Genomic DNA, 45,114 nt, shown 5'->3' on the forward strand with positions numbered 1-45,114 from the left:
CGGTCATCACCGACGAACACGACCAGGCCGTGATCGTGGCCCGCGAGATGCGCCACCCGCCCGAATGGCTCAAACGAGAAATCCGTCTACGCGACGGGACCTGCCGCGGGCTGGGCTGCCGCACCCACTGGAAGCACTGCGAACTCGACCACACCCTGGCCTGGGAACACGGCGGCAAAACCGAGCTGGATAACCTCGCCCTGCGCTGCAAGCCGGATCATCTGGCCAAACACAACGATGACTGGCACACCACCCAGGAGCCCCACGGCGTCATCCGCCACCAAACCAGGACCGGCCAAACCTACACCAGCTACCCCGACGGCTCCTGGATCAGCCACGGCCTCCAACCACCCCCACCCCCGCCACCAGACCCCTACAACGACACCACCCCACCACCCTTCTAAATGCGAGTGCAGGTTTGCGATGGCGTCTAAGCCTGGTAGGGCTCCCGAGCAGCAGCTGAGCCAGGCATCCGGCATCCAAGCGCAAACCCAACAGCCGAACCAGCGCGAACAAGCCGCGCTCCTCAGCGGCCTGTGCGATTCCCAGGTGGCAGGCCGGTACAGAGTATGCACTGGCGGATCCGGCCGGAAGGCGAGGCGCCAACAGGCCGAGCCGCAAGACGCCTCCGAAGTTGGGCGGCTCCGGTCATGCGTGAAGGGACGACGGGTGACTAAGGGATGACGGATGACGCTCACTTACTGGTCCTCGGCGGAAGAACCTTTCCCGGCCGAACACCGCCGGCACCTACATCTGCCGAACACCCCCGCACCCATACCTTTCGGACGCCCCAGAAACCTACACCGGCCGTATACAGCCGGCACCACATCTGCCGGCGACCCGGGTACTTACTCCGGCTGGGCGCGGCGGTAGGCGGTGCCGTCCGCTTCCCGCGCAAGGCAGCGGTAATCGACGAGGGCGCGGCGGAGCATCGGGATGTCGTCGGTGAAATCGGCGAGGCGGCTGTTCACTTCCTTTTCAGTCAGCGTCTGGCCGGGGCCGATTACCCGGTCGCGCACGTAGTGCAGGACCTTCAGCCGGTCGGAGGCGCGTCGGGGCAGCGATTCGATCCGGCCGTCAACGAGGAACCGCTCCGGACCTGAGGGTTCGGGCCGGCGGGCGTTGGCCAGCGCGGCTTTGAAGACGTCGCCATCCGGCATGAGCCGTCCGTCTTCGTCGCGGACGAGGCCGGAGCCGACCAGCCTGCCGCGTTCTTTTTGCGTGAGCTCCGGCTGCTGGCCGAGGACCACCGCCGCGTAGAGTTCGCGCAGGCGGTGGCTCGCGAGTGCCGACAACAACTGCTGCCAGCCCGCGGGCGAGGCGGCATGTCCCGCCTCGCCGGGTTCCGGCGTCGTACTTGCAGGCATTACTGGCCTCCGTTCAGGCTTCCCCTGTCTCCAGCAGTCGGACGAAGCCTTCTTCGTCCAGGATTCGCAGGCCCAATTGCTCCGCCTTGTCCAGCTTGGAGCCTGCGCTCTCGCCGGCCACGACGTAGTCGGTTTTCTTGGACACCGATCCGGACGCTTTGCCGCCGCGGGTGATGATGGCTTCCTTTGCCTCGTCGCGGCTGAAGTTCTCCAGCGATCCGGTGACCACTACGGTCAGGCCCTCCAGCGTCCGCGGTTTGCTTTCGTCCACCTCGTCGGCCATGCGGACTCCGTGCTTGGCCCAGGTGTCCACGATCTCGCGGTGCCAGTCCACGGCGAACCACTCGGTGAGTGCGGCGGCGATGATCGGGCCGACGCCGTCGACGTCCGCGAGCTGCTCCTCACTGGCAGCCCGGATGGCGTCCATGGAACCGAATGCTGTGGCCAGGGCGCGGGATGCGGTGGGGCCGACGTGCCGGATGGAGAGGGCTACGAGAACCCGCCACAGGGGCTGGCTCCGGGCCTTCTGGACTTCCTTGAACAGCTTCTGCGTGGTGGCCGAGGGCTTCGACGGGGTCTTCGCGGTCGGCTTGGTCCAGAAATACGGGATGAGCTCCCACTCGCCGGTGCCGACGCCCTTGGACCGCTTTTCCCGCCAGACTTTGACGTCGGCCAGCGCGTCGCGCAGGGCCGGGTCTTCGTAGTCCTCCGCGAGCTCGAAGATGCGCGCCTCGTTGGTCAGGACGCCAGGGCCTTCAGGAGCCGGGCGGCCGCCGATGGTCGCAGGGTCCGGGCCGGGTCCCGAGGTCAGCGCGATGGCGGCTTCCCAGCCGAGGGCTTCGATGTCGAAGGCGCCGCGGCCGGCCACGTGGAAGACCCGCTCACGCAGCTGCGACGGGCAGGACTTGGCGTTCGGGCAGCGGATGTCGACGTCGCCCTCCTTCGCCGGCTTCAGCGGTGTCCCGCAGGAGGGGCACTCGGTCGGCATGACGAATTCCCGTTCGGAGCCGTCGCGCAGGGCCACCACGGGACCGACGATTTCCGGGATCACGTCGCCGGCCTTGCGGAGCACGACGGTGTCTCCGATCAGCACGCCCTTGGCCTTCACCACGTCCTGGTTGTGCAGGGTCGCCATCTCCACCGTGGAGCCCGCCACCTTGACCGGTTCCATCACGCCGTAGGGCGTCACCCGGCCGGTGCGTCCGACGTTGACCTGGATGTCCAGCAGCTTGGTGTGGACCTCCTCCGGCGGGTACTTGTAGGCAACGGCCCAGCGCGGGACACGCGAGGTGTGGCCGAGGGCCCGCTGCAGGGCGAAGTCGTCAACCTTGATGACGATGCCGTCGATTTCGTGGAGCAGGTCGTGCCGGTGGTCGCCGAAGTGCTCGATGAATTTCAGTACGTCGTCGTAGCTGTCCAGCACTTTGAAGTACGGGCTGGTCGGCAGTCCCCACTCCTGCAGCAGGGCGTAGGTCTCGGACTGGCTGGACGCCGCGAGGCCCTCCCGCGCGCCGATGCCGTGCACGAACATGCTCAGCGGCCGCTGGGCCGTCAGAGCGGGATCCTTCTGCCGGAGCGATCCGGCTGCGGCGTTGCGGGGGTTCGCGAACGGCGCCTTGCCGGCCTCGACCATCTGCTCGTTGAGTTCGAGGAACGCCTTCGAAGGGATGAATACCTCGCCGCGGATCTCGACCTCAGCGGGATGGCCCGAGCCCTTCAGCGTGCGCGGGATGTCCTTGATGGTCAGCGCATTGTGCGTGATGTCTTCGCCGGTGTGGCCGTCGCCCCGGGTGGCGGCGCGGACCAGCTCGCCGTTCCGGTACAGCAGGTTCACCGCCAGGCCGTCGATTTTGACCTCGCTGAGCCACGTCAGCTCGTCGACGCGGCCCTGCTTCTCCACGGACGCCGTCGCGCGGCCAATCCAGACCTGCAGCTCCTCGAGGGAGAAGACGTCCTCCAGCGAGTACATCCGCTGCAGGTGCTCCACCGGGGCGAACGCCGCGGACACCTCGCCGCCGACTTCCTGTGTCGGCGAGTCGTTGGCTACCAGTTCGGGGTGCAGCGCCTCGATTTCCTCAAGCCGCCGGTAGAGCTGGTCGAACTCGGCGTCGGAGACGAGCGGCGAGTCCTCGTTGTAGTACGCGTACCGGTAGCGGCGCACGTCCTCGGTCAGCTGCTCATACTCGTCCCGGATGCCTTGGGCGGGGATTTCGTCCGTCTGCGGTTCGACTCTGCTCACGGGTTCTATCTTGCCCTAACAGCGCCGCTGGCCCCGAGAACCGGGCGGAAATCATGCCGGGCCGTCAGTCCTCCGGGTCGCGCTGCGAGTCCAGCAGGGGCAGGTCCGCCGGGGTGACCAAATGGGAGGAGACGGCATGTTCCACCAGCCGGGCCCTCCGGTTGGTAGCCAGCTTGCCTCCGCCGCCGCGCAGGCCGGCGACGCCGACCCGGTCCAGCTTGTCGCAGACGTTGTCCAGCTTGCGGTTGAACTTGGTCATCGGCCAGCCCAGCCGCGCGGCGGCCTGGGTCGAGGACGGAATGGAGCTCAGCCCCGTTCCATCGCGCCGCAGCATCGGCTCGGCCAGCACCACGATGAGCGCCTTCTGCGAGTCGGTGAAGACCACGGGGCCGATGGTGGTGTCCCCCACCGAGTCCTGCTCGCGCGCCTGCTGGCGGAAGGCCGGCGTCTTGACGTGGACGGACAGCTCATAGGTCGTCGGCCCGGCCGTGAACACCACGTTGGTGTGGCTGAAGACCATGGGAATCCGGGCCCCCGGGGCCAGCCAGGCCTGCATCCCGCCGCTGCTGTCGGCGATCGTCGCCGAGATCATCGTTCCAACGTTCGTCATCCACCAGATGCCGTCGTACCGCGCCAGCTCCAGGAATTTCCGGTGCAGGTACGGATTCTCGTCGATCTCCAGGTCGCCCTCGCGGCCGATGCTGAAAACCCCGTCATCCTTGGCCTCGAACCATTCGCCGCAGAACTCGATGCTGAGTTCGGCTCCGGCGGTGTCCCCCATCTTCGTGACTTCCTTCCGTTTCATCGTTGCGGCCGCTGAGACGGCCGGCGGCGCGGCAGGTACGCCGCAAATCTGTTGCCGGGTCAGTCCGCGCAGCCGCGGACCGGGTCGGACGACTTCCCGTTGGCCCGCAGGACCACGACCTCGATGCACGTGCGGTCGTTCCCTGCCACCGGCACCGTGACCTTGTCCTCGCGGATGCGTTCCGGCTCGCCTTTGCCCAGCGCCGTGACCGGGGTCCAGATGAACATGTCCCCGTCCCGTTCGTCCGGATTGGTCCAGCTGAACGTGGCCTGGGCGCCGTCGATCTTTCCGTTCAGGTCCTCCGGCGGCACGATGTTGCCGGCCAGTCCGTCGATGGCGTTGGCCGGCGGCTGGCTGACCGGCGGCGGAGCCGCTTCCTTCTCGGGTGCCGGCAGGTTGAGGATGGCAATCGCGCCGGCGGCCGCCAGCACCGCTGCGCTTATGGCGCCGGCAGCCAGCAGCGGCCGCTTCTTTCCGGGTACGACGGCGTCGTCCCCGGTCCGCGGGTCCGCCGGCTCCTCCGGAGTGCGGGTCCAGGACCGCATCACCGTCGCGTCGTCGGCCGCGGGCGCGGTCTCCCCCGCGGGCAGCGCGGCGGTGGTCCCGGCGCCGACGGCCGGTACCGTCCGGGTGGTGTTCCTGTCGGGAAAGACCGGCCGGCCGAGCGCGGGCGAGCGGGTGGTGCCGTCCGGATCGATCGCCACGATCTGGCGCACCCGGGTGGCGTCCCCGCCCTCATCGGCGGGCAGGTCGTCGCCGGGATGCGCCTCTTCGAGCACCTCGAACGGGGTGACGGACAGGTTGAGCTCTGCCTGGATCCGTTGCAGTGCCAGCGCAAAGGCATGAGCGGAGCGGAATCGCGACGCCGGCGACTTCGCCATCGCGGTGGCCAGCGCCTGCTCCAGCGACTCCGGCACGTCGGCCCGGCGCAGCGAGGGCAACGGGGCAGTGGCGATGCGGTTCATCAGTTCGCGCTGGGAGTTGTCCCCGCCCGGCCGCACGAAGGGAGACCGTCCGGCGAGCAGCGTGTAGAGGGTCGCGCCGAGCGCCCAGATGTCGACCTTGATGCCGTCCGCGTTCGAACTGTGAAAGACCTCCGGCGGGGACCACGGGATCGACATGCCGGCGTCGTCGTCCACGCTGTCCGTGGTGCCGGAGATCCCGAAGTCCGTGAGCGCCGGCCGGTTGTAGTCGGTGACCAGGATGTTGGCAGGCTTGATGTCCCGATGCACGATGCCGGCCCGGTGGGCGGTCTCGACAGCGGACGCGACCTGGATTCCGAGCGAGAGGACCTCGTCGACGCCGAGCGGCCCGCGGCGGTACCGGACGTCCAGGCTCGGCCGCGAGCAGTACTCCATCGCCAGGTAGGAGTGGCCGTCCGCGGTGATGTCCGCCTCGTAGATCGTGACGATGAACGGGTGCGTGGACAGCTGCGCCATCAGGTTGGCTTCGGACTCGAAGCGGCGGCGCGCGCCCTCCGTCTTCAGGTCGGCGACGAGCACCTTGACTGCGACCTTCCGCGTCGGCCGGTCCTGTTGGTAGAGGTAGACGTCGGAGAAGCCGCCGGAGCCGAGCAGGCTGACGTAGCGGTAGCCGTCGATGGCGGGAGGCGGCGCGGGCGGACGCTTTGAGCTCACAGCAGGTCCTCGAAGCGCAGCGAAACGCCGTCGCCCAGGTCCGCGATATCGCCGTCGAACAGGATCATTGACTCGCCCTGGCCCAGACGGCGCGGGGGCTGCCCCTCGCGGATCAGCATGGTGCCGTTGGTCGCCTTCAGGTCGCCTAGGATCACGTGCCAGCCCTCGAGCCGCACCTCAAGATGCGAACGCGAAATGTCGCCGCTGACGCTGCGGACCTGTACCAACTGGGGCATGACGTTGCCCTGCACCCGGGAGGCAGCCGGCTGCCGGCCGACAATCACCGGCCGGTCGAGCTCGATGACCTCGCCCGAGGACAGCCGCATCTTGCCCAGGCTGGGGCGCTTCACCTCGCTCGCGTCGCTGGCCAGCGGCGCGGCACACCGGGAACAGGCCGAACGCGTCGGCGGGTTGGCGTGGCCGTGTGGGCAGACCCGGGCCAGCACCATGGGACCGGTTGTCGCCCGGGGCTCGGCCGGGGTTCCCGCGGGTGAGGCTGCGCCGGACAGGTTCTGCAGGTCGCTCCGCATCAGGGTCTGGCCGTCGTGGTCCCCCTCGAGCGCGGACCCGGCTCCAGCAGGAGCAGCCGGCTGCGGAGGCGTGTCAGGAGCAGCCGGCTGCCCGGAGGTGGGCTCGGTGGGCTGGATCCGTCCGGCGCCCTCGGCGGGCTGGACAGAGGTGGACTGGATCCGCCCGGTGGCTTCGGCGGGCTGGACAGAGGTGGACTGGATCCGCCCGGCGGCTTCGGCGGCCTGCGATTCGGCCGCACGGGCACGGGCGGAGGCCGACGGGGTCAGCCACGGCACCGAGTCGATCAGGCTCGCGGTCTGCTGTGCCGGGACCGGGGCCTGCGGGTGCGGGCCGGCGGGGGCACCGGTACCGACGGCGGCGGGCGGGGTCTGCGCCGGGGGCACCGAGGGGGCGGCCTGGCTGGCAGGCGGATTCGCCGGCAGGTTGGCACGCTGGGCCTTGGTGTGGACGACGGTCTCCTCGATGTCGCCTTCCTCGCCGGGCTGTGCCGAGCCCGAATCGGCAGCGTCCGGATCGTCAGCGTCCGAGCCAGCAGTGCCGGTTTCCGCTGCGCCGAGGTCCCCGGCGGCGAAGTCTTCGGCAGCCAGGTCCTCGGCATCGCCGGGCGTCAGGATGGTTTCATCGGAGGCCGGGGCGTCCAGCGGGTTTGGCTGTTTAACGCCGGGGTCTTCAACGCCGGGCCCGGGCGCGGACGCGGGCCGCGGGACTTGACCCGCAGGGGCCTGGCCCTGCCGCTCGGAGGCGGAGGTGTGCGCGGGCCGCGCCGGGGCCTGGTCCCGCGGCTCGGAGGCGGGGGGCTGCGCGGGCCGCGCCGGGGCCTGATGCTGGACTTCGGGGACCGGGACGGGCTCTTGCGCCGCCGCTGCTTCCGCGCGGGCTGCGCGCACGAGGTCCGCCGCCTCCTCCTTGGACGTACCGCTCAAGGCGATTCCGCCGTCGTCGTTCCCCACCCTGATGCCACCGAGCTGGACCACGCCCTCGGCCAGGGGCAGCCAGCGGCAGGCGCCTTCCTTGCCGGCGTTGATCACGACGTCGAAGGCCTCCTGTTCGGGCAGCAGGCGCTCGGTCCAGGTGGTCACGCCCTGGCCGGAGAGTTCGGCGGCTCCCTCGGGGCAGTCGGTGTTGACCACGACGTCGCCGCGCAGGATGGCGTGCATCCTGCCGTCGTAGGAGATGATGGCGAACTCGGGCAGGGCCGCGAGGTCCGTGCCGTAGCCGCTCACCACGGCGCCGAGCACGGACTGCAGCGTCGGGCGGCTCGCGAGGACCGCCCAGAGATCATGCACGACGTCTTCCCTTGTCCCGCTGTCCAGCAGCACGATGGTGCCGCCGCGGACCAGCCCCAGCCACGAGCCGGGGCGGTAGGAAATCGCTGGCATTAGGGTTCCCCCTCGGTCGGTGCTGCGCCGGGTTGGCCGGCGACGGGCCGGGGCAGCGTGTTCGTTTCTTCGGGCTCGTGCCGCGGGGCCGTGGCCTCCTGCTCGGCCTCGCAGGCCAGTGCGGCGTCGACCACCAGGACGGTGATGTTGTCCCGGCCGCCCGAGCGCAGCGCCGCCTGGATCAGGCCCTGCACCGCGTCCTGGGGCCGCTCGTTGGAATTCAGGATGGTGTAGATGTGCGCGTCGCTGACCTCTGAGGTCAGGCCGTCGGAGCAGATCAGCAGCCGGTCCCCCGATTCCACCGGCAGCATCCAGAAGTCCGGCTCGGCGTCGTCCCCGGTGCCCAGCGCCCGCGTCACCACGTGGCGGCGCGGATGAACCAACGCCTCCTGCGCGGTGATGCGGCCGGACTCCAGCAGTTCCTGGACCTCGGAGTGGTCGATGCTGATCTGTTCGAGCTTGCCTTGGCTCAGCCGGTAGGTCCGCGAATCGCCGACGTTGAACACCAGCCAGTAGGCGACTCCGCGTTCCTCGACCAGCGCTGCCCCGGTGACCGTGGTGCCGGCGCGGGAGGCCGCGGCGATCCGGATCCGGCGGTCGGCGTCCGCCAGCAGCTGCTGCATCTGCGCCGCGCCCAGCGGTCGTTCGCGCGCATACTCGGCCAGCGTCTCCACGCAGATGCGGCTGGCCACCTCGCCGGCTTCGTGGCCGCCCATGCCGTCCGCCACCGCGAAGAGCGGGGTTGCCGCGACGAAGGAGTCCTCGTTCAGTTCCCGGCGCAGCCCGCGGTCAGTGCCGGCGCCGACGGTCAGCCGGATGGAGTCGAGGTGCCGCTCCTGGTCGCCCTGCCGCTCCTGGTCGCCGGTCATGCCTGCCCAATGGTGAAGCTGCGGTCCCCGAAGTGCACTGTGTCCCCGATCCGGGCGGCGACGGGGTTCCCGGGGGTGAGCTGGGTGCGGAGGCCTTCCGCTCCCGTGACCGCCGTGCCGTTGGTCGAGTTGCGGTCCGCGACCCACACGGTGCCGCCGTCCACACGGAGCTGCAGGTGCGTCTTGGAGACGGAACGTCCCATGTCGGCGAAATCGATCAGGTGCTCGACGTCCTCGCCCTCGGCGGCGGCCGGGTTCCGGCCGATCAGCACCGTGCCGTCGACCGTGACCTGGCGCCCGTCGTCGAAGCGGATGGCTATGCCCCGCGGCTGAGGTACAGGGGCGGGCGCTATGCCGGCAGGCGCTGCCGTGGCAGCGTCCGTGCGAAGCCGGGTGAAGGCCAGTTCGTCCTCCGCCGGTGCCGGGGGTCCCGCGGGACGGGAAGCGGACGACGCCGGTGCCTCCTGCGGTGTGGATGCCACCGAAGTGCCGCCTGCCGTCGTGCCTTGTCCGGACGCTGCGGCCGAGGCGGAATCTGCGGCCGGGGCGGACGCTGCGGGCGCGCTGAAGCCGGGGATGCCGGAAATGATGCCGCCGGAGCCGGCCTCGGCCGCCGCGGCGTCGAAGGCGGGCCACTGCTGGCCCGCGAAAACCGGCTCGGCCACGGGGGCAGCGCCGTAGAGTCCGCCGGTGGTCAGCGGATCCCGGCCGGCGTTGACGTCCAGCACCAGGGTCTTGGCCACCTTGTCGTGCCAGCCCTGGCGCTTGTGGTTGGGGTCCCAAAGATTGGAAATCACGACGACAATCGGGCCGGCGACCGGGACGACGTTGCTGACCGCGAGGATGAGCCCGCGGATGAAGATCGCGGCCGCGCCCGGCGCCTCGCCGTCCTCGCTGGCGGTGCGCAGGCCGAGCAGGACGTTGCCCGGGGTCTTGCCCGAGCGGGCTTCCCACAGCCATTTCCAGATCGTGTAGGCGAGTATCAGCACGGAGGCAATGCCGGCGGCGAGGAAGAAGCCGCCCAGCGCTGCCGCCGTCGCCGTTTCGCTGCCGGTCGACGCCGCCGAGACCACCGACGGGAGGCTGATGCCGTAGGCGATGCCCGCCACGACGGCCGGAGGAATCCGGTCAACCAGCCATGCGCCGAATCGTTTGCCCGCCGACGCGCTGACGAGGTTCAGTCTTGCCGCCACGTACCGTCCACTCCCTCGTCTTGTTGCCTGCCCGGTGACTCTACTTTACGGGGCGCTTCCGCGCCGCCCGCGCGCAACATACCGGGTGCTGCGGCGCGCCGTTTCGCCATGCGGGACCGAACATCGGCCAGCAGGGACCGCAGCGAGTACTTGGCCCGCTGCCGCTTCCAGAAGCCTGCGCCGGCCGACATCTCCTCCAGCGACTTGTCCACGGTCTCCCAGTACTGCCGGACTTGGACTTCCGTGGGTTCGCCACGGCCGAAGACCGCGGCGTCGGCCCGGCGCGCCAGCAGCGTGGTGGTGCCGGAGGCGGACGGGAAGGCTTCGGCCAGCTCGGCGGCGTGTTCCCGGCGGGTGGCACGCGGGGCGGCCGTGGCACCCATGTCCATCGCCAGGGAGACGACCTCGCTCCAGCCGCCGCTGACGCGCGTGCTCGGCAGGCCCTCCGACGCACGCCGCTTGCGCCGGCGCAGTTTGAGCCAGGCGATCAGCAGCAGCGGGATCATCAGGACGATGACCGGAATCAGTGCAACGCCGACGACGGTGAACAGCCAGCCCCACTGTTCCCAGAAGCCCTTGTCGTTCTGCTCCGCGTCCTGCGGCTCCGGGGCCGAGTCCGGCGGAAGCTCGGCGGGCTCCTGCGGCGGGGGCGGCGGCTGCAGCACCTGCGGCTTGGGCGTGGACTTCGGCTGCTGCTGCGGGGGCGTCGGTTCATTGTCCTTGTCCGGCGTCGGGTCGAAGGCCACCCAGCCGGCATTTTCGAACGCCACTTCCACCCAGGCGTGGACGTCCTTGCCCTTGATTTCCACCGGGTCGGCGGCGGTGCGCTCCTTCGCCGGGTCCGGGTAGAAGCCCATGACCACACGGGCCGGCATGCCCAGCTGCCGGGCCATCAGCGCCATCGCGACGGCGTACTGCTCGTCGTCGCCGATCATCTGTTCGGCGTCCAGGAGGGCGGTGATGCGGCCGGCGCCGTGGCCGGAGAGGCTGCGGGCCTCGTCCTCCTTGCCGTTCGAGAAGAAGCCGTTCTCGTGCAGCGCCCGTTCCAGCTGGCGGACCTGTTCGATCGGCTCGGTGGCGTCGCCCGCCAGCTCGTTCGCCTTGGTCGCGATGATGGGCGGGACCTGGTCCGGTTCCGGCAGCGACAGCCGCGCGAAGCCGTCCTGGGCCAGCCGGCCGTCTTCCGGCTGCTCCGGGAAGGTCACGTTGACCGAGTAGGTGTCCTCGGGGCGGATGTAGGACGTGGCGAGGGCGGTCTCCGAGTCCTCGTTGTAGTAGAGCGACCCGCCGACTTCCTTGGCGCGCGGCCCCGCCATCGCCACCCCGTTGAGCTGGCCGCCCGCCGGGAGCCACACGCCGGTGTAGTCGCCGACGCTGAAGTCCAGCTCGACCGACTCCCGGTCACCGGTGAGCGTGCCCAGCGAGCTCGCGTCCCCCACCGGCGCGTAGTTTCCGCCGCTTTCGGGGTTCACGTTGTAGACCACGCCGTCGTAGGTATCCAGTGCCGCCAGCCGTACCCGTTCCCCGGCAGGCAGCCCGCGCACGGTGAAGAGGGTCTCTTCCGACTTGTCCTTCACGTACTGGCGGAAGTTCATCAGCGGAGACGGATAGTCGTAGAGGTCAACCGGGGGAACGACGACGTCGCGGAGCACCTTGCGGTCTTCGTCCGCGGTGAGTGCCGGAGACGCGAGGGCGGTCGCCGCCGTCGCAACGGCCAGCACGCCGGCTGCCAGGCCGGCGCGGCGCATGGTGGAGGCGCGGCGGGCGGCCGGCTCGGCCTGACTGAGCCCCGCTCCCCCGGCCAGGCCGCCCGTGCGCGCGGCGTGGTGCCGCCAGGCCAGCCAGGCGACGGCCGCGGCCACCAGCAGCACGCCGCGCAGGAGCGGAAGCGTCGGCGCGTTGGTGCCGAACGCGATGCCCAGGATGAACAGGGCTGTCACGGGAAGCGCCGCCCAGCAGAGTCCCCTGGTCCGCCAGGCGAGCGTCCCGGCGAGCAGTGCCGCGGTCAGCGAACCAAGGAAGGGCACCACGAGCATCCCGCCGCTGACGCCGACGGGCGCGGCCACGGTCAGGATGTCCTTCCAGGCGAAGATGAAGCCGGTCAGCACCGTGCGCAGCGACTCGAGCGACGGCAGGAACCCGGCGATCGCCTCCGTCGGTGCAGCGAAGGTGCTGCCCAGGACAAGGTAGGTGACCAGGCCCGCCGTCGCCGTCGCCAGCAGGCCCAGCCGGTACCAGGCGCAGCCCAGCGCGAGCGCGAGGCCCAGCAGGACACCGCCGATGCCGGCAACCAGGTAGCGGGGATCCCCGCCGAAGACGTTGTGGAAGCCGAGGACACCGAGCGTCAGGAGCAGGGCCAGGACCGCGGCGTCGATGCCGATGCTGCGCCAGGAGCGCGGCTGGGCGAGTCCCGGTGCGCCGGCCAGGAGCCCCGGGCCGGCAGTCCGGCCGGCAGTTTGGCCCGCCGCGGCGCGGCGGCGCGCGCGGGTCGGTTCGTTGTCCGGGCTGCCCGGGCTGTCGGTGGTGCTCATGCGGCAGCCTTCCTCAAAACAATGCCAAGGTCTTCCAGGTTGCCGAGCGAGAGCACCGTCAGGTCGCCGATCGTGGCCCGCGAGGCCTCGGTGCCGAAGGAACAGCGGATCGCGAAGGCGCGGATGCCGGGCGGGATGGTGGATGCCGCGCGGCGGAGTTGGGTCGGCGTGGTGTGCGCCCCGGTGACCAGGAAGAACACGGAGGCGTTGGGCACGGCGTCGGCCGTCGACCGCGCCAGCTCCACGGCGGTCGCCCGCTGCGGCCGGCCGTCGATCCGCGTCATTTCGTCCAGCAGGTTCCGCCCGGTTTCGCTGCGCAGCGGGCCCTGCTGGGTCATCACGCTCAGGTTCCGCTGCTCGCGGATGGCCTGTAGGCCGATAGAGGCCCCGGCGGACACGGCCAGCTCGAATTCGGCCTCCGAGGCGTATTCCTCGGTATTCGTCGAAACGGCAATGGCGAGGTGGGCGCGGCGGGTTTCCTCGAACTGGCGGACCATGAGCTGGCCGGTGCGGGCCGTGGTCTTCCAATGGATGTGCCGCCGGTCATCGCCAGGAACATAGTCGCGCAGGGCATGGAAGGACACATCGGCGCTCGAAAGGTCCTTGGTCGGCAGGCCTTCCAGGTCACGGATGAAACCGGAGGCCGTGCCCACCAGCGCGGTGGTCCTCGGGTGCACAAAGAGGTCCGTCGGTTCGGTCCACACCATCTGCCGGCGCAGCAGGCCCAGCGGGTCGGCACGGACCGAGCGCACCGGCCCCACCACGATCACCGCGCGGCGCTGCGTGGGAATGGTGAACAGGTCCTCATGGACCTGGCCCGGCTGCATGCGCGGCAGCTGGAACACCGCGGTGCCGGCGCCCACCGGCAGCTCCATCGCGGCCGGCAGCAGGGGCTTGGCGGCGGTGTTGGTGACGGCAATACTTCCGACGGCGTGGTCCCCCACCGCGACGCGGGTGCGGGCCAGGTCCAGTTCCACTCCGTAGGAGGACCGGCCGAGCACGAAGCCGACGGCGATCAGCAGCAGCAGGGCGGCCATGAAGCCCGCCGTCCGGGCTTCCGCCCAGCCAAAGGCCGCGCCGAGGCCGAACAAGAGCACACAGGTGCCCAGCACCATCCAGCCCAGCGGCGAAACGACGGCGAGGACCGGCCGCACGTGGCGCTCCAGCAAGGCCCCCGCTTTCTTCCACCACGGCGCCACGTATTCGCGGCCCAGGCCGGCGGCCTCCGCCAGCACTGACCGCGGGTGCAGCCTGCTGCCCGCCGAAGGAAAGACACCGGGGAGGGCCCCCCGGGCCACGCGCGCCAGGGCGCCCCGTGCCGCCGCCAGCCGGCCCTCGGCGGTTTTGGTTGTCGACATGCTCGCCTCTGCCGCCGGGACTAAACGGCCGCGGCGCGCTGCTGCGGCGCGGCGACGTCCGCCAGCACGCGGCTGATCACGGCTTCCGGCGTGGCCCCCGCGAACTCTGCCTCGGGGTCCATGACCAGCCGGTGCGTCCACACCACGGGTGCCAGCTCCTTGATGTCGTCCGGCAGCACGTAATTCCGTCCTTCCGAGGCAGCCCAGACCTTTGCCGCACGCACCATGGCCAGGGCGCCGCGGACGCTGACGCCCAGGCGGGTCTCGTCGACGGAGCGCGTCGCTTCGCACAGGTGCGAGACGTACTCGAGCACGGCCGTGTCCACGTGGTTGCTCGCGGCCAGGTCCGCCATGTCCGTGACGGCCTGGGTGGTGATGATCGGCGACAGCGCGGCGGAACGGTCCCGCGTGGTGGCGCCGCCGAGCAGCTTCACCGTCGAGGCCAGGTCCGGGTAGCCGATGGATGTCTTGATGAGGAAGCGGTCCAGCTGCGCCTCCGGCAGCCGGTAGGTGCCGGCCTGCTCGATCGGGTTCTGGGTGGCGATCACCATGAACGGACGGCCGGCCTGGTAGGTCACACCGTCCACCGTGACGCGGGATTCCTCCATGACCTCCAGCAGGGCCGACTGGGTCTTCGGCGATGCCCGGTTGATTTCGTCCGCCAGCACGACGTTGGCGAAGATCGGTCCCTTGTGGAACTCGAAGTTCTGCGTCTTCTGGTCGTAGATGGTGATGCCCGTGACGTCCGAGGGCAGCAGGTCCGGGGTGAACTGGATGCGGGAGTTGGTGCCCTGCACGGTGGCGGCCAGCGAACGGGCCAGCATGGTCTTGCCGGTGCCCGGGGCGTCCTCGAGCAGGACGTGGCCTTCGGCCAGCATGGAGGTCAGGATCAGCTTGACCACGTGCGACTTGCCCAGCACCGCCTGGCCCACATTGCCGACGAGTTTCTCAAAGGTCCCGGCGAACCATTCGGCTTGCTCTGCAGTCATCGTCATCGTGGTAGCTGTCTCTTTCTCGCTGATGTTGGCTTCGGAACTGATGCTTGGTCGCCGGTCGCGTGCTGCGGGAGGCGGCGGGCGCAAACGATTAAGCCGTCGGGCGGCGGCCGCCGGGGATCATTCTACGGACTCCCGCGGACCGGTGCGAAGGGGAGATCTCCCCAGCGCGCCCGTCCGCAACGACGCTCATCCGCTCCACCCGTGCATGTGGAAGGTGCCGTAGCCCTCGATGGTGACGAGCAGGTCGTCCGTATAAGGCGGCGACATGTTGGCGATGCAGTTGGTTTCGCCGGTGATGCCGCTGTAGCTGGTGATCCGCAGCGTGGTGCGCCCGTTGTTGGGGTCCAGGTTTTCTTCCGTACCGCGGCAGGTCATGGTCACGGAGCCGAGCGGGAAGTTCCGGTAGCCGACCTTCACCCGGAACCAATTCCTCTCGCCGCGAACGATCACCTCCTCGCCCCGGTAGAGGCCCGTCACCGCCGCCGGGGAGGTCGACTGCGAGCGGCTGAAGCTCTTGCTGCCGTCGGCCCGGGTCACCGTGACCACGATCGTGTGGGTCTTCCCCGGCTCCTCGCCGCTGGTCCAGCTGCCGCTGCCCGCGTTGACGGCCTGGCCGTTCACCGTGACCGAGGATCCCGTGACCTCGCGGCCGTTGCCGTACTGCTGCCAGTTGGTGTTCCAGGTAAAAGTCACCTTCGGTCCGTTGACCGAAGCGCCGATGTTCGAGGCATCCGTGATCGGCCCGTACGCGCTGGTGGCGTTGGACGCGGCGCTGGCCGCACCAGGTCCGCCCGCATTCAGGGCCCGGACCCGCCAGGTGTGGTTCTGCCCGTTGGTCGGCGAGGCCGCCGTCGCTCCCGGACCGGACAGCGGCAGCCAGCCCCCGCCGTCGAGCGAATACTCGTAGCCGGAGATGGCGCTGCCGTTGTTGTTGGGCGGGCTGAAGTCGAGGCGGACCTGCTCATTGGTCCCGGTCGCCGCCGCGCGGACGGACGCCACCTGGTGCGGGACACCATACGGTACGACGGCGGCGGAGCGGCTGCTGAGGTCGCCGGCGCCGGCCTTGTTCCGGGCCAGGACGTCGAAGGTGTAGCTGCTCGACGTCTTCAGCCCGGTGAGCGAAATTCCGGTGGTTCCGGCCGACAGCCCGTTGCGGGAATCTGCCAGGGCGCCGTTCTCGAAAATCCGCAGGTCGTAGGACTCCACCGGGGCGCCGTTCGTGTTGGCCGGGGCGGACCAGGCGACATCGATGGAGCCCTCGTTGACCTGGCTGGTGGTCCGGGTCGCCGTCGGCGTGGACGGCGCCCCCGGCGGCCCGGCCGGAATCTCGGGCGAGGAGTAGCCGCTGAAGTCCGACGGCGTCGTCGCGCGGTTGTTGGCCTGGACGCGGACCTTGTAGGCGGTGCCGTTGGCCAGGCCGCTCCACACCAGCGAGTTCCCGGTGACCTTGGACTTCTGCAGCTCTCCGGCCGGCGGCGCCGGGGAGATTTCCAGGTTGAAGGACTCTACCGGGGACCCCTCCGAGGCGGGCGCCTGCCAGGTCACCGTCAGCGAGCCGTCGCCGAACTCCAGCTGCGGCGCGGCCGGGGTCTCCGGCTTGACGTCCGGGCGCACCGTTCCCGAGGCCGGCGACGGCTCCGAGGTGCCGACGGCGTTGGTCGCAGTGACGGTGAAGTTGTACTCCTGGTTGTTCGTCAGGTTATCGAGCGTGCAGGTGTTGGCGGCGCATTCCTGGCTGAAGCCCCCGCCGCTGACGGTGTAGGAGGTGACCGGTTCGCCGTTGTCCGCCGGCACGTCCCAAGTCAGGACGGCCGTGCGGTTGCCCTCGCTGACCATGCGCGGCGTGGTCGGCGCATCCGGCTTGCCCTTCACCGTCAGCGTGACCTCGCCTTCGGCTTCGCGGTCCGGGTCCCCGGTAGCGTCCTGGATCCGGTACACGACCAGCATCGTGCCGACAAAGTCCTTGGCCGGCGTGATCTGAAGCGACTCGCCGCTGACCGCCGCGGTCCCCTGGCCGCTGTCGAGCGGGCGGGTGCTGAGGATCTTCAGCGGCGTCTCCGGGAACGGGTTGGAGTCGTTCTCGAGCACCGGCACCGTCACTGTGTCGCCCTGGTGCGCGTTCTGCACGGCGTCGTCTACCGCGACGGCCGGCTGCCGGTCCGTCGCGACCACGCTGATGGTCACCGCGGCGGAGACCGGGTCATGCTTGCCGTCGGACACGCTGACGGTCACCGTCCCCTCGGTGCCCTTCGCGGTGCTGTCGTCCGCGCGGGCGGTGAGCACGCTGCCGTCCAGGGAGACATCCACCCCGTCCACGCCGCCATCGAGGGCGAACTTCAGCGTGTCGCCGGGATCCGGGTCGCTGGCGGCCCGGGCCAGGTCGAGGGTAACGGGCTCGCCGCCCTGTGCCACCTGCAGCGAGTTGGCGCTCAGCACCGGCGGGGAGTTCTGTTCGGGCCCGGGCAGGACGGTGACGGGCAGAGTCAGTACGGCCGTCAACCCGTCCGGGTCGTCCGGGCCGCTGCCGTCGGTCACTTCGAAGGACACCGAAGCCGGGCCGGCATAGCCGTCGTTGGAGGTGAAGGTGACGCGGTCGGCGCCGTTGATCCGCGCCGTGCCGGCCACGGCCGCGACCTTGTTGTCCTGGGTCAGCCGCGGCGTCCGCCCGTCGCGCACCGTGACGAGTTCGCGCAGGTCGAGCGCCAGCGGATCGCCGGAGCGCACCTTGAGCGGCGTCTGGTCCGCCAGCGCCGGCCGCTGGTCGCCGTTGCCGGGCACCACCACGAAGGCCGTGGACGAAAGGCCGTCCATGTCCTCGAGCGTATAGGGAATGATCTGCGTGTCCGCGCGCACCGGGACGGCCAGCGTCCGGTCGTCGGCCACCCGTGCCCCGCCCGCCGGGTCGTCGACGCTGATGGCCAGCGCGGCCAGGTCGCCGTCCGGGTCCTCGTCGTTGTTCAGGATCGGCACGCTGACCTCGTCGCGGCCGGTTGTCTCGGCCACCGCGACCCTGTCGTCCCGCGCGACCGGCGGCAGCAGCGGAGCGTCGGCGTCCACGGTGACCGTCACCGTGCCGGTGGCGCTTCCGCCGCGGCCGTCCGTGATGGTGTAGCGGACGACGGCGGTGCCTTCCGTTTCCGGGGCCTGGATCCTGAGGCGGCCCTCGCGGATGCCAAGGTCCAGCTCCGCCTCGGTGGTGAGGCCGCCGTCCGCGAAGGCAAGCCGGTCCCCGTCCGGGTCCGAGTCGTTCTTCAGCACGTCAACGGAGAGGCTGCGGCCCGGGCGGACGGCGGCCTCGTCGTCGACGGCGTAGGGCGGCTGGTTGGCGTCCGACGTCGGCGCGACGCCGATGGAGACGGTTCCGGTGGCGCGGGCGCCCAGCCGGTCCTGGACCACGTAGGTGATGGTGTCGGTGCCGGACGAGGCGGCACCGGCGCTGTATTCGATGGCGTCCGCCTTGATGACGGCGGTGCCGAGGGAAGGCGCGCGGTCCAGCCCCGCCAGGCCCACGGAATCGCCGTCCGGGTCGATCCCCTCCAGCGGGACCGGGATGCGGACGGTCTTGCCCGCCAGCACCCGCGCCGTGAGGTCCTCCGGAACGGGAGCCGAGTTGCCGCTGTCCAGCGGGTTCACCCGGATCCGCACCTGGGCGCTGGCCGTCTGCCCGTCCGGGCCGCTGATCCGGTAGACCAGGGGCACCGTCTTGCCGGCGGTGGCCGGTCCGGCCTTGAAACGCAGCTGGTTCCCGGAGATGGCCACCGTACCGTCGGCCGGATCCGGGCTTTCGGCGAGCTCCGCGTCCAAGGTAAGCGCCGCGCCGTTGGGGTGCTCATCGTTGTCCAGGACCGGAATGGTGACCACGTCGCCGGCGCGGACCACGGCCTCGTCGTCGGTGGCCCGGGGCGGGAGCAGTTTCCCGGGCGCCGGCACCGGGTAGATCCCCACCTCGCCGGTCGCGCTGCCGGAGCCGTTGGAGACGGTGTAGGTAATGGTCAGCGGCGCGTTCAGTCCCCGGGCGTCCTCGACCCGGAGGATCGAGTGGTTCAGCACCGCGACCTTCACGGCCGCGTCGCGCGGGGCGGAGACCGACTGCACGACCAGGACTCCCCCGGCCGGATCCGAGTCGTTGGCCAGCACATCCACGAGCGCCTCGCCGCGGGCCGGCAGCAGCACCGTGTCCCGCACCGCCGTGGGCAGGCCGGCGTCCTGGTCCGCGCCGACCACGTCAACACGGATCAGTCCGGGCGCGCTGGTGGGCCCGGTAGTGGCCAGGTACTCGAGGTAGTACGTTCCGGGAGTCTTCGAACGGAAGGTGACGGTGCCGGCGTCGTAATTGCCCTGGACCTCGGCATTGGGCACTTCGCCGACGTTCGCCAGCCGGAGCGAACCGCCGGTGGGATCCACGTCATTGCGCAGCGGGAAGATGGTCGCGGCTTCCCCGCCGGCCACCCGGATGTGGTCCGGGTTGGTAATTGGGGGCAGCTCGCCGCGCGGCTTGACCTGCACGGTCACCTCGCCGGTAGCGGTGGTCCGGCCGTCGGACACCGTGATGGCGACCTTCTTCTCGCCGTCGGACACCCCCACGTCCTGGTAGGTGAGCAGGCCGTCCGCTCGGGTCCGCACGATATCCCCCGGGTCCTCCGCGGCCGCGCCGACGAGCAGCAGGTCATCACCGTCCGGGTCCAGCCAGTCCGTCAGGACGTTCTGGCTCAGGCTGCGCCCGGCCTCCACGGCCAGGATGGTCTCGCGCTTCTGCTCGGGCGCCTGGTTGGATCCCGGGGGCACCACGCGCAGCCGGACCCTCGCCGAGTCCGTGCCGCCGCGTCCGTCGTCGACCTCGTAGCTGAAGGTGGAGCTGCCGGCGGCGGAAGCCGGGACCACGGCCTGGAGGCCGGTGTTCTCGTAGATCCGCTGGACGGTGCCCGCGGCGGGCTGGTCGCCGGTGACCTTGACCGTCAGCAGGTCCCCGTCCGGGTCCGAGTCGTTGAACAGCACCGGCAGCACGGTGGTGCGGCCGGCCCGCACGCCGAACTCGTCATCCGTGGCCGTGGGCGGTTGGTTTTCCTCGAGGCGCTCCGGCAGCCGGGTGGCCGCGGTGATGTCCGCCGACTCGGTCGTATCGTTCTCGTCCTCGCCCTTCGGCGGGATCAGGTCCGCCCAGTTGTTGACCAGCTGCAGGTTCTTGTTGACCAGCCAGACGTTGCCCGCATTGATGTCGTTGAGCACGACCACGTCACGGTTGGTCCGGAACACAAGCTCGGAGTCCGCGCCGAGCGACGGAATGGGCAGCGACAGGTCGAAGGCATTGTCCGCGCAGTCGCGCAGGTACGTTCCGTTGCCCGGCCAGGCGGCGTGGACACAGCCGCCGACTTGCACCGGCGCGATGGGCGGGGCCGGATTCGGGACCCGGGTCAGTTGCGCCTCGCCGCCGTCCAGGGGCTGGCTGAGGAGCCCCGCAGAGGTTGCGATGCCGACCCGGTCACCCGCATCCCCGGGCTGCTGCAGTTGCGCGTCGCCGGCACCGTCCAGCTCGACGGCCCTCCCGCCGGGCAGGTAGGCGGTGCCGGCGTCCGGGACCAGGACCACAGGCTCGTCGCCGACCGTGGTCAGCTGCAGTTCGGCGGCACCTTTCATGCCCGGCAGCTCCTGCGCCGAGACCTCCTCGAACGCGCCGCCGTCCGCGCGGTACCCGGTGAGCATGCCGGTGTCCGGCGTCGCCACGTAGACCGTGTCTTCATCGCTAACGACGGCGACAGCGCCCGGCTGGTCCTCGGCCAGAGGCTCGGCACCCTCCGGGGAGAACGATTCCAGAGAAGCGGCGTCGACCGCCCAGACCTGGCCCGCGGCCGGATCGCTGACGGCCGCCACGGCCGTGCCGAGCGACAACCGGGCCGACCCCGGGAGCTGGTTCTCCGCGCCATGGACCATGTCGGCGACACTGACCCGGCTCACCGCGTTCTGGTCCAGGTTCTGCAGGAGCACGGTGGCTGCGTCCTGCTGCACATCGAAACCGGTGCTGGCGGGCTGGAAGCCGCCGTCGAGCAGCTGGGACTGGTAGTTCAGGTGGCCGACCAGGCCCTGGGCCTTGTTGGTGACCCACACCCCGCCGTCGTTCAGGTCCACATCGGCGGTGTCGGTTCCCGGGTGGAGCAGAATGCCCGCGGCGACCACGGCCAGCGCAACCGAGAACGCGGCCGCGGGCGCGGCTCTGCGGCGTGACGCGCCGCGGCGCGTCCGGCCGGACAAACTCAATTTCACACGGGACCTTCGACTGGTTGTTTTGCCGGCGGCCCGCTTGCCGCCCGGGATAAGTCTAAACGGTGTACTTAATCGTTGCGACGGGCAGATCTACCCATCCGGCCGGGAGCCGCGAGGCGGCGGGGCAGGCTGTTGGGCCTGCCCCGCTGATACCGGCAAGGTCCGGGAATCTAGCACCTGGGCATACCGCTCGGTGCCCTGCTGCCGACGTGGCTGCCGCCCGGCTCCTTCACATGGATGCCCTTGACCACGAGCCCGTTATTGATGCTGCGCGTGCCCGAGACCTGCTTGTACCAGTTGCCGCTGGGCCAGACAACGTAGCACGTCGCCGTGATGTTGTTGCCCGGGTAGGTCCAGTGGTCACCCGAGCAGCTGCCTGGTCCACCGTAGTTGTCGCTGGATCCGTTGGCCGCCTCCATGCAGGACCGGGACTCGAGCTGCGTGCCGGCGCCGCCAACCACCAGGTCCCACTGGGTTTTCTTCGGCGGCGCAGGCGGCGGCGCACTACCGCTGCGGGCCGTCGCGGACGCGATCGTCCCGTTATCGCCGCGCGAGTTGATCGAGCGGGCCTCGATTTTATGCTGCTCGCTGTAGCCGTTGGTGTTGACGGTGCGGCTGCCGCTGTTGGCGACGTTCTGCCAGCCGCCGCCGTCGATCCGGATCTGGATCTGCTTCACGTCGTGGGTGCTCGTGTTCGGCGCGGACCAGCTGAAGGTCAGCCGCTTCTGCTCCGCGGCGCCGTTCTGGCCGGACACGTTAGGGGTCCCGGGCGCGCCGTACGGCTTGGCTGCGTTGGAGCGCGCGCTGGGGGCGCTGTTGTAGGACGCCCCGTCACTGTTGGCCACGGCCGTGACCTGCGCGGTGACGTTGGTGCCGTTGGCGAAACCGGAGACGGTCTGGCCGCTGTTGATGGCCATGGAGCGGCCGTCGCTGAACGTGGCTCGGTAGCTGACCTCGCCGGCTCGGGCGCCATTGCGCTGTGCTGCCGTCAGCTGGTTGAAGCTGATGGTCACGGAACGTCCGGCGCCGCCGGTGTTCGCCTCCTTCAGCGAGACCGACGACGGGGCCTCCGGCGCGCCGACGGCCCGGCGCGCGTTGGACTGCGGGCTGGCCTCTCCGTCGCCGGCCTTGTTCCGGGCCGTGACGGTGTAGGTGTAGTCCGTCTCCGAGTTCGGCGCCGTGATGGTCTGCGAGGTCCCGTTGACGGGCGGAAGGGTGCGCTTCAGGTTTCCGCCCTGGTACTCCCGCACGGTGTAGTCGTTGATCTCGCCGCCGTTGTTGTCCGGGGCGGCCCAACTGACCTTGAGCTGGCTCTGGTTCCCGACGGACTCCACCCGTTCGGTGGTCGGCGCGGCGACCGCGGCGGGTGGGCCGGCCGGAACCTCGGCGGCCGAGTAGGCGCTGAATTCACTCGGCTCCGGCGCCTTGTTGTGCGCCTGGACCCGAACCGTGTAGGCCTGCCCGTTCTCCAGGCCCTCCCACGTGTAGGAGGTGCCCGTCAGGCCGGTCTTCTGCAGCTGCCCGGTCGGCGGCGCCGGCGAAATCTCCAAAGTGTAGGACTCGATGGCGGATCCGTTATTGACCGGCGGCTTCCACGAGACGTCCAGCGACTTGTCGCCGAACTTCAGCTGCGGGGCTCCCGGGGTCTCCGGCCGGACGTCCGGCCGCGCGACCGCGGATTCGGCCGACGCATCGGACTCCCCCACGGCGTTCACGGCGACGACTCTGAAGGTGTATTCGCGGTCGTTGACCAGCCCGGTCAGCGTGCAGGTGGTGCTGCGGCATTCCTGGCTGAAGCCGCCGGTCCCGGTGACGCGGTAGGCCGTGATCGGCTCACCGTTGTCCGGCGGTGCGCCCCAGGAAAGCACCACGGTCTCGTCGCGGACCGAATCCACCAGCGGCGTGGTCGGCGCCTCGGGCCGCCCTCTCACCACCAGCGACACGGTCCCGGTCGCCTGCCGTGAGCCCTCCCCCGTCTTGTCCTGCACCGTGTACTCCACGGTCATCGTGCCGGAGAAGTCCGCGCCGGGAGTAACGACGACGGCGTCCCCGTCCACGCGCGCGGTACCTCCCGCTCCCGCGGTGGCGCTCACGATCTCCAACGGGGTTTCCGGGAACGGGTTCACGTCGTTGGCCAGTACCGGCACCGTGACAGGCTCGCCCTGCACGGCCTCCGGCACCTCGTCGTCGTTCGCCACCGGCAGCGGCCTGGTCGATGCCAGGGCAGAGACGGCCACCCGGCTCATGACCTTGTCCGAACGTCCGTCCGTCACGGAGACGTTGACCGCTCCGGAGGCTCCGGTCTCCACCTCGGCGTCCGCCGACACGCGCAGCACGCTCCCGTCCAGGCTCACGTCGAACCCTTCGGGAGCCCCGCCCTCCAGCGCAAACTCCAGCTTCCCCGCGTCCTCCGGGTTGGCGTCCGTCGCCAGCGGCCGCAGGTCGTACGACACCGCGTCCTCGCCCTTGGCGACCTCGACCGCGCCGGTGGTGAACTCCGGCGCAATGTTCTTCTCGGGGCCCGGGATCACGTTGGTCATCACGGTCAGTGTCGATTTCAGGCCCTCCGGATCGTCCGGCCCGGAACCGTCCGTCACCTCGAACGTGATGGAACCGCGCCCGGCGTAGTCTTCGGCGGCTGCATAACGCAGCGTCGAATCGCCGGCCACCCACTCACGGTCGGCGGTGCCGATCGCCCGGACCTTCTCCACCTCGGTGATCCGGGGCGTGCGGCCGTCCCGCACCTCGACCCGGTCGTCGAGGTCGATCGTGACTTCCTCGCCCGCCACGACGTCCACCGGGGTCGTATCCGACAACGTCGGGTACTGCTCGCCCAGCGCCGGGACCCATGCCACGGCCGTCGCCTGCAGCCCGTCCACGTCCCGCACTGTGTAGGGAATCAGCTGTGCGCTCTCCGTGAGCTCAACCCGCAGCTCCCCGCCCGCCGTGACGGACGCCGTCGGGTAGTTGCCGTTGACCAGCACGTCCATTTCCTCGGCCACGCCGTCCGGGTCCTCGTCGTTCTCCAGCACCGGCACGTCGAGCGCGGTCCGGCCCTTCGTCTCTGCCGGCTCCACCCGGTCGTCCCGGGCCACCGGCGCCAGCAGCGGCGCATCCCGGCGGACCTGGGCGGTAACCGTTCCCACGGCGGTGCCGCCGCGGCCGTCGCCGACGGTATAGCGCACGTTGACGGTGCCTTCCTCGTCAGGCGTGGTGAACCGGATCCGGCCCTTGTCCGCGGACGCTTCCAGCGACCGGGGCTCGCCGACCACGCGGTTGCCGTCCAGCCTCAGCAGGTCCCCGTCGGGGTCCGAGTCGTTCTTCAGTACGTCCACGGCGACGGCCCGGCCCGGCCGGATGACAATGCCGTCGTCCAGCGCCACGGGGTTCTGGTTGGTTTCCGCCTTCGGCGCGATCCCGACCAGGACCGTGCCGGTGTTCTCGGCCCCCAGGCGGTCCTTCACCACATAGGTGAAGGAGTCCGTGCCGGCGCCCGTCGCCGACGCCGTGTAGTCGATGTAGTTGGGCCCGGCTACCGCCGCGCCCTGTTCCGCCGCACGGCCGATCCCGTGCAGGAAGACCGAATCCCCGTCCGGGTCGATGCCGTCCAGCGGCACGGGAATCCGCACCGTCGACCCGGCGATCACGCGCGCCTCCAGGTTCTTCGGCGCCGGCTGCGAATTGGACTCATCGTCGCGCGGCAGGATGTTGATCCGCAGCTCGGCGGAATCCTTCTGGCCGGCGGAATCCACCACTTCGTACACCGCATAGACGGTCTTCGCCGTCGGTCCCGCGATGAAGCGCACCGCGCTCTCGGACGTGAAGATTTCGCCGTCCGCCTTATCCACCGTCTCGGCCAGCTCCGGTACCAGGGTGATGTCGTCGCCGTTGGGATGTGTGTCGTTGCCCAGCACGTCCACGGTCACCACGTCTCCGGCCCGCACCGTCGCCGTGTCGTTCTCCGCCTGCGGCGGCAGCAGTTTGTCCGGGCCCTTGACGGACACGACGCTGACCTCGCCGGTCGTCGAGGCAAAGCCGTTGGACACGGTGTACTTGATGCTGAGCTGCTGGTTGAGCCCCTTGACGTCGGTAATCCGCAGGATGTTGTGGTTGAGCACCTCGACGCTCACGGCGTCGCCGGAGTCGGTCTCCACACCCTGGACCACGAGCACGCCGCCCGCCGGATCGGCGTCGTTGGCCAGCACGTCCACCAGCACCTGGCCGTTCTGCGGCAGCATGGCGACGTCCCGTACCGCCACCGGCGCGCCATCGCTGGCGGAAGCGCCGACGTCGACCCGCGCCAGGCCCGTCGAGCTGGCCGGGCCGTTGGTCACCACATAGGTGAGGTAGTAGGTGCCCGGCGTATCGGAAGTGAACTTGATGGTCCCGGCGTCGTAGTCCGGCACCACCTCGGCCTTGCCCGCGCCGTCCGCCTTCGCGAGGCGCAGCCGGCCGCCGTTGGGATCGAGGTCGTTCTTCAGCGGAGTGATCTGGATCTGCTGGCCGGCGGTGGTGAAGAAGTGGTCAGCGTTGGCAACCGGCGCCAGCGCCCCGGGCGGGCGGACGTCGACCGTGATTTCGCCGTCCACCGTGTCCGTGCCGTCGGAGACCTGGACGGCAACCTTCTTCTTGCCGGCGGTCTTCCCCACGTCCTGGAAGGTCAGGAGCCCGTCCGGCCGGGTCCGCACCAGGTCCCCGTCCGCCGTGTTCTCCGCGCCGACCAGGAACAGGTCGTCGCCGTCCGGGTCCTGCCAGTCCGTGAGGATGTTCTGGCTGATTTCCTTGCCCTGCTCCAGCAGGATCGTGGTCTTGCGCTTGGCCTGCGGCGGCTCGTTGCTGCCGTCGGCGCGCACGGTGATCGTGGCGGTGGCGGTGTCCTTGCCGCCGCGGCCGTCGTTGACCTCGTACTTGAAGCTATGCCGGCCCGGCGACGCCCCGGCGTCCACCACGATCTGCAGGCCGGTCTTGTCGTAAATACTCTGCACCTCGCCGACCGGGGGCTGGTCTCCGGCCAGCGAGGCGGTCAGCACATCGCCGTCGGGATCGGAGTCGTTGTCCAGGATCGCCAGCGTCGTGGTCCGCCCGGCCCGCACGCCGAACGTATCGTCCTGTGCCACCGGCGGCCGGTTCTCCTTGGTGCGGTCCGGCAGGGTGTTGATCGGATTCTCGTCCGCCGAATCCTCGTCCTCTTCTTCGCTTTCCTGCTCCGGGGGAATCAGGTCGCTCCAGTTGTCCACCAGCTGCATGTTCTCCAGCACCAGCCAGACGTTGCCGGCGTTCACGTCATTGAGGACGACGACGTCGCGGTTCACCCGGAACACCAGCTCGGCGTTGGAGCCGATCCCCTTGATCTCCTGCGCCAGGTCGTCGGAGGGGAGCTCGCAGTCGCGGATGTAGTGCGCCGAGCCGGCCCACGCCGCGTGCAGGCAACCGTCCAGCTGGACCGGAGCGGCGGGCACTCCGGGAGCCTTTAGGCTCGTCCGGGTCGCGTCGGAACCGTCGAGCGGCTGCGTGATCAGTTCCGTTTCGGTGGCGATGGCCGCGAATCCGCTGGCCTCGCCGGACTGCTGCAGCTTCGCGCCGCGGACGTCGCCCAGCGTGGCCGTCTTGCCGCCGGGCAGGAACACCGTGCCGGACTCGGCGTCCAGCACCACGGCCTTATCGCCCACCGCAGCGATCTGCAGGTCGCCGGCCTTATCGAGGTTCTCGGCGCCGTCCTTGCCCACCTGTTCCGGCACGCCCTCTTCGTTGACGCGGTAGGTGTAGACCTCGTTGGCCTGCGGGTTCGCGACGACGACCGTGTCGTCCGGGGCCACCGTGGCCACCGCGCCCTTGGCGCCGGTCAGCACCGGTTCAGCGGTTTCCTCGCTGAAGGACCCGAGGTCGGCTGCGGCGCTGACGAAGACCTGGCCCTTGACCTTGTCCGTAATCGCAATCTGCTCCTGGCCGAACGCCACGTCGGCGCTGCCCGGAAGCTGCTGCTCGGCCTCCCTGGACATCTCGGCCACGTCCACCGGGGACAGCATGGCCTGGTCCAGGTTTTCCATGAATACGGTGGATTTGTCCTGGAGGACGTCGAAGCCGGCGCTGTTCGCCACGAAGCCCCCGTCGAGGGTCTTCGACTGATAGTTGAGGTGGCCCACCAGGCCGGCGCCGTTGTTCGTGACCCAGACACCGCCGTCGTTCAGGTCCACATCCGCCGTGGGAAAGCCCTCGTAGAAGAGCGCCCCTCCCACCACCAGGGCGCTGGCCACGGAAAACGTCGTCGTCGAAACCAGTGCCCGCTTCCGCCGGCCTTGCCCAAAGAGTCCGCTGCCCCAAGCCATATATTTCCCTGTGTGCTGCCTTTGTCGCCCGGCTGCCGGATGGGCCCGCACGGCGCGATGGTGGTGAGTGATCCGCCTACGACTATTTCACGTTTCACCCGCGCCGGTAAACCGCCGCAGATGGGGACAACTGCCCATCGGCGGCGCCTTGAGCCAGCGCAGCGCCAGGCGCACGCGCCCGGGTTATGCCGAGCGCACGCGCCCGGCGTATGCCGCGCCGGAGTCAGTCCACCACGAGGCCGGTGCCCCGGCCGTGCGCCACGGTCACCGGATGGATTTCGCCGAAGCCGCGGATGGTCCGCACTTTCTGCGGCATCAGGACAAAGCGCTCGTCCCCGGCGAGCGTGGCGGCCGTGGTGGAATCCACGAGCACGGTGCCGGGCTCGGCCAGCGAGGTCAGCCGCGATGCGAGGTTGACGGTGGGTCCGTAGATGTCGCCGAGGCGGGAGACGATCCCGCCCCACACCATGCCGACGCGCGCCGAGGGCAGCAGGTCATCGTCCGCCATCGCCTTGGCCAGCGCGAGGGAGATTTCCGCCCCGGCCTGCGGGGTCGAGGCGAGGTAGAGGACTTCGTCACCGACGGTCTTGACCAGGCGGCCGCCGCCGACCGAGATGATCTCGGCGCAGCGGTTCTCGAAGCGCTGCACCAGCTGGGCCAGCGTCTTCTCGTTCATCTGGCGGGACAGGCTGGTGTAGGAGACGAGGTCCGCGAACCCCACCGCGCGCAGCAACGGCAGGGAATCGTCGTCATGCTCCCCCGCGGCGCCCAGCCCCGCCTCCGCGCGCACGGTCAGCCGCGCCACGCCGGCGTTCAGCTGCCGCCGCCAGGAATACAGCAGCACCTTCTCCAGCGGCTCGATCAGGTCGGGCAGCTCGGTGACCAGCCGCTTGCGGGCCTCGGCGTCGGTGATGCCCAGCTGGTGCACCATTTCCTCCACCAGCGCCTCGACCTGCCAGACGACCATCCGGTCCGTCATCTGGCCGATGGACCGGGTGATGGAGATCGCCGCCTCCTCGGTCAGCCGCTCCTCCCGGACCAGGTCGATGATGGTGGTCAGCGCCTCGAGGTCCGCCTGGGTGAAGGCCACGTCCTCGTCGCCGAGGTTCGGGAAGCCCAGTGCCCGCCACAGCTTGCGCGCCGAGAGCAGCGACACACCGGCGCCGGCGGCCACCTCGCGGCGGCGCATGGTCCGTTCCGAGCCGAGCAGCCGGCGCTCCAGGGCACGGATGGCCTCGCGGTCCACCTTGGCCGGGTTCGGATCCTCGCGGACCGCGTCCTGCGCCGCCTCGACCTCCGCCTGGGGCACAATCCGCGGCATGGACAGGGTCAGCGGCTCCGGCTCATGGTGCTCGCTACTGGTCATCCCGCTTTTCCTTCCTCGCCGTACTCGGCCTGCTGCCATCTTTCCATGTCTTCTCCATCGAACCCGCCAGGGAATTCCGTCCGGGGCAGGTCTTCGATCGCCCGGACCACCAGCGCCCGGAAGCGGGCCACCTCCGGCACGTCCGGCAGGCGCCAGAACCTGCCGTAGCCCAGGTCCGCGTCCAGCCGGCCGCTGCGCAGGATGCGCTGGATCAGGTCCTGCTCGATGCGCACCGAGTAGATGGCCGCCAGCAGCACCTGCTGCTCGCTGCGCCGTCCCCAGCCGCGCCGGACAACCAGCCGCCGGCTGGTCAGCAGGTAGCGGGTGGACAACCAGCGCAGCAGCGGCACGACGCACGCCCGCAGCACCAGGAGCGCCGCCGCCACCAGCACCGCGGCGCGCAGCACCGGCTGCCAGGGCGTGATCCACTCCGGCAGGCCTGCGCGGCTGAGCCAGCCGAGCCCGAAGCCCGCGGCGCCGAGCACCACCAGCATCAGCATGAACGGCCAGAACAAGCGGCGCGCCTGCGGCCGGGCCAGCACGATGACGCGCTCTCCCGGATCCAGCTTCAGCCGCACCGCGGCCCCCGGAGCCGGTTGGTGATTGGGGGCAAATCAGGACCCTTCGAGCGGCCGCAGGTGGACGACGTCGCCCGCCGCCACCACATGTTCGGTACCGTCCGCTTCGCGTACCTTCAGGGCGCCGAAGCTGTCCAGGCCGAAGGCTTCGCCGACGATCTCCCGCCCCTGCGGCAACTGCGCGCGCACCTGCTGCCCCAGCGTCGACATCACCCGCTGGAGCCGGCTGAGCAGGCTGGTTCCGTCACTCCACTGCGCCTTGGGGTCCCCGTTCACGTCGCAGAACTGGCGGTACCGCTGGGCGAAAATCCGCAGGTAGGACATGAGCAGGATGTTGCGGTCCGTCGTCGCGCCCTTCTCCAGCGCCACCGACGTCGCCGTCGGCACGGGCAGGTCTTCGGCACTCATCGTGACGTTGAGTCCGGTGCCAATAACGACGGCGGGCGGCGAGGCATCCCCGTAGCTCGCGATCTGGGCGAGGATGCCGGAGATCTTCTTGCCGCCGACCATCACGTCGTTGGGCCATTTCACCGCGGCGTCCAGCTTGGCGTACTCGCCCAGCGCCTCGGCCAGCGACATCGCGGCCAGGAGCGAGAACCAGGCGTAGCTCTGGGTCGGGACCGGGTTGCCGGCGTGGTTGAACGGGCGCAGCAGCACGCTCACAATCACCGAAGAGCGGGGCGGGGCGGTCCACTCGCGGTCCAGCCGGCCCTTGCCGGCGGTCTGCTCCTCGGCCGCCAGGACGCTCAGGTCCGACCAGCCCACCTTGTCGGCGGCGGCCTTCTGCGCGAGGTCGCTGTTGGTCGAGCCGGTGGACTCCACCAGTTCGAGGCGCCGGTACGGGCCCAGCGGGGCACAGAGCGCATCGGTGAGACCCTCATAATCCAGCGCCGGGCGGTCAACATCGGAAAAGCTCTGGCTCATGTCATCCATCCTACGCAGAGCCGGGGCATTCTCCACCGGGGCGACGCGGCAGAATCCGGGACGGCTTGCGGAAAATGTCGGCAGCCGAAATTGTAGGATAACTACAGCCGGTACCGCCGCCCTCCTCACTAGACTTGGTGCAATGACGCCGCCGGCGGCCTGCTTTTTGTGCGAAACCTACTTAAGCCAGGTCATCCACCGCCCGGCTGCGCCGGTAATGCAGAACCCGCCCGAGAATCCGGAGAACCCATGAGCCTCGACACCGATCTTGACCGCTCGACGACCGCCGGCAAGATTGCGGAGTTCCGCCGGCGCCAGGCGGAGGCGATGATGCCGTCCGGTCAGGACGCGGTGGACAAGCAGCATGCCAGGGGCAAGCACACCGCCCGCGAGCGCATTGACCTGCTGGTCGACGAGGGCTCGTTCGTCGAGTTCGATGCGCTGGCCACCCACCGGTCCACGGCGTTCGGCATGGAGAAGAAGAAGCCCCTCGGCGACGGCGTCGTCTCGGGCTACGGCACCGTGGACGGGCGCCTGGTGGCCGTCTACAGCCAGGACTTCACCGTGTACGGCGGTTCGCTGAGCCAGGTCAACGGCGAGAAGATCGTGAAGGTCCAGGAATTCGCGCTGCGCAACGGCTGCCCGGTCATCGGGATCAACGACGGCGGCGGTGCCCGCATCCAGGAGGGCGTGGCCTCGCTGGCGATGTTCGCCGACATCTTCCGCAACAACGTAGCGGCGTCCGGCGTCATCCCGCAGATTTCGCTGATCATGGGCCCGTGCGCCGGCGGTGCCGCCTACTCCCCCGCCCTGACGGACTTCGTGGTCATGGTGGACAAGACCTCGCACATGTTCATCACCGGCCCGGATGTCATCAAGACCGTGACCGGCGAGGAAGTGGACATGGAGACCCTCGGCGGCGCCCGGCAGCACAACTCGACGACGGGCACGGCCGCCTACCTCGGGGTGGATGAAGCCGACGCCATCGAATTCGTCCGCGAGCTGCTCGACGTCCTGCCCTCCAACAACCTCACCGAGGCCCCGGCCACCGCGTTCGACGAGGAGCTCGAGCCCACGGAAGCGGACCTCGAGCTGGACACCCTCATTCCCGACTCGGCCAACCAGCCCTACGACATGCGCAGCGTGATCGAGCACATCGTCGACGACGGCCAGTTCCTGGAACTGCAGGCCCTCTACGCGCCGAACGTCATCATCGGCTACAGCCGGGTCGAAGGCCACACCGTGGGCATCGTGGCCAACCAGCCGATGCAGTTTGCCGGAACCCTGGACATCGCCGCCTCGGAAAAGGCCGCGCGGTTCGTCCGGCACTGCGATGCCTTCAACATCCCCATCCTGACGCTCGTCGATGTCCCCGGCTTCCTGCCCGGCAAGGACCAGGAGTTCAACGGCATCATCCGCCGCGGCGCCAAGCTGCTCTACGCCTACGCCGAGGCCACGGTCCCGAAGCTCACCGTGATCACGCGCAAGGCGTACGGCGGGGCGTACATCGTCATGGGTTCGAAGAAGCTCGGCGCCGACCTCAACCTTGCCTGGCCCACCGCCCAGATCGGCGTGATGGGCGCGCAGGGCGCGGTGAACATCCTGTACCGCCGCGACCTCGCCGCCGTCCAGGCCGAGGGCGGCGACGTCGAAGCGCGCCGGCAGGAGATCATCACGCAGTACGAGGATGAGCTGCTCAACCCGTACCAGGCGGCCGAACTGGGCTACCTCGACGCCGTCATCGCCCCTTCCGACACCCGGGTCCAGATTGTCCGCGGCCTGCGCGCGCTGCGCGACAAGCGGGCCACGATGCCGCACAAGAAGCACGGAAACATCCCGCTATGACCAAGACCCAGGCCCAAGCCCAAACCCATACCGCCGCCGAGGCGGCCCCGCTGTTCACCGTGGCCAAGGGGAATCCAACCCCCGAGGAACTCGCCGCGCTGACCGCCGTCGTGCTGGCCCTGCAGCCGTCCCCGGAGCCTCTCCCCGCGGCGGAGCAGCCGCGCCGGCGCAGCCCGCGGCGGCGTGAACTGCTGCGCCCCGTCGTCGCGCACGGCCCCGGCGCCTGGCGGCACACTTTCCGCTAGGGAGGCAGCCGCCGGACCGTCGCTTAACGCGGAAAGCCGGCAGCCCCCAACGTGCTGCCGGCCTCCTCGAAAGGTCGTCCGCGCCGCCCGAAACGGCCCTCCCCAAGGCCGGCGGAACGGAGTCCCAGCGCCGCGGTGCCGGACTCCGGCCGGCGGAGGACGGAGAGCCCCCCGATAGCCCCGGTTATTTGCAGCTGCAAATAACCTAAGCCGAACCACTATCGCGGTCAAGTGCTCGCTACAGTGGCTCGTATGCCCGATCCGCAGTGGCTCAGCCCCGAAGAACAGCGCGCCTGGGTTCCCCTCGCCGCGCTGCTGTTCCGGCTGCCCTCCGGCTTCGACTCCCAGCTGCAGCGGGACGAGGGCCTGACATTCGCCAGCTAGTCGGCCAGCTTGCCGCTATCGGCACCAGCCTGATCGGCGAAGACTGGGGCGAGGCCATCGATTCCGGCAGGCCGGTCGCGTCCCAATACCGCCGCAGGTGATGTGCCGCCCGCGGCCGCGTCATGGGTGCCGCCCGTTCGGGGCGGCCGCCGAATGCCGGTAGGCTCGGCCTGTGACTCACCAGACAACAGAACCCACCACGGACATCCCCGCCCGTGTCCCGTCGGCCATCGACGCCGTCGCCGACGCCTACACGGAAACCCTGCTGGAGCTGAACCCCTCGCTGGCAACGTCGCTCGGCATCCCGGGGCACGAAACGGAATACCCGGACTACTCCCCCGCCGGTGTCGAGGCCCTTGCGGAATGCGCCCGCGAGGCGCTGCGGCGGCTGGAAGACCTGGAGCCCACGGACAACACCGACCGCGTCACCCTCGACGCAATGCGCGAACGGCTGGGGCTCGACCTCGAGATCCACGAGGCCGGCCTCGATCTCGCCGAGGTCAACAACCTCGCCTCCCCCGTGCAGGACATCCGCGCCATCTTCGACCTGATGCCGCAGGCCACCATCGAGGACTGGAACCACATCGCCGGCCGCATGGCCCATGTTCCGGATGCCCTTGCGGGCTACGCCAGCTCGCTGCGCGAGGCCCGGAAGCGCGGACGGATCGCGCCCCGCCGCCAGCTGAAGACCGTGATCGAGCAGGCCACCGCCTACGCCGCGGAGGACGGTTTCTTCCAGGCCACCGCCGCCTCCGCGTCCACTAACGACGGCGAACTTCCGCAGGAATTGCGCGAGCGCCTCGCCGAAGGTGCCGGCGCGGCCCGCGAGGCTTACCGCAGGCTCGCCGCCATGATCGAAGGCGAACTGCTTCCGGAGGCCCCGGAAAAGGACGCCGTGGGGCGCGAGCACTACGCCCTGATGTCCCGGCGCTTCCTCGGTTCCGCCGTCGACCTTGAGGAGACCTACCGCTGGGGCGTCGAGGAGCTTGACCGGATCATCGCGGAGCAGGAAGCAGTCGCAGCGCAGGTCAAGCCCGGCGCCTCCATCGAGGAAGCCATGGCGCTGCTGGATGCCGACGAGGCCCGCCGGCTGCACGGCACCGAGGCGCTGCAGGCATGGATGCAGCGGCTGTCCGACAAGGCCGTCGCCGACTTGGCGGACACCCACTTCGAGATTCCGGAGCCGATGCGTCGGCTCGAGTGCATGATCGCCCCCACGCACGAGGGCGGCATCTACTACACCGGCCCCTCGGACGACTTCGCCCGGCCCGGCCGGATGTGGTGGTCCGTACCGGAGGGCGAGGACACCTTCAGCACGTGGAAGGAAACCACCACCGTCTACCACGAGGGCGTCCCCGGCCATCACCTGCAGATTGCGACGGCGACCTATCGCCGGGAGCTGCTCAACAACTGGCGGCGCAACATCTGCTGGGTGTCCGGGCACGGCGAGGGCTGGGCGCTTTACGCCGAGCGGCTCATGGACGAGCTGGGCTACCTGGCCGACCCGGGCGACCGGATGGGCATGCTGGACGGGCAGCGGATGCGCGCCGCCCGCGTGGTCTTCGACATCGGCGTCCACCTCGAACTCGAGGTTCCGGAACGCTGGGGATCGGGAACCTGGAGCCCGGAGAAGGGCTACCAGTTCCTGAAGAAGAACATCGCTATCAGCGAGGGCCAGCTGAACTTCGAGTTCACCCGGTACCTCGGCTGGCCGGGCCAGGCCCCCTCCTACAAGCTGGGCCAGCGTCTGTGGGAGCAGATCCGGGATGAGCGGCGCCGCCGCGAGGGCGCCGCCTTCGATATCAAGGCGTTCCACACGCAGGCGCTGAACATCGGTTCCGTCGGCCTGGACACGCTGCGCCGCGCCCTGCTCGGCGCGGACTCGGCGGCCCGGGACTAGCCAAACCGTTGGCCTGAAGTGGCCGGAATGGACCGCCTATCCAGCCACTTCGGGCCAGCGGATGAACCGGCAGCCGCACCCGTCGGCGAGCCGCGGACCGGCCATCGGAATCCGCTCCGGCTGCGGCATTGGTCACAGCCGGAGCGGGAATAACTTTCCCCGCCCCGCGCGGATAGCGGCCGCCGGCGCAGGAGCCGCGCACCGCCGTCGTTCGCGGCGTAACAATGCGCAACAATGCTTTTGGCCTGCTAACTTTCCGCCTCCTAGAGTCTTCGGGTGACTACCGCAACCAGCACTGAGAAGAGCGGGCGCAGGCTGCCCCGCTGGGCCACATCCTTCGGCCCCCAGATCATCGCCGCCCTCATCGCCGGCCTGGCCCTGGGCCTCGCCGCCAAGAACCTGGGCGAACCGGCGCCGGGCGAGCCGAACTGGCTCACTGAGACCCTGACCACCATCGGCTCGAGCTACATTTCGCTGCTGAAGGCCGCCGTCGTCCCGCTGATCTTCACCGCCGTGGTCAGCTCGATCGCGAACCTGCGCGCGGTCTCCAACGCCGCCCGGCTCGCCTGGAACACCCTGCTGTGGTTCGCCATCACCGCCTTCATCGCGGTCGTCATCGGCATGGGACTGGGCACCATCATGCAGCCCGGCGCCAGCGCCGCCGGCGACGTGCCCGGCGAGTACACCGGCCGCACGGGCGATTGGTGGGCCTTCCTGACCGGCCTGTTCCCGAGCAACTTCCTCGGCCTCGAGGCCACCATCAAGGCCGGCGAGACCGGCGACCTGACCACCAGCCTCGGCTTCAACGTGCTGCAGATCCTGGTCATCTCGATCGCCGTCGGCATCGCCGCGCTCAAGGTCGGCAAGGCCGCCGAGCCCTTCCTGCAGCTGAACGCCTCCGCGCTGGCCGTGATCCAGAAGGTGCTTTGGTGGATCATCCGGCTGGCCCCCATCGGTACGGTGGGCCTGATCGGCAAGGCCGTGGCGACCTACGGCTGGGACACGATGGGCTCGCTGGGCCTGTTCACGCTGTCCATCTACGTCGGCCTGGTCCTCGTGCTCTTCGTGGTCTACCCGGTGCTGGTGCGTGTCCACGGCCTGTCCGTCAAGCAGTGGTTCTCCGGCGCCTGGCCCGCCATCCAGCTGGCCTTCGTCTCCCGGTCCTCGATGGGCACCCTGCCGCTGACCCAGCGGGTGACGGAGCGCAACCTCGGCGTGCCGCGCGCCTACGCCTCCTTCGCGGTGCCGCTGGGCTCCACCACCAAGATGGACGGCTGCGCCTCGATCTACCCCGCGATCGCCGCCATCTTCGTGGCGCAGTTCTTCGGCGTGGAACTCGGATTCATGCACTACGTGCTGATCGCCGTCGTCTCCGTCCTCGGCTCCGCCGCCACGGCGGGCACCACCGGCGCCACCGTGATGCTCACGCTGACCCTGTCCACGCTGGGCCTGCCGTTGGAAGGCGTCGGCCTGCTGCTCGCCGTCGATCCGATCGTGGACATGGGCCGCACGGCCGTCAATGTCGCCGGGCAGACCCTGGTTCCGACCATCGTGGCCAAGCGGCAGGGCATCCTGGACGAGGCGCTGTTCAATGCCCGCCGCACCGGCGATCCGTTCAGCGACGACACCGAGGCTTCGGAATCCGGAACTGCCGCAGCGGAGGCAACGGAGCGGCGCCCGGAAGCGGCAGCCACGGCCTGACGCCGTCCCCGGCGAGCAGGCATCCCCCGCCCAGTCTCCCCGCCGCCCTCGCGCAGCCCCAATAAGAACGCAGGCCCGGCCGGACCCATCCGGCCGGGCCTGCGTTTCAGCGGTACGGCACGACCCCCAACGTCGAACCGGCCCGCGGCCTGGGCTGCACCCGCCCCTGAACGGCGAGGCGGGTGCTGTTACGCCCGGAATACCCGAATGTTGACAGATCAACTAACATCCAGGGGCACTTTTTTGCCGGGCGAACAGTGCGCCCGTCCGCTCCGGCACCGAGGGCCCGGCCACAGGTCCCCGGGGGCGGTTCCGCCCGGGCAGTCCCCCGGGGCAGCCCTCTCGGGCGCCGGACCTCCGCCCGTTAGGCTTGGTCCGTGACTGAACTGCACCTCATCCTCGCTTCCGCCTCGCCCGCCCGCACCAAACTGCTGACGGATGCCGGCATCGCCCACTCCGTCCTGGTCTCCGACGTAGACGAAGACGCCGTGACGGCCCGCTACGGCGTGACGGATCCGGCCGACACCGCCCTGCTGCTGGCCCGGGCCAAGGCCGAGGCCGTCGCCTCGCTCCCCGACGCGGAGGGTGCCCTGGTGCTCGGCTGCGACTCGGTCTTCGAGCTGGACGGCGAGCCGTACGGCAAGCCCTACGAGGCGGACGTCGCCCGCAGGCGCTGGCAGCGGATGAGCGGCCGGCACGGCGTCCTGCACACCGGCCACTGGCTGATCGACTGCCGTGACGTCCCCGCTGACGCGGCAGGAGACTACGAGGACGGCGAGGACACCAACGACGGCGGCACCGGCGCTACCGTTGGGGCCATCGCCTCGGCGGGGGTCTACTTCGCCCAGCTCAGCGAGGCGGAGATCGATGCCTATATCGCCACCGGGGAGCCGCTGCAGGTGGCGGGCTCCTTCACCATAGATTCGTTCGGCGGCGCCTTCATCGAAAAGGTGGACGGGGACCCGCATGCCGTCGTCGGCCTGTCCGTTTCAACCCTGCGCCGGCTGCTGTCGGACGCGGAGGTCGCCATCACGGACCTGTGGCTGCCGCGGCCGGCGGGCTGATTTGTAGGACTCCTACAAAGAATACGGCCCCAACGCGCAGAATCCGCGAGGTTATTGGGCGATACCCGCTAACGCAGGCTAGGCTCCTCAAGGATAGAAGGAGCTATGAATGACCCAGCGCATCACCAAGGTATTGATCGCCAACCGCGGTGAAATCGCCGTCCGGGTAATCCGGGCAGCACGGGATGAAGGAATTGCCTCGGTGGCCGTGTACGCCGAGCCGGACCGGGATGCGCTGCATGTCAGGCTCGCGGACGAGGCCTTCGCCCTCGGCGGCGAGACCGCTGCCGAGTCCTACCTGGTGATGGAGAAGCTGCTCGACGCCGCCCGGGCCTCCGGCGCCGACGCCGTGCACCCCGGCTACGGGTTCCTCTCCGAGAACGCGGAATTCGCCCGCCGGGTCATCGATGCCGGGCTGGTCTGGATCGGCCCCTCCCCCGAAGCGATCGCCAAACTCGGTGACAAGGTGCGGGCCCGCCACATCGCCGAGAAGGTGGGCGCGCCGCTGGTCGCCGGCACGGCCGATCCGGTCAAAGACGTCGCCGAGGTGCTGGAATTCGCGGACGCCTACGGCCTCCCGCTGGCCATCAAAGCGGCCTACGGCGGCGGCGGGCGCGGCATCAAGGTCGTGCGCGACCGCGACGACATCCCCGAGGCCTACGAGTCCGCCGTGCGCGAAGCCACCGCGGCGTTCGGCCGCGGCGAATGCTTCGTGGAGCGCTTCCTCGACGCCCCGCGCCACGTCGAAACCCAGTGCCTGGCCGATGCCCACGGCAACGTCGTCGTCGTCTCCACGCGCGACTGCTCCCTGCAGCGGCGCAACCAGAAACTGGTCGAAGAGGCTCCGGCACCGTTCCTCAGCCCGGAGCAGGAGTACAACCTGTACGAGGCATCCAAGGCCATCCTGCTCGAGGCCCACTACCAGGGCGCCGGCACCTGCGAGTTCCTGGTCGGCCAGGACGGCACCATCTCCTTCCTCGAGGTCAATACCCGCCTCCAGGTCGAGCACACGGTCAGCGAGGAAGTGGCCGGAGTGGACCTGGTCCGCGAGCAGTTCCGGGTGGCGCGCGGCGAGGAGCTCGGCTACGACGACCCGGAAATCCGCGGCCACTCCTTCGAGTTCCGCATCAACGGCGAGGACCCCGGCCGCAACTTCATGCCCGCACCGGGCACCGTGGAAACTCTGAAGCTCCCCACCGGCCCCGGCGTGCGCGTCGACTCCGGCATCGAGGCCGGCGAGGTTGTCGGCGGCAACTTCGACTCCATGCTCGCCAAGCTCATCGTCACGGGCGCCAACCGCACCCAGGCCCTGGAGCGGTCCCGGCGCGCCCTGGCGGAAATGGAAGTCGGCGGCCTGCCCACCGTGCTGCCGTTCCACCGCGCCGTGGTGGCAGATCCGGACTTCGCGCCCGCGGACTCCGAGGAGCCGTTCAGCGTGCACACCCGCTGGATCGAAACCGAGTTCGTGAACGACATCCCGGCCTTTGCCGGCGGTCCGGCGGTCCAGGAAGATGACGACCGCCAGCGCGTCACTGTCGAGGTCGGCGGCAAGCGGCTGGAGGTCGTGCTGCCGGCAGGCCTGGCCGCTTCCTCGCCAACCCGGGCCAACGGCAAGCCGCGGCGTGCCCGGGGCCGCTCGGCGTCGGCCGCCGGAGCGGCCAGCGGCGATGACCTGTCGTCGCCCATGCAGGGCACCATCGTCAAAGTCGCCGTCAGCGACGGCGACACGGTCGCGGAAGGCGACCTCGTCGTCGTACTGGAAGCCATGAAGATGGAGCAGCCGCTGACCGCGCACAAGGCCGGCACCATTTCCGGTTTGAGCGCCATGCCCGGCGACACCGTTTCCGCCGGCGCCGTCCTGGCCGCGATCATCGACTGAGCCTTTACGCCTGCGCCGTCGAGGCCTGCCGCCCTTCTTAGGTGGCGGGCCTCATTGCATATGCGGGCGGGGGTTCAGCCCCGCCCGGGAGCCCCTGCCGGCCCTCAACGCGCGGCACATCGCAATCGCGCCCGGTGTTCGCCTTGGGCAGAAATTCCACAAGGATAAATCCATACAATAAGCATGCTTTGTTGTACCGTTGGTCTTGGTAAGGGAAATAACCGGCACCCGCCGGTGGCCATTATCACCGTAAGGAGATATGCACCATGGGATTTCTTGCTTTTCTTATCCTCGGGCTCATCGCCGGAGCAATTGCGAAGCTGATCCTGCCCGGTGACCAGGGCGGTGGCTGGATCGCCACTCTGGTACTGGGTGTCATCGGAGCACTGCTGGGCGGCTGGATCGGAGGCGCGGTTGCAGGCGCCGAGATGAACGAGTTCTTCAGCCTCACCACCTGGCTCTGGGCCATCATCGGCTCGCTGATCGTCCTGGTCATCTGGGGCTTCATCACCAAGCGCCGGGCAACCTAACCCTTCAACCGACCGCCGCGGCTTCGGCCGCGCCCTAACAGCACAAGGCCCGCAGTTCCCTACCGGAACTGCGGGCCTTGTGCTGTTCTAGCCGGGTCAGGCGGGAATCAGCTGCTGACGCCCTCGTAGTCCATATCCTTGGTCTCCTTGCTCAGGAGCAGGGACACCAGCGTGAGGACGGCGGCGCCGCTGAGGTACACGCCCACCAGCACGGTGCTGCCGCCGGCGGCCTGCCAGAGTGCCACGGCAACGAACGGTGCCAGTGCCGCACCCAGGATCGAGGAGAAGTTGTAGGCCACGGCCGAGCCGGTGTACCGGACGTTGGTCGGGAACAGCTCCGGCAGGATGGCGCCCATCGGGCCGAAGGTCAGGCCCATCAGGGTGAAGCCGAGGATCAGGTGGAACATGGCGCCCGGGAATCCGGCATTGAACAGCGGCACCCACAGGAAGCCGAAAACGAAGATGCCCAGCGTCACCGCGATCAGGGTCTTCTTCCGGCCGAACTTTTCCGCCAGCGGACCGGCCACCAGGGTGAAGATGCCGAAGAACACCACGCCGACAATCAGCATCAGCAGGAAGTCGTTGCGGGCGTAGCCCAGGCCCTCGGTGAAGGTGGAGGGGTCGAACGCCTTGCCCGCGGCCTCGGCCTTCGCGGCGGCTTCCTCGGGGGTCCGCGCGGCGGTGCCGTAGGAGAGCGTGAAGGTGGTCATCAGGTAGAAGAGCACGTAGGTGGCCAGCATGATGAAGGTACCCAGGATGAGCTGGCGCCAGCTGACCTTGAAGACGCGGCCGAGCGGAAGCTTGGTGACCTCGCCCTTGTCCATAACCTTCTGGAACGCCGGCGTTTCCACCAGCTTCAGCCGGACCCACAGGCCGATGATCACCATGATGGCGCTGGCCAGGAACGGAATGCGCCAGCCCCACGCCATGAACTGGTCATTCGTCAGATTGATGCTCAGCAGCAGGAACAGGCTGTTGGCGATGATGAAGCCGATCGGCGCGCCGAGCTGGGGGAACGTGCCGTAGATGGCGCGCTTGTTGGCGGGCGCGTTCTCGGTGGCCAGCAGCGCGGCGCCGCTCCACTCCCCGCCGAGCGCGAGCCCCTGGGCGAACCGCATCAGGACCAGCAGGGCCGGAGCCCAGAAAGCCCAGCCGGTCACCTGCGCCGTGGGCAGGCAGCCGATCAGGAAGGTGGCGATACCCATCGTCAGCAGGGAGGCAACCAGCGTCCCCTTGCGGCCGTGCCGGTCACCGAAGTGGCCGAAGAGGATGGAGCCCAGCGGTCGGGCAACGAAGGCCACGCCGAAGACGGCGAAGGAGCTCAGGAGTGCGTAGATGCCCTCCGAGTTCGGGAAGAACAGGGCGGGGAACACGAGGACCGCCGCCGTGGCGTAGACATAGAAGTCGTAGAACTCGACGGATGTGCCGATCAGGCTCGCAACGATGACCCGGCCGCGCGAGTTCGCGGGTGCGGTGGCTGCGTTCGATGCAGCGGTTGCTGGAGTGGACATAAGGGGTTGCTTTCGATGGAAAAGTATGAATATCGCCCATAATGCTACTCCCGAGCGTCCAGCATCCGGATTTCTGTCTCGAAATATGGACGGCGGTGGCGCGCGCGGGATTGTCCCCCTAAGTTGCCCTCCCCGCGCTGCCAGCCGGCTTAGCCCGTTGTTGGGCTTGCCGCCCGGGACAGTGCCTAGAGTTGAGGATGTGGCGGCAGGAGAAGCGGCGCAGAACGACGGCGGACGGCCGGGACAGCGTGCCGGGGTGGGCCGCGCCCGCTACGGCCGGGAACCCTACGTCCGGGCAACCGTCTGCAGCGAAACAGGCGAAACAGTGGACGCCAAGGCCATCTCCTGGACCCCGACCGACGTCCAGCTCAAGTGGGTGGACGCCGGCGGCTCGACGCGGACCCGGTGGGTACCGGCGTCGGCGGTCCGGCGGATCAGCCGGGACGAATCCGCTTGGCGGGACCCCTACGACGATTACGGCTTCTACTACCCCGACGCCGCCGGCACTCCCCCGCGCCCTGCCGCACCGCCGGCGGATCCGCCCGATGCGGCAGAATAGGTTCAGTGACTGACTTGCCCCGCCCTGCCGCACCCGACGCGAAGCCCGCCGCCGCTTCCGTAACGCCCGCCCTCGATCCGGCCCGCCTGGCCGCGCGCATCTACGCGCAGATAGCGGAGGAACTCGGCGTCAAGCCGTGGCAGGTGAAGGCGGCCGTGGAACTGCTCGACGGCGGTTCCACCGTTCCGTTCATCGCCCGCTACCGCAAAGAGGTCACGGGGACGCTGGACGACGCCCAGCTGCGCGACCTTGAAGAGCGGCTGCGCTACCTGCGCGAGCTCGAGGACCGCCGGCAAAGCGTGCTGGAGAGCATCGCACAGCAGGGGAAGCTGACGGCCGAGCTGGAAGCCAGCATCAACGCCGCCGAGACGAAGGCCCGGCTGGAAGACATCTACCTGCCCTTCAAGTCCAAGCGGCGGACCAAGGCGCAGATCGCGCGCGAGGCCGGCCTCGAACCGCTGGCCGACGCGCTGCTGGCCGACCCGGGCCTCGACCCGGAAGCCGCCGCCGGCGGCTACCTGAATCCCGAGCATGCCGTCAACGATCCGGCGGAAGCGCTGGCCGGGGCGCGCGCCATCCTGGTCGAACGCGTCAGCCAGGACGCGGACCTGGTCAGCGAACTGCGCGAGCGGGTCTGGACGCAGGGCCGCGTCCGCGCGCAGGTCCGGGAAGGCATGGAGGCCGAGGGGCAGAAGTTCGCCGACTACTTCGACTTCGCCCAGCTGCCCTCCGAACTGCCGTCGCACCGCGTGCTGGCGCTGCTGCGCGGCGAAAAGGAAGGCGTGTTGGAACTGAACATCGCCGAAGCGGATGCCGCCGACCAGGAGGAGTACGCCGCGGCCCGCGCCCGGTTCGAGGGCAGCGTCGCCCGGGCCCTCGGCGTCGCCGACCGCGGCCGGCCCGCGGACAAGTGGCTGATGCAGACCGCGCAGCTGGGCTGGCGCCGCATCCTCGTAAAGCTGGCTATCGACCTGCGCGTCCGGCTCTTCACCGGCGCCGAGGACGAAGCCGTCCGGATCTTCGCCGCCAACCTGCGCGACGTGCTGCTGGCCGCGCCGGCCGGCAACCGGGCCACCCTGGGCCTCGACCCGGGCCTGCGCACGGGCGTGAAGGTCGCCGTCGTCAATGGCACCGGCAAAGTGGTGGCCACCAGCACCATCTACCCCCACGCCCCGGCGAAGAAGTGGGACGACGCGCTGGCGACGCTGGCCCGGTTGTGCGAACAGCACCAGGTGGACCTCGTCGCGATCGGCAACGGCACGGCGTCGCGCGAAACGGACAAGCTGGCCACTGAGCTGATCAGGCTGATGGCGCCCAAGCAGAAACTGCAGAAGCTCGTGGTGTCCGAGGCCGGGGCTTCGGTGTACTCCGCCTCCGCGCTGGCATCGGCGGAACTGCCGGAACTGGATGTCTCGCTGCGCGGGGCGGTATCGATCGCCCGGCGACTGCAGGACCCGCTGGCCGAACTGGTCAAGATTGATCCGAAGTCCATCGGCGTCGGCCAGTACCAGCACGACGTCACGGCGAACAAGCTGGAGCGGTCGCTGGACGCCGTCGTCGAAGACTGCGTGAACGCCGTCGGCGTGGACGTGAACACCGCATCGCCGGCGCTGCTGGCCCGGGTGGCCGGCGTGGGTCCCTTGCTCAGCGGGAACATCGTGGCATACCGCGACGAGAACGGACCGTTCGCCAAGCGCTCGGATCTGAAGAAGGTGCCGCGGCTGGGCGCCAAGGCCTTCGAACAGTGTGCCGGCTTCCTGCGGATCACCGGCGGCGCCGAACCGCTGGATTCCTCCAGCGTCCACCCGGAGGCCTACGGCGTCGCCCGCAAGGTGCTGGCCGCCGCGGGCGCCGCTGCGGCGGACGTGCCCCGCGGGCTGGGCTCGCTGGCGGCCCTGGATCCGCAGGAGTTCGTCGACGAGCAGTTCGGCCTGCCAACGGTCAAGGACATCATGTCCGAACTGGAGAAGCCCGGGCGCGACCCGCGGCCTGTCTTCACCACCGCGAGCTTCTCCGAGGGCGTCGAAAAGATCTCCGACCTGAAGCCCGGTATGGTCCTGGAAGGGACCGTGACCAACGTGGCCGCCTTCGGCGCCTTCGTGGACGTCGGAGTCCACCAGGACGGCCTGGTGCATATCTCCGCCATGTCCAACAAGTTCGTGTCCAACCCGCACGAGGTGGTCAAGTCCGGCCAGGTCGTCAAGGTCAAGGTGCTGGAAGCGGACCCGGACCGCAAGCGCATCTCGCTCAGCCTCCGCCTCGACGACGAGGCCGCCGCCGAGGGCGGCGCTCGGCAGGGCCAGCGCAACGGCGCCCGCCCCGGCGCGGATCCGGGCGGGAAGCGCAGGGATGACGCCGGGCGGAACCGCGGAGGCGACCGGGGCCGGAACCGCGGAGGCGAACCGCAGCAGGGTCGGCGCGGCAACGGCGGACGCCAGCAGCCGCAGCAGGGCGGCGGCAACCGCCGCAGCAGCAATAAAACTGCCGACACCGCGATGGCCGAGGCGCTCCGCCGGGCCGGCCTGGGCAAGTAGGAGCAAGGGCCGGACGGCTCGCGTCCCAGCCATTTTCCATCCTTTTGGGGCTACGTTGCGTACCTGGGCGGGTCCGCCGGACCCGGCGGCAGCGGAGGGGGCTCGGGCCGATGCATCGGATCCTGTGCGGAATACGCGGAGCATGGGTCGGCGCGGCCCTGCTCCTGCTTGTGTCGGGCTGTGCCGGCGGCGCCGAGCCGCAGCGCCTGGAAGCCCCCGCAGCGGCACCTTCCCCGCCGCCTGAGCCGCAGCGTGCGGAGGCGGCGCCCGCGGCGAGGGCCGTCCCGGGCCCGGTGGTAACCCGCGGCATGGAGCGCAACATCGTGCTCGAGGGGCAGGACGTCCGGCTGCACTGCGATGATGGCGGCAGCATCGATATCGAAGCCAGCCGCGTCATCCTCGTGGTGACCGGCCACTGCCAGGAGATCGAAGTCATGGGCGCCAACGTCACGGTCACAGCGGAGGCCTTGGACGAACTCGACATCTCGGGCAACGGCAACACCATCGACGCCGCGGAGGCCGCCGAGCTGAAGGTTGAGGGCGACGCCAACTCGGTCACGCTCGGCAGCGTTGGCGAGGTGGACGCGGCGGGCAGTGCCAATG

Annotated in this window: 28 protein-coding genes; 12 read left to right on the top strand and 16 right to left on the bottom strand. The window is 69.7% G+C overall.

Features of this window, described 5'->3' with window-relative positions; all coding sequences use genetic code 11:
- On the top strand, positions 1–404 hold a 404-nt coding region (locus AHIS1636_RS15465; RefSeq protein ID WP_264796736.1), incomplete at its 5' end, for an HNH endonuclease.
- Between the two features lie 444 nt (positions 405–848).
- On the opposite strand, the gene AHIS1636_RS15470 is transcribed toward AHIS1636_RS15465, so the two are convergent.
- The 15 genes from AHIS1636_RS15470 to AHIS1636_RS15540 all read right to left on the bottom strand — a co-directional run bounded on the left by AHIS1636_RS15470 (position 849) and on the right by AHIS1636_RS15540 (position 30,359).
- Positions 849–1,367, bottom strand: coding sequence for a DUF2087 domain-containing protein (locus AHIS1636_RS15470; RefSeq protein ID WP_264796737.1), 519 nt, complete (start codon positions 1,365–1,367; stop codon positions 849–851).
- Positions 1,368–1,380: 13 nt separating this feature from the next.
- A complete protein-coding gene (gene ligA / locus AHIS1636_RS15475) occupies positions 1,381–3,606 on the bottom strand; it encodes an NAD-dependent DNA ligase LigA (protein ID WP_309298616.1) in 2,226 nt (741 codons plus the stop codon).
- A gap of 64 nt (positions 3,607–3,670) precedes the next feature.
- A complete protein-coding gene (locus tag AHIS1636_RS15480) occupies positions 3,671–4,387 on the bottom strand; it encodes a hypothetical protein (RefSeq protein WP_264796738.1) in 717 nt (238 codons plus the stop codon).
- A gap of 83 nt (positions 4,388–4,470) precedes the next feature.
- On the bottom strand, positions 4,471–6,048 hold the full coding sequence (locus AHIS1636_RS15485) for a serine/threonine-protein kinase (protein ID WP_264796739.1): 1,578 nt from the start codon (positions 6,046–6,048) through the stop codon (positions 4,471–4,473).
- A complete protein-coding gene (locus tag AHIS1636_RS15490) occupies positions 6,045–7,958 on the bottom strand; it encodes an FHA domain-containing protein (RefSeq protein ID WP_264796740.1) in 1,914 nt (637 codons plus the stop codon). Before AHIS1636_RS15490 ends, AHIS1636_RS15485 begins: the two co-directional genes overlap by 4 nt.
- Positions 7,958–8,827 carry a PP2C family protein-serine/threonine phosphatase gene (locus tag AHIS1636_RS15495; protein WP_264796741.1) on the bottom strand — a complete coding sequence of 290 codons (870 nt, stop codon included), beginning with the start codon at positions 8,825–8,827 and terminating at the stop codon, positions 7,958–7,960. The genes AHIS1636_RS15490 and AHIS1636_RS15495 overlap by 1 nt, the downstream gene beginning before the upstream one ends.
- Positions 8,824–10,020, bottom strand: a complete 1,197-nt coding sequence (locus AHIS1636_RS15500) for an RDD family protein (RefSeq protein WP_264796743.1) — start codon at positions 10,018–10,020, stop codon at positions 8,824–8,826. The genes AHIS1636_RS15495 and AHIS1636_RS15500 overlap by 4 nt, the downstream gene beginning before the upstream one ends.
- Positions 10,005–12,551 carry a transglutaminase-like domain-containing protein gene (locus tag AHIS1636_RS15505; RefSeq protein WP_264796744.1) on the bottom strand — a complete coding sequence of 849 codons (2,547 nt, stop codon included), beginning with the start codon at positions 12,549–12,551 and terminating at the stop codon, positions 10,005–10,007. The genes AHIS1636_RS15500 and AHIS1636_RS15505 overlap by 16 nt, the downstream gene beginning before the upstream one ends.
- Positions 12,548–13,909 carry a DUF58 domain-containing protein gene (locus tag AHIS1636_RS15510; protein ID WP_264796745.1) on the bottom strand — a complete coding sequence of 454 codons (1,362 nt, stop codon included), beginning with the start codon at positions 13,907–13,909 and terminating at the stop codon, positions 12,548–12,550. Before AHIS1636_RS15510 ends, AHIS1636_RS15505 begins: the two co-directional genes overlap by 4 nt.
- 20 nt (positions 13,910–13,929) lie before the next feature.
- Positions 13,930–14,904 (bottom strand): AAA family ATPase, encoded by a 975-nt coding sequence (locus AHIS1636_RS15515; RefSeq protein WP_264796746.1) that lies wholly within the window; start codon positions 14,902–14,904, stop codon positions 13,930–13,932.
- Between the two features lie 189 nt (positions 14,905–15,093).
- Positions 15,094–21,165: an Ig-like domain-containing protein gene (locus AHIS1636_RS15520; protein ID WP_264796747.1), complete on the bottom strand. Its 6,072-nt coding sequence runs from the start codon at positions 21,163–21,165 to the stop codon at positions 15,094–15,096.
- A 170-nt stretch (positions 21,166–21,335) separates the two neighbouring features.
- Positions 21,336–27,491, bottom strand: a complete 6,156-nt coding sequence (locus tag AHIS1636_RS15525; RefSeq protein WP_264796749.1) for an Ig-like domain-containing protein — start codon at positions 27,489–27,491, stop codon at positions 21,336–21,338.
- A 223-nt stretch (positions 27,492–27,714) separates the two neighbouring features.
- Positions 27,715–28,857 (bottom strand): adenylate/guanylate cyclase domain-containing protein, encoded by a 1,143-nt coding sequence (locus AHIS1636_RS15530; RefSeq protein WP_264796750.1) that lies wholly within the window; start codon positions 28,855–28,857, stop codon positions 27,715–27,717.
- On the bottom strand, positions 28,854–29,435 hold the full coding sequence (locus tag AHIS1636_RS15535; RefSeq protein WP_264796751.1) for a PH domain-containing protein: 582 nt from the start codon (positions 29,433–29,435) through the stop codon (positions 28,854–28,856). The genes AHIS1636_RS15530 and AHIS1636_RS15535 overlap by 4 nt, the downstream gene beginning before the upstream one ends.
- A 36-nt stretch (positions 29,436–29,471) precedes the next feature.
- On the bottom strand, positions 29,472–30,359 hold the full coding sequence (locus AHIS1636_RS15540) for a biotin--[acetyl-CoA-carboxylase] ligase (protein WP_264796752.1): 888 nt from the start codon (positions 30,357–30,359) through the stop codon (positions 29,472–29,474).
- A 249-nt stretch (positions 30,360–30,608) separates the two neighbouring features.
- Here AHIS1636_RS15540 and AHIS1636_RS15545 point away from each other — a divergent pair, with 249 nt between their 5' ends.
- From AHIS1636_RS15545 to AHIS1636_RS15580, 8 genes are all read left to right on the top strand, one after another.
- Positions 30,609–32,204: an acyl-CoA carboxylase subunit beta gene (locus tag AHIS1636_RS15545; RefSeq protein WP_264796753.1), complete on the top strand. Its 1,596-nt coding sequence runs from the start codon at positions 30,609–30,611 to the stop codon at positions 32,202–32,204.
- A complete protein-coding gene (locus tag AHIS1636_RS15550) occupies positions 32,201–32,449 on the top strand; it encodes an acyl-CoA carboxylase subunit epsilon (protein ID WP_264796754.1) in 249 nt (82 codons plus the stop codon). Before AHIS1636_RS15545 ends, AHIS1636_RS15550 begins: the two co-directional genes overlap by 4 nt.
- A 252-nt stretch (positions 32,450–32,701) precedes the next feature.
- Positions 32,702–32,833, top strand: a complete 132-nt coding sequence (locus tag AHIS1636_RS15555) for a hypothetical protein (RefSeq protein ID WP_264796755.1) — start codon at positions 32,702–32,704, stop codon at positions 32,831–32,833.
- Positions 32,834–33,005: 172 nt separating this feature from the next.
- A complete protein-coding gene (locus AHIS1636_RS15560; RefSeq protein WP_264796756.1) occupies positions 33,006–34,733 on the top strand; it encodes a DUF885 domain-containing protein in 1,728 nt (575 codons plus the stop codon).
- A 276-nt stretch (positions 34,734–35,009) separates the two neighbouring features.
- Positions 35,010–36,434, top strand: coding sequence for a dicarboxylate/amino acid:cation symporter (locus AHIS1636_RS15565; protein WP_264796757.1), 1,425 nt, complete (start codon positions 35,010–35,012; stop codon positions 36,432–36,434).
- 377 nt (positions 36,435–36,811) lie between these two features.
- Positions 36,812–37,498, top strand: a complete 687-nt coding sequence (locus AHIS1636_RS15570; protein ID WP_264796758.1) for a Maf family protein — start codon at positions 36,812–36,814, stop codon at positions 37,496–37,498.
- Between the two features lie 109 nt (positions 37,499–37,607).
- Positions 37,608–39,377, top strand: a complete 1,770-nt coding sequence (locus tag AHIS1636_RS15575) for an acetyl/propionyl/methylcrotonyl-CoA carboxylase subunit alpha (RefSeq protein ID WP_264796759.1) — start codon at positions 37,608–37,610, stop codon at positions 39,375–39,377.
- A 266-nt stretch (positions 39,378–39,643) separates the two neighbouring features.
- Positions 39,644–39,907 (top strand): GlsB/YeaQ/YmgE family stress response membrane protein, encoded by a 264-nt coding sequence (locus tag AHIS1636_RS15580; protein WP_005275018.1) that lies wholly within the window; start codon positions 39,644–39,646, stop codon positions 39,905–39,907.
- 107 nt (positions 39,908–40,014) lie between these two features.
- Here AHIS1636_RS15580 and AHIS1636_RS15585 read toward each other — a convergent pair whose 3' ends face one another.
- Positions 40,015–41,418 carry an MFS transporter gene (locus AHIS1636_RS15585; RefSeq protein WP_264796760.1) on the bottom strand — a complete coding sequence of 468 codons (1,404 nt, stop codon included), beginning with the start codon at positions 41,416–41,418 and terminating at the stop codon, positions 40,015–40,017.
- A gap of 199 nt (positions 41,419–41,617) precedes the next feature.
- On the opposite strand from AHIS1636_RS15585, the gene AHIS1636_RS15590 reads away from it, so the two are divergent.
- The 3 genes from AHIS1636_RS15590 to AHIS1636_RS15600 form a co-directional block, all read left to right on the top strand.
- Positions 41,618–41,977, top strand: a complete 360-nt coding sequence (locus AHIS1636_RS15590; protein ID WP_264796761.1) for a hypothetical protein — start codon at positions 41,618–41,620, stop codon at positions 41,975–41,977.
- A 5-nt stretch (positions 41,978–41,982) separates the two neighbouring features.
- Complete coding sequence (locus AHIS1636_RS15595) at positions 41,983–44,511, top strand: Tex family protein (protein WP_275116382.1); 2,529 nt, start codon at positions 41,983–41,985, stop codon at positions 44,509–44,511.
- Between the two features lie 308 nt (positions 44,512–44,819).
- On the top strand, positions 44,820–45,114 hold a 295-nt coding region (locus tag AHIS1636_RS15600; protein ID WP_264796762.1), incomplete at its 3' end, for a DUF3060 domain-containing protein.

The sequence above is a fragment of the Arthrobacter mangrovi genome, from assembly GCF_026011795.1.
Classification (GTDB): Bacteria; Actinomycetota; Actinomycetes; order Actinomycetales; family Micrococcaceae; genus Crystallibacter; species Crystallibacter mangrovi.

Bases quoted from the DNA above. Each gene is read 5' to 3' on its own strand.
- AHIS1636_RS15470 (WP_264796737.1), bottom strand. From the start codon at position 1,367: ATGCCTGCAAGTACGACGCCGGAACCCGGCGAGGCGGGACATGCCGCC.
- AHIS1636_RS15480 (WP_264796738.1), bottom strand. From the start codon at position 4,387: ATGGGGGACACCGCCGGAGCCGAACTCAGCATCGAGTTCTGCGGCGAA.
- AHIS1636_RS15490 (WP_264796740.1), bottom strand. From the start codon at position 7,958: ATGCCAGCGATTTCCTACCGCCCCGGCTCGTGGCTGGGGCTGGTCCGC.
- AHIS1636_RS15495 (WP_264796741.1), bottom strand. From the start codon at position 8,827: ATGACCGGCGACCAGGAGCGGCAGGGCGACCAGGAGCGGCACCTCGAC.
- AHIS1636_RS15505 (WP_264796744.1), bottom strand. From the start codon at position 12,551: ATGAGCACCACCGACAGCCCGGGCAGCCCGGACAACGAACCGACCCGC.
- AHIS1636_RS15510 (WP_264796745.1), bottom strand. From the start codon at position 13,909: ATGTCGACAACCAAAACCGCCGAGGGCCGGCTGGCGGCGGCACGGGGC.
- AHIS1636_RS15515 (WP_264796746.1), bottom strand. From the start codon at position 14,904: ATGACGATGACTGCAGAGCAAGCCGAATGGTTCGCCGGGACCTTTGAG.
- AHIS1636_RS15525 (WP_264796749.1), bottom strand. From the start codon at position 27,491: ATGGCTTGGGGCAGCGGACTCTTTGGGCAAGGCCGGCGGAAGCGGGCA.
- AHIS1636_RS15530 (WP_264796750.1), bottom strand. From the start codon at position 28,857: ATGACCAGTAGCGAGCACCATGAGCCGGAGCCGCTGACCCTGTCCATG.
- AHIS1636_RS15540 (WP_264796752.1), bottom strand. From the start codon at position 30,359: ATGAGCCAGAGCTTTTCCGATGTTGACCGCCCGGCGCTGGATTATGAG.
- AHIS1636_RS15545 (WP_264796753.1), top strand. From the start codon at position 30,609: ATGAGCCTCGACACCGATCTTGACCGCTCGACGACCGCCGGCAAGATT.
- AHIS1636_RS15550 (WP_264796754.1), top strand. From the start codon at position 32,201: ATGACCAAGACCCAGGCCCAAGCCCAAACCCATACCGCCGCCGAGGCG.
- AHIS1636_RS15555 (WP_264796755.1), top strand. From the start codon at position 32,702: ATGCCCGATCCGCAGTGGCTCAGCCCCGAAGAACAGCGCGCCTGGGTT.
- AHIS1636_RS15575 (WP_264796759.1), top strand. From the start codon at position 37,608: ATGACCCAGCGCATCACCAAGGTATTGATCGCCAACCGCGGTGAAATC.
- AHIS1636_RS15580 (WP_005275018.1), top strand. From the start codon at position 39,644: ATGGGATTTCTTGCTTTTCTTATCCTCGGGCTCATCGCCGGAGCAATT.
- AHIS1636_RS15585 (WP_264796760.1), bottom strand. From the start codon at position 41,418: ATGTCCACTCCAGCAACCGCTGCATCGAACGCAGCCACCGCACCCGCG.